Source organism: Mycobacterium sp. ML4, from assembly GCF_054515735.1.
This window is the reverse complement of sequence record NZ_JBTNSY010000021.1, coordinates 57,672-103,513: the sequence shown is the minus strand read 5'-3', so window position 1 is coordinate 103,513 and position 45,842 is coordinate 57,672. Positions and strand designations below refer to the sequence as shown.

Annotated in this window: 39 protein-coding genes and 4 pseudogenes (1 of these 43 only partly in view); 21 read left to right on the top strand and 22 right to left on the bottom strand. The window is 65.1% G+C overall.

Features of this window, described 5'->3' with window-relative positions; genetic code table 11:
• Nucleotides 1–255: 255 nt before the first annotated feature.
• Nucleotides 256–1,665, top strand: a complete 1,410-nt coding sequence (locus ACX9NE_RS22285; RefSeq protein WP_459363242.1) for a hypothetical protein — start codon at nucleotides 256–258, stop codon at nucleotides 1,663–1,665.
• 324 nt (nucleotides 1,666–1,989) lie between these two features.
• On the opposite strand, the gene ACX9NE_RS22280 is transcribed toward ACX9NE_RS22285, so the two are convergent.
• Together ACX9NE_RS22280 and ACX9NE_RS22275 are read right to left on the bottom strand one after the other, a co-directional pair.
• The gene (locus tag ACX9NE_RS22280; RefSeq protein WP_459363241.1) at nucleotides 1,990–2,466 is read right to left on the bottom strand and encodes a hypothetical protein; all 477 of its coding nucleotides are present in this window, start codon (nucleotides 2,464–2,466) and stop codon (nucleotides 1,990–1,992) included.
• 19 nt (nucleotides 2,467–2,485) lie between these two features.
• Nucleotides 2,486–6,760, bottom strand: a complete 4,275-nt coding sequence (locus ACX9NE_RS22275; RefSeq protein ID WP_459363240.1) for a cation-translocating P-type ATPase — start codon at nucleotides 6,758–6,760, stop codon at nucleotides 2,486–2,488.
• 343 nt (nucleotides 6,761–7,103) lie between these two features.
• On the opposite strand from ACX9NE_RS22275, the gene ACX9NE_RS22270 reads away from it, so the two are divergent.
• The 3 genes from ACX9NE_RS22270 to ACX9NE_RS22260 all read left to right on the top strand — a co-directional run bounded on the left by ACX9NE_RS22270 (nucleotide 7,104) and on the right by ACX9NE_RS22260 (nucleotide 9,394).
• Nucleotides 7,104–7,412, top strand: a complete 309-nt coding sequence (locus tag ACX9NE_RS22270; protein ID WP_459363239.1) for a hypothetical protein — start codon at nucleotides 7,104–7,106, stop codon at nucleotides 7,410–7,412.
• A 212-nt stretch (nucleotides 7,413–7,624) separates the two neighbouring features.
• On the top strand, nucleotides 7,625–8,485 hold the full coding sequence (locus ACX9NE_RS22265; RefSeq protein WP_459363238.1) for a hypothetical protein: 861 nt from the start codon (nucleotides 7,625–7,627) through the stop codon (nucleotides 8,483–8,485).
• Nucleotides 8,486–8,602: 117 nt separating this feature from the next.
• Nucleotides 8,603–9,394, top strand: coding sequence for a hypothetical protein (locus ACX9NE_RS22260; protein WP_459363237.1), 792 nt, complete (start codon nucleotides 8,603–8,605; stop codon nucleotides 9,392–9,394).
• Here the strand turns inward: ACX9NE_RS22260 and ACX9NE_RS22255 are convergent.
• Together ACX9NE_RS22255 and ACX9NE_RS22250 are read right to left on the bottom strand one after the other, a co-directional pair.
• Complete coding sequence (locus ACX9NE_RS22255; RefSeq protein ID WP_459363236.1) at nucleotides 9,391–10,218, bottom strand: acyl-CoA thioesterase; 828 nt, start codon at nucleotides 10,216–10,218, stop codon at nucleotides 9,391–9,393. The genes ACX9NE_RS22260 and ACX9NE_RS22255 overlap by 4 nt on opposite strands.
• 35 nt (nucleotides 10,219–10,253) lie before the next feature.
• Nucleotides 10,254–11,261, bottom strand: coding sequence for a CobW family GTP-binding protein (locus ACX9NE_RS22250; protein WP_459363235.1), 1,008 nt, complete (start codon nucleotides 11,259–11,261; stop codon nucleotides 10,254–10,256).
• Between the two features lie 175 nt (nucleotides 11,262–11,436).
• On the opposite strand from ACX9NE_RS22250, the gene ACX9NE_RS22245 reads away from it, so the two are divergent.
• From ACX9NE_RS22245 to ACX9NE_RS22215, 7 genes are all read left to right on the top strand, one after another.
• Nucleotides 11,437–12,975, top strand: coding sequence for a Re/Si-specific NAD(P)(+) transhydrogenase subunit alpha (locus tag ACX9NE_RS22245; protein WP_459363234.1), 1,539 nt, complete (start codon nucleotides 11,437–11,439; stop codon nucleotides 12,973–12,975).
• A 29-nt stretch (nucleotides 12,976–13,004) separates the two neighbouring features.
• Nucleotides 13,005–14,426: a Re/Si-specific NAD(P)(+) transhydrogenase subunit beta gene (pntB, locus tag ACX9NE_RS22240; protein WP_459363233.1), complete on the top strand. Its 1,422-nt coding sequence runs from the start codon at nucleotides 13,005–13,007 to the stop codon at nucleotides 14,424–14,426.
• A 140-nt stretch (nucleotides 14,427–14,566) separates the two neighbouring features.
• On the top strand, nucleotides 14,567–16,048 hold the full coding sequence (locus ACX9NE_RS22235; protein ID WP_459363232.1) for a PecA family PE domain-processing aspartic protease: 1,482 nt from the start codon (nucleotides 14,567–14,569) through the stop codon (nucleotides 16,046–16,048).
• 76 nt (nucleotides 16,049–16,124) lie between these two features.
• The gene (locus ACX9NE_RS22230; protein ID WP_459363231.1) at nucleotides 16,125–17,276 is read left to right on the top strand and encodes an AAA family ATPase; all 1,152 of its coding nucleotides are present in this window, start codon (nucleotides 16,125–16,127) and stop codon (nucleotides 17,274–17,276) included.
• Nucleotides 17,277–17,324: 48 nt separating this feature from the next.
• The gene (locus ACX9NE_RS22225; RefSeq protein ID WP_459363230.1) at nucleotides 17,325–17,933 is read left to right on the top strand and encodes a TetR family transcriptional regulator; all 609 of its coding nucleotides are present in this window, start codon (nucleotides 17,325–17,327) and stop codon (nucleotides 17,931–17,933) included.
• Nucleotides 17,934–18,191: 258 nt separating this feature from the next.
• Entirely contained in the window at nucleotides 18,192–18,611 is a 420-nt protein-coding gene (locus tag ACX9NE_RS22220) for an MmpS family transport accessory protein (RefSeq protein ID WP_459363247.1), read from the top strand.
• Nucleotides 18,608–21,523, top strand: a complete 2,916-nt coding sequence (locus tag ACX9NE_RS22215) for an MMPL/RND family transporter (RefSeq protein WP_459363229.1) — start codon at nucleotides 18,608–18,610, stop codon at nucleotides 21,521–21,523. The genes ACX9NE_RS22220 and ACX9NE_RS22215 overlap by 4 nt, the downstream gene beginning before the upstream one ends.
• A 94-nt stretch (nucleotides 21,524–21,617) precedes the next feature.
• Here the strand turns inward: ACX9NE_RS22215 and ACX9NE_RS22210 are convergent.
• Nucleotides 21,618–22,483: pseudogene (locus ACX9NE_RS22210) on the bottom strand (hypothetical protein).
• Entirely contained in the window at nucleotides 22,480–22,860 is a 381-nt protein-coding gene (locus tag ACX9NE_RS22205; RefSeq protein WP_459363228.1) for a DUF1801 domain-containing protein, read from the bottom strand. Before ACX9NE_RS22205 ends, ACX9NE_RS22210 begins: the two are co-directional and overlap by 4 nt.
• Nucleotides 22,861–22,931: 71 nt before the next feature.
• Here ACX9NE_RS22205 and ACX9NE_RS22200 point away from each other — a divergent pair, with 71 nt between their 5' ends.
• Nucleotides 22,932–25,175 carry a molybdopterin-containing oxidoreductase family protein gene (locus ACX9NE_RS22200; RefSeq protein WP_459363227.1) on the top strand — a complete coding sequence of 748 codons (2,244 nt, stop codon included), beginning with the start codon at nucleotides 22,932–22,934 and terminating at the stop codon, nucleotides 25,173–25,175.
• On the opposite strand, the gene ACX9NE_RS22195 is transcribed toward ACX9NE_RS22200, so the two are convergent.
• From ACX9NE_RS22195 to ACX9NE_RS22175, 5 genes are all read right to left on the bottom strand, one after another.
• Nucleotides 25,088–25,606 carry a cupin domain-containing protein gene (locus ACX9NE_RS22195; RefSeq protein ID WP_459363226.1) on the bottom strand — a complete coding sequence of 173 codons (519 nt, stop codon included), beginning with the start codon at nucleotides 25,604–25,606 and terminating at the stop codon, nucleotides 25,088–25,090. The two genes, ACX9NE_RS22200 and ACX9NE_RS22195, sit on opposite strands and share 88 nt — an antisense overlap.
• Before the next feature lie 111 nt (nucleotides 25,607–25,717).
• The gene (locus tag ACX9NE_RS22190) at nucleotides 25,718–27,373 is read right to left on the bottom strand and encodes a hypothetical protein (RefSeq protein ID WP_459363225.1); all 1,656 of its coding nucleotides are present in this window, start codon (nucleotides 27,371–27,373) and stop codon (nucleotides 25,718–25,720) included.
• On the bottom strand, nucleotides 27,370–28,389 hold the full coding sequence (locus tag ACX9NE_RS22185; RefSeq protein ID WP_459363224.1) for a zinc-dependent alcohol dehydrogenase family protein: 1,020 nt from the start codon (nucleotides 28,387–28,389) through the stop codon (nucleotides 27,370–27,372). Before ACX9NE_RS22185 ends, ACX9NE_RS22190 begins: the two co-directional genes overlap by 4 nt.
• A 7-nt stretch (nucleotides 28,390–28,396) precedes the next feature.
• Nucleotides 28,397–29,296 carry an alpha/beta hydrolase gene (locus ACX9NE_RS22180; protein WP_459363223.1) on the bottom strand — a complete coding sequence of 300 codons (900 nt, stop codon included), beginning with the start codon at nucleotides 29,294–29,296 and terminating at the stop codon, nucleotides 28,397–28,399.
• Nucleotides 29,244–30,116, bottom strand: coding sequence for an enoyl-CoA hydratase/isomerase family protein (locus ACX9NE_RS22175; RefSeq protein ID WP_459363222.1), 873 nt, complete (start codon nucleotides 30,114–30,116; stop codon nucleotides 29,244–29,246). The genes ACX9NE_RS22180 and ACX9NE_RS22175 overlap by 53 nt, the downstream gene beginning before the upstream one ends.
• Nucleotides 30,117–30,189: 73 nt before the next feature.
• Between ACX9NE_RS22175 and ACX9NE_RS22170 the strand changes: the two genes are divergently transcribed.
• The 3 genes and pseudogenes from ACX9NE_RS22170 to ACX9NE_RS22160 all read left to right on the top strand — a co-directional run bounded on the left by ACX9NE_RS22170 (nucleotide 30,190) and on the right by ACX9NE_RS22160 (nucleotide 34,031).
• Nucleotides 30,190–31,581: an NAD(P)/FAD-dependent oxidoreductase gene (locus tag ACX9NE_RS22170; RefSeq protein ID WP_459363221.1), complete on the top strand. Its 1,392-nt coding sequence runs from the start codon at nucleotides 30,190–30,192 to the stop codon at nucleotides 31,579–31,581.
• 11 nt (nucleotides 31,582–31,592) lie between these two features.
• Nucleotides 31,593–32,348 (top strand): acyl-[acyl-carrier-protein] thioesterase, encoded by a 756-nt coding sequence (locus ACX9NE_RS22165; protein WP_459363220.1) that lies wholly within the window; start codon nucleotides 31,593–31,595, stop codon nucleotides 32,346–32,348.
• A gap of 313 nt (nucleotides 32,349–32,661) precedes the next feature.
• Nucleotides 32,662–34,031 (top strand): annotated as a pseudogene (locus ACX9NE_RS22160) (HNH endonuclease signature motif containing protein).
• A 105-nt stretch (nucleotides 34,032–34,136) separates the two neighbouring features.
• Here ACX9NE_RS22160 and ACX9NE_RS22155 read toward each other — a convergent pair.
• From ACX9NE_RS22155 to ACX9NE_RS22140, 4 genes are all read right to left on the bottom strand, one after another.
• A complete protein-coding gene (locus ACX9NE_RS22155; protein WP_459363219.1) occupies nucleotides 34,137–34,304 on the bottom strand; it encodes a hypothetical protein in 168 nt (55 codons plus the stop codon).
• Between the two features lie 31 nt (nucleotides 34,305–34,335).
• Nucleotides 34,336–34,476, bottom strand: a complete 141-nt coding sequence (locus ACX9NE_RS22150) for a hypothetical protein (protein WP_459363218.1) — start codon at nucleotides 34,474–34,476, stop codon at nucleotides 34,336–34,338.
• 11 nt (nucleotides 34,477–34,487) lie between these two features.
• Entirely contained in the window at nucleotides 34,488–34,718 is a 231-nt protein-coding gene (locus ACX9NE_RS22145; RefSeq protein ID WP_459363217.1) for a hypothetical protein, read from the bottom strand.
• A gap of 129 nt (nucleotides 34,719–34,847) precedes the next feature.
• The gene (locus ACX9NE_RS22140; protein ID WP_459363216.1) at nucleotides 34,848–35,822 is read right to left on the bottom strand and encodes an aldo/keto reductase; all 975 of its coding nucleotides are present in this window, start codon (nucleotides 35,820–35,822) and stop codon (nucleotides 34,848–34,850) included.
• 140 nt (nucleotides 35,823–35,962) lie between these two features.
• Here ACX9NE_RS22140 and ACX9NE_RS22135 point away from each other — a divergent pair, with 140 nt between their 5' ends.
• Together ACX9NE_RS22135 and ACX9NE_RS22130 are read left to right on the top strand one after the other, a co-directional pair.
• Nucleotides 35,963–37,255, top strand: a complete 1,293-nt coding sequence (locus ACX9NE_RS22135) for an acyltransferase family protein (RefSeq protein ID WP_459363246.1) — start codon at nucleotides 35,963–35,965, stop codon at nucleotides 37,253–37,255.
• A 77-nt stretch (nucleotides 37,256–37,332) separates the two neighbouring features.
• Entirely contained in the window at nucleotides 37,333–38,184 is an 852-nt protein-coding gene (locus ACX9NE_RS22130; protein ID WP_459363215.1) for a universal stress protein, read from the top strand.
• A 15-nt stretch (nucleotides 38,185–38,199) separates the two neighbouring features.
• Here ACX9NE_RS22130 and ACX9NE_RS22125 read toward each other — a convergent pair whose 3' ends face one another.
• A complete protein-coding gene (locus tag ACX9NE_RS22125; RefSeq protein WP_459363214.1) occupies nucleotides 38,200–38,850 on the bottom strand; it encodes a TetR/AcrR family transcriptional regulator in 651 nt (216 codons plus the stop codon).
• A gap of 90 nt (nucleotides 38,851–38,940) precedes the next feature.
• Here ACX9NE_RS22125 and ACX9NE_RS22120 point away from each other — a divergent pair, with 90 nt between their 5' ends.
• Genes ACX9NE_RS22120 through mhpA form a run of 3 tightly spaced genes read left to right on the top strand, consistent with a single transcriptional unit; the run spans nucleotide 38,941 to nucleotide 42,538 of the window.
• Nucleotides 38,941–40,071 carry a VOC family protein gene (locus ACX9NE_RS22120; RefSeq protein WP_459363213.1) on the top strand — a complete coding sequence of 377 codons (1,131 nt, stop codon included), beginning with the start codon at nucleotides 38,941–38,943 and terminating at the stop codon, nucleotides 40,069–40,071.
• Nucleotides 40,068–41,006 carry a fumarylacetoacetate hydrolase family protein gene (locus tag ACX9NE_RS22115; protein WP_459363212.1) on the top strand — a complete coding sequence of 313 codons (939 nt, stop codon included), beginning with the start codon at nucleotides 40,068–40,070 and terminating at the stop codon, nucleotides 41,004–41,006. Before ACX9NE_RS22120 ends, ACX9NE_RS22115 begins: the two co-directional genes overlap by 4 nt.
• A complete protein-coding gene (gene mhpA / locus ACX9NE_RS22110) occupies nucleotides 41,003–42,538 on the top strand; it encodes a bifunctional 3-(3-hydroxy-phenyl)propionate/3-hydroxycinnamic acid hydroxylase MhpA (protein WP_459363211.1) in 1,536 nt (511 codons plus the stop codon). Before ACX9NE_RS22115 ends, mhpA begins: the two co-directional genes overlap by 4 nt.
• Nucleotides 42,539–42,542: 4 nt before the next feature.
• Here mhpA and ACX9NE_RS22105 read toward each other — a convergent pair.
• Nucleotides 42,543–42,608, bottom strand: a pseudogene (locus ACX9NE_RS22105) (hypothetical protein); the annotation flags it as partial.
• Nucleotides 42,609–42,893: 285 nt separating this feature from the next.
• Between ACX9NE_RS22105 and mbp1 the strand changes: the two are divergent.
• Complete coding sequence (gene mbp1 / locus ACX9NE_RS22100) at nucleotides 42,894–43,127, top strand: microaggregate-binding protein 1 (RefSeq protein ID WP_459363210.1); 234 nt, start codon at nucleotides 42,894–42,896, stop codon at nucleotides 43,125–43,127.
• Between the two features lie 65 nt (nucleotides 43,128–43,192).
• Here the strand turns inward: mbp1 and ACX9NE_RS22095 are convergent, their stop codons facing one another.
• The 5 genes and pseudogenes from ACX9NE_RS22095 to ACX9NE_RS22075 all read right to left on the bottom strand — a co-directional run.
• Nucleotides 43,193–43,882, bottom strand: a complete 690-nt coding sequence (locus tag ACX9NE_RS22095; RefSeq protein ID WP_459363245.1) for an HAD family hydrolase — start codon at nucleotides 43,880–43,882, stop codon at nucleotides 43,193–43,195.
• Nucleotides 43,879–44,166, bottom strand: a complete 288-nt coding sequence (locus ACX9NE_RS22090; protein WP_459363209.1) for a hypothetical protein — start codon at nucleotides 44,164–44,166, stop codon at nucleotides 43,879–43,881. The genes ACX9NE_RS22095 and ACX9NE_RS22090 overlap by 4 nt, the downstream gene beginning before the upstream one ends.
• A 93-nt stretch (nucleotides 44,167–44,259) precedes the next feature.
• Nucleotides 44,260–44,936 (bottom strand): annotated as a pseudogene (locus tag ACX9NE_RS22085) (UdgX family uracil-DNA binding protein).
• Nucleotides 44,920–45,333, bottom strand: a complete 414-nt coding sequence (locus ACX9NE_RS22080; protein WP_459363208.1) for a ChaB family protein — start codon at nucleotides 45,331–45,333, stop codon at nucleotides 44,920–44,922. The pseudogene ACX9NE_RS22085 and the gene ACX9NE_RS22080 overlap by 17 nt, the downstream one beginning before the upstream one ends.
• 16 nt (nucleotides 45,334–45,349) lie before the next feature.
• A protein-coding gene (locus tag ACX9NE_RS22075) for a DUF1360 domain-containing protein (RefSeq protein WP_459363207.1) crosses the window boundary here: on the bottom strand, nucleotides 45,350–45,842 show its 3' portion. The gene runs 62 nt beyond the window's last position; the window shows 493 of its 555 coding nt (coding positions 63–555); the start codon falls outside the window, past its right edge; its stop codon occupies nucleotides 45,350–45,352.

Sequence of the window (45,842 nt, the reverse complement as noted above, 5' to 3'; positions counted from 1 at the left end):
CTTATATGGAATCTTCGCGCGAGATTCCTTCACCCGCCACGGTTTCCACTCGCCGTGCCAATGACACCGACTGTTGAAGATGACATCCGACAGCTGCTCGAAGCAGGCGCTGATCACCACTTCGGATTCAGCCACAACCTCGCACTGACATCGATGTCCATCGCACCTGATCGTGTCGCAGCACTGGCCGCGAGTGTCAAATTCAACGCCGTCGACGCGTGGGAACTCCTGCGGCCCATAGGCGGCTACTGTTCAGTGTCCACCGACGTCGTGCGATTCACCGGCGGCAAGGCCCGGGTCGCTTCCTTCTCACCGAGCGACTTCCAGGCGATCGGAGGCGTGTACCTCGGCAGCCACCAAGGCACCTGGATGAAACGCAAGACGGTTGTAGTCGACGCACCTCTCCCGCCGTCTCGGACAATGAGACGTCAGATTTACCACGGTGACTCGCATTATCTCGACGGACCAATCACCAGCGGCGGCCAATCCGATGGATTCACGACGATACACATGCCATCAGGATTGGAGGTTCTATCAGCCCTAGCAGTCGACCACGGGCTGCGATTGACTGAGAGCGCTCCGGGTAAGGCGGCGGAGCATCTGATCCGCGCAGCGGGACGGTACCTCTCGATGTTCGCGGCACCGGGTGTCGTTGAAACGCTCAGCGAGCTGACGCGCGGCCGCAACGTCAGCATTGTAAAGCGGCGGCTGAACCAGTTCCTCGCTGATCCACAACCCGACGAGTCGTCCGACCGGTATCAGGCGCTCCTCGACCGCCTGGACCGAGGCTTCGGGTCTCCCGATTCCGAAGAACTCAGTTATCCCACGTTCGATCGGATGAGGCAGTTGTTGCGCATGCGTCGCGACGCAGCCCAACAGTGGGTCAGCTGGGCGATGGCGGGCGGCCTGGTCCTCCGGGGCGTAGAAGCGAACTGCACCCGATGCGGCCACAAGCAATGGCGGCCGCTGAGCGAGGCCATTCCGTCGCTCGTGTGCCATGCCTGCGGCTGCACGATAGACAGTCCCCACGGCCACAACCAGATCAACTACCGCTACCGGGCCAGTGAACTCCTGTTGCGAGCGATGAGCCATGACGTGCTCTCGCACGTCCTAGCCATGCGGTACGTGTGCAATAAGTTGGGCGGCAGGTCACATGTGTTCGGCGGATATCCGGGAGTGGAGTTCCGAAAGCCCGACAACGATCGCGTCGAGGCAGAGGCCGACGTGATCGTTGTTCTTCGCAACGGGGAAATCGTTCTGGGAGAGTGCAAGGCGAACGCACGTGGTCTTTCTCCCGAGGAGTTGGACAAACTGTGGGGCGCAGCCGACCAGCTCGGCGCCCGAGCGACCTTCGCCGCAACACTGGATCGCGCCGCCAACTGTGGCCAAGAATGGCGAGTGACCGAGGGACCCACCGGACGACCGCACTTCGCCCTCGCCGCCGAGCACCTGTTCGACCTCCGCGGCGGGATGGGGGCGTCAGACGAGGATCTCTTCGCTTGGCGGGCCGACTACTCCCCGAGATTCAACACGAACCGCGAGGAAATCACAGGGGCGGAGCTCGCGCGTCGGATCGACGACGAGTTCGGTGAGTATGTCGAGCGGACCGCCACGGACTACGACCAACACACCCGTGCCCCGTGGACGAGGTCACCGAACGATTGACCGACGGCTCCGCGAAGCGGAAACCCATCCGTCGGATGGCGAGGTGTGCGGGCTGCTCTCGCTGTGCCCGACGCTGCATCAGCGGTGAACACCGTTCGGGCCGAACAGGCCCACTCGATGACGCCGACCATTCAGCCAGCACCGCGCAAGAATCGGAGCTCGGACGCTGACCGGAAGCGAAGTTGCCCAAATTCAGTGAGAAAAGTCGCGATCGAAATTCTCATTAGAACTGAGTAATACAGGTCGGACTGGTAAAACTGCCCCAGATTCGATGAGAATGGACAGCAAAAGTCGGTATGCCGCGGTGACGGTCGCACAGCATTCTTAAATGGTCGGGCTCTTTCTTGAGAACGGGCTGCCGATCACGATCGGAGGTCCGAGCACATCCTCCATGACTTGCCCAAGTGCCGACAAGGACCGGTTCTGGTGCTGCTTGACCAGCACATGCCCGCCCAACACGATCAGGGCAATGGGCAATTCGACGGCTCCTAACGCAAGCAGTCCCACTAAACCCGCGACGTAGACGACGTCGTGGGTTACGGGTGTGACGACCTTCCCGACGAACGGCAATTCGACCTCGCGTCGTTCCAGCTCCTTTAATTTCCGCAAGGCAGCGACGCGCTTGGAGTTCGGGTGTTCGGCGGCGTACACAGCCCAGCGCTTGCCCAGCGCAACTTCGTCGGCCGAAAGTAAGGAGAAGTCGAACTCGCCCGAGTCGAAATCCGCTTCCGCGGAACCGCATTCTTCAGTCGCGCGCAATCCCGCCGACGCGCTTGTCTGGTTTTCATCCACTGTCGTCATATTTCTTCCTAGTCGTCGGTCAGCCAGTCGGCACAAGGTCACGGCGCACGACGGGCAGCCAGTCGTCAACGTCGTCGCCGTCGTCACTACCTGGGAGTTGCCGGGCCCACGTACCGACCGACCCCATCACGCTGTTGACACCCTGATCGGCCCCACTGGCAAACCTGGTGACGCGCTTGCCGATCGCCGAAGCTATCCGAAGCAACAGGTCCGGCTTGGCGGCGGTCAGGAAAGTCAGGGCGACGGCCGGGGCGACACCTTCCAGCCAGGCCAATGGACCCAGTGGCACGCACCCGACGAGTTGGCTGACCCCCGGCGTCGAGACCAGCGCGGCCAGCGCCACAAAGGTTCCGGCGCAGGTGGCGACCACCAGCGGGTCGCGAGACTCCAGCAGCGTCTGCCCGAGCTGCGTCGTGACGAGCCCCACCAGACCCACCGTCGCTGCGCGCCGCGGGTTCGCGCGGGTAAAGGTGGCCAGGCTCCACGAGATACTCGAGCCGATCGTCGTTGCTGCACCGCGGATAGCGACGGTGTGAGACAGGTCGTCCATGTTGATCCCGCGCTCGGACGGGGGTCGCTGACTGCGAACCGCGCTCACCGCGACCGCTGTGGTGGGGAAAACGTCGGTCAGCAGGTTGACGAGCAGGATCTGCCGTGCAGTCAGTGGCGCGGTGCCGCGCACGATCGTTCCGTACATGTTGAAGGCCACTTCACCGGCGTTGCCGCCAAGCAGCATGGCGACCGCTGCCTGCGCTTGTTGCCAGAGTCGCTGGCCCTCGTCGATGGCGATCAAGAGACTTCCGACGCGGCCCTCGGTCAGGACCACGTCCGCAGCGCCGCGGGCCGGATCGCTCCCGTGCGACGACACACCCACTCCCACCGCGGCGGCACGAATGGCAGCAGCGTCGTTCGCGCCGTCTCCCACCATCGCGCAGATCCGCCCGGACTGGCTGATCTGCTGAACGATCTGCACCTTCTGCTCGGGCGACATCCGTGCGTAGATGACGTTGTTCTTGACCACCTCCGCCCGCTCGCTGATCGACAACCGCTCCCAGCGAGCTCCGGTGATGACACAGTCGTCCGGGACCAGCAGGCCGATCTGACGAGCGATGGCGCGCGCGGTCGCCGGATGGTCACCCGTGATGACGCGTACGCCGATGTCGCGTCGCGCCAGCCCGAGCAGCAGTTCCTTCGCGTCGGACCTTGGAGTATCCGTGATTCCGAGGAACCCCAACAGCCGCAACCCACCGGCGCACAGCGGTTCCAGGCCCTTCTCCTGAGCGATCACAAGGTCATCGTCGGTCAAAGTCCGCTCGGCGACCGCGATGACCCGCAGGCCGCTGGCGGCCATCTCATGGACGTGGGTCAGCAGCGCCTCACGGGTGGCGTCGTCCCGGCCCTCGACACACGCCGCCAGGACGACCTCCGGCCCTCCTTTGACCGCGAGCGTGCGGTCGTCCAGCCCTGCCGCATATGCCCGCCCGGCGCGAAATGGCAACTCGCGGTCCCGTTTCGGCTGGGATCCGGCTCGTGAAACGACTGCGGCGTCGGTGGCCTGCAGGGGTGCGTGCTCGTGGATCGGTACCGGCGTCGCCAGCGCTGCACGCTCGAGAATCACGCCCTCGTCGAAGCCCGGCTGTGCAGAAATCGCCGTCACCACCAGGCGGTTCTCACTGAGCGTGCCGGTCTTGTCGAAACACACGACCTCGACCCGCCCCAGTGTCTCGACCGATCGCGGAGCCCTGACGAGAACGTGGCGCCGGGTAAGGCGCCTGGCAGCTTCGCGCTGGGCCAGTGTGGCCACCAGTGGCAGACCCTCGGGCACCGCCGCGACGGCGCAGTAGACCCCGCCGGTCACAGCCTCCCGAATTCCCGATCCACGAAGCAGAGCGGTCGCGACCACGGCGGCACCGCCGGTGAGGGTCCAGGGCAGCACCTTCGCGGTGACCCGGGCGAGCTGGGCGTGCAGCCCCACCTCATCCCGTCGACGGGGTGCCAGCGCCATGGCCCGGCCCGCAGCGGTCGCGTCGCCTACCGCGACCACCACCGCGCGGCACATTCCACTGAGCACCGTCGAGCCTTCGTAAATCATGCAAGCCCGCTCGGCCAGGGGACGGCCCGGTGTCGGGTCGGGTTTTTTCGCGACCGGCAGCGACTCACCCGTCAGCGACGATTCGTCGACCTCCACGGCTACCGCGTGCAATACGCGCGCATCCGCCGGGACGACCTCGCCGCCCCGGACTTCGATGATGGTTCCAGGCGTCAGTTGCTCGGTCTCGATCAACGTGAATTGGTTGGGCGCCAGGACAATACGGGCCGGTGGCGTCTGGGCGCTGAGCATCTTGGTTAGCTGGCGATCCGAGTTGAGTCGTTGCGCGGCAGCGATCCCAGCGCTGCCCAGCAACACGACCCCGACCAGAGCAGCGTCGATGGGAGATCCGATGAGCGCACTCGCGAGTGCCCCGGTCGCCAGGATCGGTGTGAGCGGATCCTGCATCTCGTGCCACATGGCCTCGACGATGTCGCCGGCACCTGCAGCGAACCTGCCCGCCAGCGCGGACAACCGCGGCGTAGGTCCTTGGAGCCGTGCCGGCCCTGACTGATCGAGATCAGCCCGCAGCATTCGGAGTTGCTCTTCGGCTTGGTCGGTGTCCAGCGCGTGCCACTCGATGTCCGCCGCTGCGCGCGGATCGGCTTGTGTGGCCACCCCTCGCGCGATCACGTATCCGGGGATCAACGCAAGGGCCGCGGCCGCGATGCTCGGGCGCAAGCCCGCGGCCCGGACGCCCGGAAGGAGCGTGAGTGACCCGAGTACTGTTCCGGCAGCGGCCAATTCAACACCGCGCCGGGCTGCCGATTTCGCCGCGGGTATGGCGTCGATGATCCGACACGCCACTTTCAGGTGTGGCAACAGCACATGCGCAGTCCAGGCGGGCGGGCGATCCGAGGCCCAGACACCCATGCCAAGATCCGCGGCGGCAAAGGCGTGGCGGAGGTCGCCCCCGACAACGGCAACGACTTTCCCCTCCGCCTGCAACCGCCGCACTGCGTCGCGAATCCCGAGATCGACGTCGTCTCCCACGGACAGAAGTTCGTCAAACGTCCCGCGCAGGTGCCCGGGGTCTGCGTGGTCCACCGACACCAGCGTGAGCTCGGCCGCACGCGCCGCGGCAACGAGCGGTTCTGCGAACGGGTTCGCACTGCGCGATACCACGATCTCCAACCCCCGCAATTCGGGCAGCTGGTGCACGGGTGACAGTGAGCACCCGGTATGTACTCCTGGACCGAGGAGTCCGGTGTCAACGTCGATTTGAGCGCACTGCCACACCTTCGTGTGGAGTTCCCCGCTGACCCCGTTGACCTCTGTAACGCGCAGGCTGTCACTGACCAGCACTGCAGGGTCGACGATCAGAACATCGACGCCATCCAGATACCGCAGCGCATCGGGACGTAATACCAGGGTGTGATGGTTCCTATTCAGGGCTGCGCAGAACGTGGTGGCGAACGATTCACGCGCGTAGTTGAGCGCGCGTGGGGCAGCGACGATGACCGCTTCACTCGCCAGTGCCGCGCCGCCACTGAAACACAGGGCGACGGCGCCGGCAAGACCTGCCGCCGTCGCGGCTCGCGCGTAGTTTGCCGACTTCGTGTCCGGGATTGGTCGCGGCCGAGACAGTGGTGGCTGTGGCTCGCATGCGGCGCTCGCGGCCAGGCGAGGTTCGTGCTCCCGCCACGCATCCTCGGCCGCAAACGATTCAAGCAAACGCATGCTGCGAAGCAGGATGTCGGCGACGATCACCGACGGGGTGTGACCCAGCGACTGTGTGACGGCGGTTCCCAACGCGAGCACAGCATCGGCGCGCGCCGGGCCGAGTGCCCGCTCGAACACTCTGCGCACATCGGGCTGCGCCTCGGCGAACGTGGTCACAGCGGCGAATGCTCGAGGCAGTCTGGGCATCCGCGCCACCTGCAGCGCCGCCGTCACCCCTAGCGACGCAAACTTGGCCCCCAGCAGGAACAGCCGGTTGACGACCTCCGCGCCGTCCCCCGGAAGGTCGATGGTGGGCAGAGGGACAGACTGCGAGGACTCGGGCTCGGCGCACGACTCACCTGGCTCGACATGTTCGGCGAAGACCCGGTCGATCGCCTCCAGGATCCGGACCAATTGGTCGATGGTCGGCCCGTTTTCGCGGATCTCGACGACCAGCCGCGAAAGTGTCCAATTGAGTTGTGGCCGCGCGAGACCCGGTATGCTGCCGATCACCTTGTGCAAGACGGCCGCGTACTCCCCCACGGACGTCCCCTCAGGTACGCGCAGCTCGACCCAACCCCGGCCGTTGCCGGACCATCGGCGGCGGGGACGCTCCCCGCCGAACAGCTCGGCCGACGCTGCTGCGCCGCAGGTGATCACCGAACGAAGCCCCGAAACGATCGCCCCGATCGAGATATTCGTAGTGCACCGCCCTCTCGCAATGGTTAGCCTTGACACAACCGATTCAGGCAGCAGAATCAGTTCAGATTTGTGTGCGGCTTCACCGTATGGATCGAGAGGATCCACCAAGCAAACTAGAGAATCTGAAAAGCAAACAGATGACGAACAATTGGCCGCACCAGAAATCGAACGAGGGAGAGCCGCTGTGACGCTGCTGGAACGAGCAACCAAGTCCGTTAATTCGGTCGCCGACGAGACCGTTGCGACGGTCAGTCAGTTAGGACGCGCCATCGCCGATGGTGTTGTCATCACGGCAAATGACATTCGTGACGGTATCCGCGAGCGCCGCATCCGTCCGCGCCCGGTGGTCGCCGCCGCAGCGATCGGGCTGGTCGCCGCTGCCGAATGGCCCGTGGTGCTGGCGGTCGGCGGGGCCTCCGTGCTTGTCAACAAGCTCAAGAGCCAGTCGGCCGAGGCCGGCGATGGGGACGTCCCCGATTCCCCGAAGCAGTAACCGTCCGTAACGCCGGGTAGAACGGCCCGACGAACCAAATCGTCACGGTGACATAGTCATGTCACTCAAGGTTATTCACGTCTACGCGTTTCGTTTCCCGGCTTTTCGGAATTCGCTTGCTGACCGCAAGCTAACGTACCGGCCGCCCTTGACGGCTCCGGCGACCAAGTGATTCCGCAGCTACCGGACTGCAGCGGGTTTACGATGACGCCGTGGCGGACGTGACGGTGGCGATATTCACCTTCACCAAGAACGAAGCAACGGCCGTGACGGAGTTGCTGACCCGCCTGTGTGTCGACTTGCCGGTCTTCGGGACAACGGTGTGGCGGCCGGCAAAGCCGGGCGATGAAGCCTCGGAGGGCCGCCTGTCTGACGGCCGGACGGCCCGGCTGGAGCATCATGCCCTCAGTGCCCAAGGGAATGTCGTGGCGGCGGCCGCTCTGAGCCGATCGACCCGAGAGAACCGGGCCGACTACTACGTCTTTTACGGCTGCTGCGGAACAGTCGATCCCAACCTGATAGGCAGAGTATTCCGCGCCGAGAGGGTTTCGTACCTCTCCCTGGGAGTGGTCGCTGCTTCCGCCGACGGCGAAGTCGTCCAGCTGCAGAACAAGTGGATCGTTCGTACGCAACCCAGCGAGCAAGCTCCGCTCGAGGCAATTGAGCTGCGGGCCGGGGCAGCCGGCGCTCCAGGTTCGGTGTGGGGGCTGGCCGTTCCCGACGCCCACGTTCTCGCCACCGACAAAGTGATCAAGGTTTCGCCAGGTATCCCACCGGCGCCGTTGAATTCGGCGTCGGGTGTCCCTATCTACGCCAAGGAAAATTGGACGTACTCTCTGGCGCTCGCACTCCACTCTCAAATCGCGACTCAGCCCATACTCGTCGACATGGAGTCCTTCGGTATCGCTTCCACGATGCGTGCGTTGGGCTTGTGTGAGCGCGTGCTCGTCCTGCGGGTGGCGTCAGATGCGTTGACCAACAAGGCGGATCAACCCGATCAGGATCAACTCGAGTTTCTCAGAGCGGGTCTGCCCGAGTTGGCCTCGGCGGTGGCAACCATCTTGGGACTTTGAATGACGCCGGAACATACACCGCGGACACTGGAAAACGAAGTGCGTAGACTGCGCGCCGGCATCGTGAAGCATCCGCCGTCGACGCGTGACCCACGAGAGTCAGAAATGGTTCGCGTCGTGTCAGCCGCATCCCTGGCCTGGGACGGCCAGTTCGACCGGGTCGATCGCTTCTCTCGTCCGCTGCTGCCTTACGGCACCCTCACCGACCAACGAGCCAACCCGGCGATGACAGCACAGCTTTTCCTGGAACAGGTGGCTTCGGACTATCGACGAGTGGCGTCATGTCAACTTGACCTCCGCGAAGTCGAAGCTCGGCGCAATACCGCTGAGGGTGCGACGGCGCTGGAGCGTGCCGGAGTTGTGAGCCGACCGGTAGCGCCGCTCGCTGTCGGCCAACACCTTGCGGCCCAACACGGCGGCGCTGTGGACTTGGCGAGGGTGTTCGGGCCCTGGATAGGGACTGTAGAAAAGACGGGTCTTCAATCGCGATACGGCGCTACGTTCGGCGACGTCCTGGGACCCTTAGTTCTTGCCGCACTGGACAATTCGCCCGCCGGCACTTCGCTGCCCGACTGGTCTGGCCGGGTGGGAGAGATGTGGTGCGCCGAGTTCCTTGTCGCAGCGGCGGAAATTCTGAGATCACCGGCCTTGCTCAGCGGGTCACACATCGAAGGCCGAGCCATCACGACGGCACGCCAAGGCTCAGCTGACATCACCGAGACCGCGAACAAAGTTGTGGCGCTCGCCGAGGCGTTCCGCGCGGTCGAGGACGTGAGAGTGAGTGCGGCTGGCAATGTGCCGAAGGTTGAGCTTGTCCTTTCCGGCGACGTCCTCAGCAAAGCCGAGTTGGATCAACTGATGGCCGGTGCGGAGACGATAGGCGCGGATGTGGCGATTCTGCCTTCTTAGACCGGCGGCGACGCGAAGTACATTTCCTGCCGAACGGTACACACCAGGTCGCCGTTGCGGTTATACATCGTTCCGTTCGCCAGTGCGAGAGAGTCGGCGCTACTCGGCGAAGAGCGTTGCAAGAGAAGCCAGTCCGACAGCACCGCGGGTGAGTGAAACCAGACCGAGTGGTCGCGTTGAGACGACTCGCCGATACCCCCGTACGCAGCAAATGCCGGTTCGGTCAACGTGACGGCCGACAGGTAGGCCAGCAGGCTCGCGGCCAACACCGCGTCGTCGGGAACATCGCCATCCGGTCGCCACCACATCAGAGACCTTGCCGGGGGTGTGTTCTCGCTATGGACCACCCGTCGCTCGAACCAGCGCAGGCTGGCCCAGCGTCCCCGCGTGTTCTCGTCGGACTCGGCGAGGTGCGATGCTACCCAGGGCAACGTTTCCGGATCCGGCGCTTGCGGAAACGGCGGCTGGTAGACGACCTGAGCCGAGCCGGGATCGGCGACTTTGAACGACGACATTGCCTCCATCAGGATCTTGTCGTCTTGCCGGGCAGTCACCCTGCGCGCTGAAAACGTCCGTCCCTCTTGAAGATTGACCACCTCGAAGTCCACGGTCCGGCGCGAATCGCCGGACCGCAGAAAGTAGGTGTGCACACTGTGCGGCGTGCGGCCGGGAGCGGTGTAGCTGGCCGCCAGCAACGCCTGAGCCGCGATGTGGCCACCCAAGATGTGGTTGGCCGGCGCGGGCAGCTGGCGGCCGACGAACAGCCACGGTTCGGCTCGCGTGAGCGCCAGGGTGGCGAGCACGTCGCCGAGCGTAGAAGACATCGGGGGTATCTTGCCCGATCGGTGGCTCGCGGATTTCAGCAACTGAGCCGCCGGTAGTGCTCAAGCCGCCGCAGCGCCGCCGCAGGCGGCTTGCCGGTGGTGGGCTGCAGCGCCACGCGCAGTTGGGTTCGGACGACATCGGTGTCGAGATACATCCCGATCGCCACCAGGCAGTTTCCGACCGCCCGCGGCGGCGCCTTGGCTATATGTATGCCGCTTCCCACCACGTTGACGACATAGTTCCGGACCGACCGGCCGTGGCGGATCGCCACCACCCCTTTGAGCCGGAACACCGCGGCCGGCGGGTGTTCCAGCAAGTCGAAAACGGCATCGAGATCGACGCAGCCGGTGCTGGTGACGGTCACGGCGTCAGCATGGACATGCTCATGTGGGGCATCGGTCTCCACGAACAACTCCCGGAACGACAGTTGCCCAGCATCCTCATGCGTCCCGTCGAACAGCAATGCTGGGTCGATCCGGCCGGCCGTGGTGCCCACTACCTGTACCCGCGGATTACGCTGCGCCACCCGCTGTTTGACGCGCTCTACCAGCACGCTCCGCTCATCGTCGGGGACCTGATCGAGTTTGTTGACAACCACGAGCGACGCCACGCCGTAACGCACCGGAGGCAGGTCGCTGCGGTCGACGGTGTCGAAATGGTTTACGGCGTCGACAATGTCGATCAGACCGCCGCTGCGGACTCCGGACAACTTGCTGAAGCCGATGATCCGCGCGATCGACACCGGGTCGGCCAGGCCACTGGCCTCGACGATGATGGCATCAAGGCGGCGTGCCGGGTCTGCGAGTTTGCCGAGTGCATCGTCGAGCCCACCGTCGTCGGGCAGACAGCAGATACACCCTCCGGCGATCGACGCCGGCTCGTCGATCTGGCCGGCCACCAGGCCTGCGTCGACGTTGAGGTCGCCGAAGTCGTTGACGATCACCCCGACTCGCGTACCCGGGCTACGCAGCACGTGGTTGAGCAACGTCGTCTTGCCGGCGCCGAGATGGCCCGTGAGCGCGATCACCGGTATCGCAGACAACACCTTCTCCCCGACGTCGGCACCAGGTCATGGCAAGGCTAACCGGAGCGTGGAAACGGCCGGACTCCCTAGCCGTTTTCTTAGGTTTGGCTACCGGTGCCGTAGGCTTTGCGGCGATTTGTGAACGCAGACGCGCACCCCTTGGCGCTCGACCGACTGAACGGACTTCAAGCAAGTGATCATCGGAATACCGCGCGAGTCTCTCCCCGGTGAGACGCGCGTTGCCGCCACGCCGCAGACCGTCGGGCAGCTCATCAAGCTCGGCTACTCGGTGGTCGTTGAATCCGAGGCCGGTGCCGCCGCAAGCTTTCTGGACGGTGCCTACGTCGAGGCCGGCGCTGATGTCGGGCCCTCTGACCAGGCGTGGAGCGCCGACATCGTGTTGAAGGTGAACGCACCCAACGACGACGAGATCGCCGCCCTGCGCGACGGCGCAACCCTGGTCAGCCTCATCTCCCCCGGCCTGCACCCCGAACTGGTCGAGAAGTTGACCACCCGCAAGATCACCGTGCTCGCCATGGACGCGGTGCCACGCATCTCGCGGGCCCAGTCGCTGGACGTCTTGTCCTCCATGGCCAACATCGCCGGCTACCGCGCCGTGATTGAAGCGGCCCACGCATTCGGTCGCTTCTTCACCGGACAGGTGACAGCCGCCGGCAAAGTCCCGCCCGCCAAGGTGCTGGTGGTCGGCGCGGGGGTGGCAGGCCTTTCCGCGATCGGAGCGGCGGGCAGCCTGGGCGCCATCGTGCGTGCCACCGACCCGCGGCCCGAGGTCGCTGATCAGGTCAAGTCCCTTGGCGGCGAATATATTTCGGTCGACGACAGCGAAGCGGAGGTCTCTGCCACCGGATATGCCAAGGAGATGAGCGACGACTATAAGGCCCGTGAATCGCAGTTGTATGCCGAGCAGTGCAAAGACGTCGACATCATCATCACTACGGCGCTGATCCCAGGCAAACCGGCGCCGCGGATCATCACCGGTGACATGGTGGCCGCCATGAAACCGGGCAGCGTCATCGTCGACATGGCCGCCGCCAACGGGGGCAACGTCCAGGGCACGGTCAAGGACGAACTGGTCGTCACCGACAACGACGTGACCATCATCGGCTATACCGATTTGGCCGGACGCCTGCCCGCACAGTCATCGCAGCTGTACGGCACGAATCTGGTCAACCTGCTCAAGCTGATGACGCCGGAAAAGGACGGGCAGCTCGTCCTGAACTTCGACGACGTGGTGCAGCGGTCCATGACCGTCGTCCGCGACGGCGAGTCCACCTGGCCTCCGCCGCCGGTGCAGGTCTCCGCAACACCCGCGGTGCCGGCGGCCGCCGCCGCGCCGGCCAAGCAATCGCAGGCCAAACGACCGATGTCCACCCGACGCCGGCTGACGACCACACTCGTCGCCGCCGCGGTGCTGTTCGTCCTCATCGCGCTGTCCCCCGCCGCCCTACAGGTGCACCTGACGGTCTTCGCCCTGGCGATCGTCATCGGCTACTACGTGATCGGTCACGTTCATCACGCGCTGCACACCCCACTGATGTCGGTGACCAACGCGATCTCCGGAATCATCGTGCTGGGCGCTCTGCTGCAGATCGGTAAGGAGAATCTCGCGATCACCGTGGTGTCAGGCGCGGCGATCCTGCTGGCCAGCATCAACATCTTCGGCGGCTTCGCGGTGACGCGACGCATGCTGGCCATGTTCTCCCGCAGCTGAGTCTGCGCACCCAATCGGAGGATCATCCCTTGTTCACGATAGAAACCGCCGCCAAAGCGGCATACGTCGTCGCGGCCTTGCTCTTCATCTTGGCCCTCGCCGGGCTGTCCAGGCACGAAACATCCCGGGCCGGGAACACGTTCGGCATCTTCGGCATGGCGGTAGCGCTGGTCGCGACCATCGCACTGGCGATCAACGGACACATCCAGTCTTTGGGCGTGGCACTGCTGGCCGGTGCGGTGGCGATCGGCGCCGCGATCGGCCTGTGGCGCGCGCGGGTGGTCGAGATGACCGGTATGCCGGAACTGATCGCGCTGCTGCACTCGTTCGTCGGTCTGGCCGCGGTGCTGGTGGGCTGGAACGGTTACCTGTTCGTCGAGCGCAATCCCGGCGGCGCTGAGTCGGCCGCCCTGCGTGCGGAGGGCCTGGGTGGGATCCACTCGGCCGAGGTCGTCATCGGCGTCTTCATCGGCGCCGTGACATTCACCGGTTCGATCGTGGCCAACCTCAAACTATCGGCGCGGATCAAGTCGGCGCCGATGATGCTGCCGGGAAAGAACTTCCTCAACGTCGGCGCGCTGGTCGTTTTCGCCGCCCTCACGGTGTGGTTCGTGATCAACCCGACGATCTGGCTGCTCGCCGCGGTGACCCTGCTCGCGCTGCTGCTCGGCTGGCACCTGGTCGCCTCCATCGGCGGCGGGGACATGCCCGTCGTGGTGTCGATGCTGAACAGCTACTCCGGGTGGGCCGCCGCCGCCTCCGGCTTCCTGCTGAGCAATGATCTGCTGATCATCACCGGCGCCCTGGTCGGCTCCTCCGGTGCGTACCTGTCCTACATCATGTGCAAGGCGATGAACCGTTCGTTCATCTCCGTGATCGCCGGCGGGTTCGGCATCGAGGCGGGCCCGGCTGACGACAAGGACTACGGCGAGCACCGGGAGATCACCGCCGAAGGCGTCGCCGAACTGCTGGGATCAGCCGACTCGGTGATCATCACACCGGGGTACGGCATGGCTGTCGCGCAGGCCCAGAACGCCGTCGCCGAGCTGACCCGCAAACTGCGTGCCCGCGGCGTCAACGTCCGGTTCGGGATTCATCCCGTCGCCGGCCGCCTGCCCGGCCACATGAACGTGCTGCTGGCCGAGGCCAAAGTGCCCTACGACATCGTGCTGGAAATGGACGAGATCAACGACGACTTCCCCGACACGGCCGTTGTCCTCGTCATCGGCGCCAACGACACCGTCAATCCGGCCGCAGCCGAAGATCCGGGCAGCCCGATCGCCGGCATGCCGGTTCTGACGGTGTGGGAGGCCGACAACGTCATCGTGTTCAAGCGGTCGATGGCCTCCGGCTACGCGGGCGTGCAGAACCCACTGTTCTTCCGGGAGAACAGCGCGATGCTCTTCGGCGATGCGCGCGACCGCGTGGAGGCGATTCTCGCGGCCCTGTAGTGCCGACTCGCGCTGCGACAGCGGCCAATCCGTGTGAGTATGCGATGTAATGACGAACCGGTATCGGGAAAGCCCGGCTGCGGAGCTGGGAAGTCGATACGCTTGGCGCACACACCGATGACTGACGCATAGGGGGCGACGTGTCCTTTCTAGCCGTGGCTCCTGACTGGGTCGCGTCGGCTGCAGCGGATCTCGAGCACATCGGCTCATCGCTGAGCGCGGCCAACGCCGCGGCTGCCCTACCCACCACCGGGGTTGCGGCCGCCGCAGCGGATGAAGTCTCGGCTGCCATCGCGGCGCTGTTCGCCGGGTTCGGCCAGGAATACCAGTCGATCAACACGCAACTCAGTGCGTTCCAGCAGCAGTTCGTATCGCTGCTGGGTACTTCGGCCGGTTCGTATGCGAGTGCGGAGGCGACGGCCGCGTCCGTGCTTGACCCTGTTTTGAGCGTGATCAATGCGCCTACCCAGTTGCTGCTGGGACGTCCGCTGATCGGCGACGGAGCGCCGGGCACCGCCGCGTCGCCCAACGGCGGGGCCGGTGGGCTGCTGTACGGGAGCGGCGGCAACGGCTATTCCTCACCGACCGGGGGCGGCGCTGGCGGTCCGGCCGGCTTGATCGGCAATGGCGGCACCGGTGGAGCCGGGGCGCCATTCGCTAACGGGGGACCCGGTGGCACCGGCGGCCTGTTGTGGGGTGTCGCTGGCCACAGCGGTGCGGGATTGGACGGCAGGACCATCCCGATGCCCACCGTTGCCGGCACAGAACCGGTCGTCAACATCTCGGTCAATGGCGGCGGTAACGCGCCAATTCTGGTTGACACCGGATCCAAAGGCCTCGTCGTCCAGATGGCGGACGTTGGCGGCCCGCTCGGAATGCTCCGTATGGGCCTCCCGACCGGATTCAACATCAGCGCCTACAGCGGCGGATTGACGTACCTCTATGCCACCTATCCCACAACAATCGATTTCGGAAATGGCATAGTCACCGCACCTACCAGCGTCAACGTGGTCCTTTTGTCAATCCCCACCTCTCCATTCGCCATCAACGCATACTTCACCGAATTCCTGAAGAATCCGTTCACCACCCCGTTCGACGCTTACTTCGCTTCGGCTGGAGTGGACGGGGTTCTGGGTCTGGGACCGAACGCCGTGGGTCCTGGTCCCAGCATTCCGACACAGGCTCTACCGGGCGACCTGAACCAGGGCGTACTGATCAACATGCCTGCGCAGCAGCTGCAATTCGGTCCCAGCTCGCTGCTGCCGACGCCGAACGACAACATCCCAATTACCGGGGCGCCCATCAGTAACCTTTACGTACGGGTCGACAACGGTCCCGTCCAAACCGTCCCCTCGATCATCGATTCGGGCGGCGTAAACGGAACCATTCCCTCGTGGGTGATCGGCGGCGCCGGCAGCCTTCCGCCCAATACGACGATCCGCGTCTACGACAGTCCTAACGGTAATTTGCTGTACTCGTTCAACACCGCCTCCTATCAGCCCACGGTCATCTCGTCGGGCTTGATGAATACCGGGTACCGGCCCTTCTCGCAGCAACCGATTTACATCAGCTACAGCCCAGCCGGAGTCGGCACCACAATCTTCGATCACACCGGGACGTAACGGCGCTTAGCCAAGGCGCATTTGTTGCTCAGCGCTAGTTCCACCCCTGTCACCCCCCACCGATAAAGTCACCTCCATGCTGCAGACGATCGCCGTGCGCGGCTACCGCTCGCTGCGCGAGATCGTGCTCCCACTGGGCCGGTTGTCTGTCATCACCGGAGCCAACGGCACCGGCAAATCGTCGGTGTATCGGGCGCTGCGCCTGTTGGCCGACTGCGGACGCGGCGAGGTCATCGGCTCGCTGGCCCGCGAGGGCGGACTGGAATCAGTGCTGTGGGCCGGACCGGAGCAACTCGGCGGAGCCCGGCGGGGCGGCAAGGCTCAGGGCACCGCCCGCACCCGTCCGCTGTCGCTCGAACTCGGTTTCGCCGCAGACGATTTCGGCTATGTCGTCGATCTCGGCATACCGCAGATGGCGGGCATCCAATCGGCATTCTCGCAGGATCCGGAGATCAAACGCGAGGTGATATTCGCCGGTCCGGTGCTTCGGCGCGCCACCACCATGGTGCGCCGCACCCGCGAATTCGCAGAAATCAGTAGCGATTCCGGCTTCGACGAGTTGTGCCGAACACTCCCTTCCTATCGCAGCGTCCTCACCGAATACGCACATCCGCAAGCACTTCCAGAACTCGCAGCCGTGCGGGAACGGCTGCGAGGCTGGCGGTTCTACGACGGATTCCGCGTCGACGCCGCCGCTCCCGCCCGGCTACCACAGGTGGGCACCCGAACTCCCGTGCTCTCTGACGACGGCCGGGATCTCGCGGCGGCGATCCAGACGATCATCGAAGCGGGATTCGACGACCTGAGCCGAATCGTCGCCGAAGCGTTCGACGGCGCCACACTCACCGTCGATGTCAACAATGGTCTGTTCGACCTGCAACTGCAGCAGCGTGGCATGTTGCGCCCGCTGCGCGCAGCCGAATTGTCCGACGGCACATTGCGATTCCTGCTATGGGCGGCCGCGCTTCTCAGCCCCCAGCGGCCGCCGCTGATGGTGCTCAACGAGCCCGAGACATCGTTGCACCCGAGCCTGGTCGATCCACTCGCGGGACTGATCTGCGTGGCAGCCGAGCACACCCAGGTCGTGGTGGTCACCCATTCCAGTGCGCTGCGCGAGGCTCTCTCCGCCGCCTCGACGGAGATCGAGCTGTATAAGGATTTCGGCGAGACGCGCATCACTGGACAGAGTTTGCTGACGACACCGCCGTGGGACTGGGGCAAACGCTGACGCGCTCGATTTGACTGCAAAGTGTGCAGCTTGTGCAAATATGTGAGCATGGCGAATCAGTTGGGCCTGCGCGAGCGCCGCCGCCGCCAGACGAGTGCGGACATCCGCGGAGCCGCTGTGCGCCTTGCTCAGGCACGAGGCTGGGACAAGGTCACCATTGAGGAGATCTGCGCCCAGGCAGGCATCTCGACCCGCACGTTCTTCAACTACTTCCCGAACAAGGAGGCGGCCATCGCCTACGGCCCGTCGGACCTGCCGACCGAGCTGGCAGAGGAGTTTGTCGCCGCCGGGCCCGCCCCGTACTCCGTGGTACTGGCCGAGCTGATCACGCTGGCTGCGCACCATCTGCGCGATATGCCCCCACAGCGTGAACAGGCCGTTTGCATGCTTGAACTGGCCGACACCATCCCCGCGGTGCTGGCGGCGTTCCTGGCCGAGCTGGAACGGTTCGAGAAGCATTTGACCGACATCGTTGCCAAACGCCAGGGCTTGCCGTCCGATGACGAAATTCCGGCGCTGATCTCCGCGTTGGCGTTGACGGCCGTGCGTTCGGGCATCGAGCGCTGGTCCAGTGGCAAACCCGAGGATGCCGACGACACGCCGATGCCCTATGTCGAGCGGGCCGCCGCGCTGGTCAACAGCATTTTCACTAATTGACGGGCGTGACGGAAAACACATGAACTTGCATGATCTGCAAAAAGTGCAGATTATGTATCCATGGTCCGGTGGCGGAACTCGACTAAGCCTCGGTTGACCGAGCCTCCCGCCCGCCTCATGCCGGGCCATTTTGCGCCGCAGGGGGCGCCGCCACGGCCTATGCTGTCCGATTGTCCTGCGGCACAGCGCAACCCGAACCCGCAGACCGGAACAGGACTGCCTGGCCGGGAAGGGGTCGCGTAGGTGCAGGCGGCGAAGATGGTGCGCAACGCCTGGCTGCCGCTGCTGATCGTGGCCGTGGTGGCGATCGGCGGATTCACAGTGCACCGGGTCAAGTCATTCTTCACCGCCGAGAACGCGGACACTTTGACCAGCCCGAAGGTGGACGATTCAAAGCCGTTCAAGCCCAAAGTCGTCAAGTACGAGATTTTCGGCTCTGCAACCCACGCCAACGTGAACTACCTGGATCTGAGCGCGGAGCCGCGGCGTCTCGACGACGCGCCGCTGCCCTGGACGCTGGTCCTGACCACCACCGCGCCATCGGTGTTCCCCAACATCTCGGCGCAATCCGACGGTGATTACCTCGGCTGTCGCATCACCGTCGACGACGAAGTCAAGGATGAGAAAATAACCAACGGCGTGCACGCCCTGACCTCCTGCCTGGTGAAATCAGCATGAGCACGACCCTCGAGGACACGCGGCCCGACAACGCCGACACCGCTCCCATCCCCAAACACGCGGCCCGCCCGGCGATCCCGCGCTTCCTACGGAAGTTCGCGGTGCCCGTCATCATCGGCTGGATCGCACTGATCGCGGTCCTCAACGTCGTGGTCCCGCAACTCGACGAGGTCGGCAAGTTGCGTTCGGTCTCGATGAGCCCCGACGACGCACAATCTGTGATCGCGACCAAGCGCGTCGGCGAGGTGTTCAAGGAGTACAAGTCCAACAGCTCGGTGATGATCGTGCTGGAAGGCCAGAACCCGCTGGGCGCTGACGCGCATGCCTATTACGACCAGATCGTCCGCAAGCTTGAGGCCGACAAGCAGCACGTCGAGCACGTCCAGGACTTCTGGAGCGACCCGCTTACCGGGGCCGGAGCGCAAAGCAACGACGGCAAGGCCGCCTACGTCCAGGTCTATCTCGTCGGAAACATGGGCGAGACGAAGGCCAACGACTCGGTCGAGGCCGTCCAAAACATCGTTAAGGGGGCCACACCGCCCAGCGGGGTTAAGGCCTACGTCACCGGCCCCTCAGCCATGGAGGCCGACCAGCACCTGGCGGGTGACCGCAGCCTGCAACTCATCACGGCCGTGACCTTCGTCGTGATCATCGCTATGCTGCTCATGGTCTACCGGTCCATCGTCACGGTGCTGCTCACGCTGGGGATGGTGGTGTTCGAGCTGGCCGCGGCCCGCGGTGTGGTCGCGTTCCTCGGCTACCACCAGATCATCGGACTCTCCACGTTCGCCACGAACCTGTTGGTGACGTTGGCCATCGCGGCCGCAACCGACTACGCGATCTTCCTCATCGGTCGATATCAAGAGGCCAGGGCGGTCGGCGAATCGCGAGAAGACGCGTACTACACCATGTTCCACGGCACGGCGCACGTCGTACTCGGGTCGGGCATGACCATCGCCGGCGCCACTTTCTGCCTGCACTTCACCAACCTGCCTTACTTCCAGACGCTCGGCATCCCGCTCGCCATCGGCATGGTCGTGGTGGTGCTCGCGGCCCTGACGCTGGGCCCCGCGGTCATCGCCGTGGCATCGCGCTTCCGCCAGACCCTGGAGCCTAAGCGTGCGCAGCGAATTCGCGGCTGGCGTAAGATCGGTGCCGCGGTCGTGCGGTGGCCCGGCCCGATCCTGGTCATGACGATCGGCATCGCGCTTGTCGGCCTACTCACGCTGCCGGGGTACCGAACCAATTACAACGACCGCAACTACCTGCCGTCCGACCTTCCGGCCAACGCCGGCTACGCGGCCGCGGATCGGCACTTCTCCAAGGCGCGGATGAATCCCGAGCTGCTGATGATCGAAAGTGATCACGATCTGCGCAACTCCGCGGACTTCCTGGTCATCGACAAGATCGCCAAGGCCATCTTCCGGGTGCCCGGAATCAGTCGGGTGCAGGCGATCACCCGGCCCGAGGGTAAGCCGATCGAGCACACGTCGATCCCGTTCCAGATCAGCATGCAGGGCGTGTCCCAGCAGATGACGCAGAAGTATCAGGAAGATCAGATCGCCGACATGCTCAAGCAGTCGGACGAGATGCAGACGACCATCAACAGCATGGAGCAGATGCAGAGCATCACCGCGCAGATGGCCAACGAAATGCACGTGATGGTCGGCAAGATGCACGCGATGACGATCGACGTCGCCGAATTGCGGAACCACATGGCGGATTTCGAAGACTTCTTCCGGCCCATCCGCTCCTACTTCTACTGGGAGAAGCACTGCTACGACATTCCGGTGTGCTTTTCGTTGCGGTCGGTGTTTGACGCCCTCGACGGCATCGACAAATTGACCGACGACATCCAGAGCCTGCTGCCCGTGATGGATCACCTCGACACCCTGATGCCGAAGATGGTGGCGCTCATGCCCGAGATGATCCAGAACATGAAGAACATGAAAACCATGATGCTGAGCATGTATTCGACCCAGAAGGGTCTGCTGGAGCAGCAGCAGCGGGCGCAGCGCGACTCCTCGGCCATGGGCCGGGCATTCGACGCGTCCAGGAACGACGACTCGTTCTATCTGCCGCCGGAGACGTTCGACAACCCTGAGTTCAAGAAGGGTATGAAGAACTTCATCTCCCCCGACGGCCACGCCGTGCGCTTCATCATCAGCCACGACGGCGATCCGATGTCGGCAGAAGGCATTTCGCATATCGACGCGATCAAGAAGGCCACCTACGAGGCGCTCAAGGGCACTCCGATGGAGGGGTCCAAGATTCTGCTCGGCGGGACCGCGGCCACTTTCAAGGACATGCAGGACGGCAGCAACTACGACCTGCTGATCGCCGGAATCGCCTCGATGTGCCTGATTTTCATCATCATGCTGATCCTCACCCGAAGCGTGGTGGCCTCGGCGGTGATCGTAGGCACGGTATTACTTTCGCTGGGCGCGTCTTTCGGGCTTTCGGTGCTAATCTGGCAACACCTGATCGGCATCGAGCTGCACTGGATGGTGCTCGCGATGTCAGTGATCATCCTGCTCGCGGTCGGGGCGGACTACAACCTGCTGCTGGTGTCGCGGTTCAAAGAGGAGATCCACGCCGGACTGAACACCGGCATCATCCGGGCCATGGGCGGCACCGGATCGGTGGTCACCTCGGCGGGGCTGGTGTTCGCCTTCACGATGATGACAATGGCGGTCAGCGAGCTCATTGTGATCGGACAGGTCGGCACGACGATCGGTTTGGGTCTGCTGTTCGATACCCTGATCGTCCGATCACTCATGACGCCGTCGATCGCCGCGCTGCTGGGTAAGTGGTTCTGGTGGCCGCAACGCGTGCGTCAACGCCCCGTCCCCTCCCCCTGGCCGAAGCCGAGCGAGCAGCGGGCCGAGAAAGGTGCGCTGACCGCGGTCTGACTCCCCGGACGCCGAGTGGGAATACCGCGACACTTCGTCGGCGTGTCACGTCGTGCGATTCACACTCGGCGCGGTTCGCCGGCAGCGACGGCGGTCAGCCGACGACGTCGAACACCGCCGCGGCCGACGTGACCGCCTTGTCGGCATTGCCCTCGTCGTGCAGCAGCATGCGCACTCCGATCCGTCCGTCGCCGCCGGGGTAGGCCGAGCCCTCCACTCGGAACGGGCCCACTTTGCCATGTGACATGAACATCACATGCCAGCTGATGACCTGCAGCCGGCGCCTCCCCGCCACCTCGGTGCCAAGGTCGATCGCCGCCGTCTCTAGCACAACGTGTTGCGGCCCGATGTGCAGCGCCGCATCGGGCGAGGCGTATTCGGCACTCAACGCCGGCAACACCCAGTGCCCGTCCTTCCGCTTGGCTGCCCCGAAAGCCTCCCATAATGGCGGCAACTCGGGTAGTCCTCGATGACGAGCTCGGTACCCGAAACATCCATCCGGTCAGGGCCTTCCGGCGGGATGCCGATGATCGCGCCCTGCCCCTCGTCGAAGGCGATCACCCGATCCGGGTTGTCGGCGTCCACGATCTTGCACCGCCCGTAGCCCATCGTGCGACCCTGGTGGACGATGCCGGAATCCACGATCTCGATGCGGGTGACGTCGTAGCCGGGATCCACGATCTGGACCGAGGCGATCACCGGGTTGGGCACCGCCACCATGTCGGTCTGACAACCCTCCGGCGATGAGATGGCAAGTGGCGCAACCATGATTCCGCCGGCTTCGTTGCGCATGTCGCGGCGGATCGTCACCGTGTTGTCGACCTCGCCGAGGTTCATCGACGAGTGGTTGCGCCCGATGTACCGGTAGCTGAGCAGACCGGTCCAGCGGCGTTGCAACTCGTCCCGGTAGGCGTCGGGGTCGTCGAGCAGCTCTCGGATGTCTCGCGGCTGGCCACTCACTTTCGGGCCTTCTTCGACACGTTCCGCGCTACGGCATCTCGAATGAGCGCCTTCAGCGCCTCGTCGTCGATCGTGTCTTCCTCGTGGAAATCGATTGCGCGACGTGTGTTTCCGTCCAGACTGGAGTTGAACATGCCGGAGGGGTCTTGCAGCGCAGCACCTTTGGCGAAGGTCACCTTGACCACGTTTTTGTAGGTCTCGCCGGTGCAGATCATTCCGTCGTGGTACCACACCGGGACACCCCGCCATTTCCATTCTTCGACGACGTCCGGGTCTGCCTGCTTGATCAGCTTCCGGATGTGCGCGAGTTTCTCGCCACGCCAGTCACCCAGTTCTGCGATACGTGCGTCGATCAGTTCCGACGGTGCATCAGCCATGTCGCCCCCATCTGCATCGCGATACAGTTGCAGGGCCGATTGTAACGTCGATAGTGCTGTACAAAAGGACCATGGGACAACCCTCGGGTGACGCGCACACGGTGTTCACCTTCTGCCGCTACTGCCTGGCCTCGTGCGGCATTGAGGTCAGCGTGGAAAACAACCGGGTGCGCAAGATCTCGGCGGACAAGCAGAACCCGCACAGCTGGCAGGATTTCTGCGCCAAGGGACGCAATGCCGCCCAACTCGTCGAACACCCACGCCGCATCCTCACCCCGATGCGGCGGGTAGCCGACGGATATGTCGAATCAACCTGGGACGAGGCCATTTCGGACATCGCCGCGCGGATGACGGCATTGATCGAGGCGGACGGCCCCGATGCCATCGGCGCCTATTACGGCAACCCGGCGGGATACTCGTCGTCGAATCTGATGTTCATGAACGGCTGGCTGGATGCGGTGGGTACCCAGAACCGTTACGCGGTCGGCTCGGTCGATCAGAACGCGGTGCATGTCGCGGCGGAGGCGATGTACGGGTCGTCGATCATGGTGCCCGTCTCGGACATCGATCACTGCGACTACTTTCTGCTCGTCGGCGCCAATCCCGCGGTGAGCGCCTGGAACTGGCTGGAAAGCGTGCCCGGTGGATGGCAGCGTGCGCTGGCCCGGCAACGGCTGGGTGCCACGATCGTCGTCGTCGATCCGCTGCGCAGCGAATCCGCCGACAAAGCCGACGTCCACATCGCGGTGCGTCCGGGCCAGGACTGGGCGCTGCTGTTGGCGATGGTCAAGGTCATTCTCGACGAACGCCTCGAACACGTCATCGACTGCACGCACCTGACCACCGGCATGACGGCCCTTCGAGCGCTGGCCGCCGAATCCGATCTGGACGACCTGGCGCTGCGGTGCGATGTCCCGCGCCGGCAAATCGAGACTGTCGCAAGAAGATTCGCGACCGCACCAGCCGCCATGGCGGTGACGCGGACCGGCGTGTCACTGCACCTGTCCGGCACGGTGGGTGAATGGCTCGGCCAGGTACTCAACGTCATCACCGGACGCATGGACCGCCCCGGCGGCCGACGGTTCGAACCCGGCTATCTGGACGCGATGAAGCTGGCCGCCGCCATCAAGCCATCGGATCATCGCAGCCGGCTGACCGGCCGCCCGATGGTGGCGGGCGTGCACGCGCTGAGCGAACTACCGGCTCAGATCACCACGCCCGGCCCCGGACAAATCCGTGCCCTGCTGATCAATGCCGGCAACCCGGTGATCTCGGGTCCGCACGGGTCTGCCCTGGATCAGGCCCTGGCCCAGCTCGACCTATTGGTGGCCATCGACATGGTCCAGCGCGAAAGCCACCGCCATGCGCACTGGTTGCTGCCCGCGGTGCACTGGCTCGAGCGCGATGACCTGCTCGCGCTGACCAGCAGTCTGCACGACGAGCCGTACTTGCAATACGGGCGGCGGGCGGTCGAACCACCGGCGGCGGCGCACGAGGCGTGGCGGATTTTCGTCGACCTGACCCTGGCCATGGAGCTCCCGCTGTTCGGCATCAAGGGCGTCAATGCGTTCATCAAGGCGACCCGGCGGCTGGCGCGCGTCACCCGTCGCCCGGCACTGGAATTCTCCCCCCGCTGGATCAACCGACTGCTGATCGCCATGTCACGAAAGGTCAACGGCCGCAAGCTGAAATGGCGCGATGTGGTTGCCAACGAGCACGGCATGGTGCTCGGCCCCCGGGAATACGGCCACTTCAAGGACGCGCTACGTACCCCTGACAAGCGAGTGCACATCGCACCCGCCGCGCTGGTGGCCCGCGCCCGCGAACTGCTCGCCACACCGCCTCCCGAGGCCCCGGGCGAGTACCCGTTCCAGCTCGGCAACCGCCGCCACCGTCATTCGATGAACTCTTTTCTGAACGAATTGCCCGGCCTACACCCCGGCGGCAAGGGCAGCGTCGTGCTCATCCACCCCGCCGACGCGGCCGATCTCGGCATCGCAGACGGCGACCTGGTGCGGGTGCACTCCCCCGTCGACGCGGTCGAGGTGCGGGCCGCACTGAGCGACCGGCCCCGCCGCGGGCTCGTCGTGATGGCGCACGGCTGGGGGTCGCGGGTCTTCGACCCGCAGGGCGCGGCGGCGCCGCAGGTCTTCGGCGTGAACCGCAATCTGCTCGTCGACGGCGAACCCGTGGATCCGCTGTCTCAGACCCCTGCGATGAGTTCGAGCTACGTGGCGGTGGACCCGGTCTCCGCTGATACCCCGACCGACATGACCGAGAGCCGGCACCCATCGGGCCCGGTGCACCAGGCGTGATCGACGCCGGTGACGACTGCGGTGTCGCCAGCTTCCAGAGGGTGGGCCCCGTCATCCAGTATCAGGTCGACCGAGCCCGACAGCACGAGATCGAGGTCCACGGTGTCGGTGTGGTGCATCGAAAAGGCCACGCCCGGGCGGTAATCGATGATCTTCCAGTTGATGGCGCCGGGCGGAACCCCTAGGTCCAGGGTGTCGGCGCCCCGGCCGCCGGGGGCGATCGCGGGGGCAGACGGCGTCGCATAGAGCACGGAGAACAGGATGCCCTCGAAGCCCGGGAAACCGTCCAGCGTGACCGGGCCGTCCTGCACCGCGCACGACCGGCCCGCGGCGTCGACGCCGGTGATCAGCAGCCGGCCGACCGGTGCGGACAGCGGGTTTTGCGACCCTTCCGGCAGTGAAACGAAGTTGCGCGCCGAGTCCTCTGACATGCGCAGTACTTTAGCCGCAGCGCCGCCAACCTCCCGTCATGTTGGACTGGTGGCCTGCACATATGGGAGATCACCTTTGCCGGAGGTCGTCGCTGTGAGTTGACTGTCAATTCATTCGTCACAGCAGGGCGCGACGTCGAGCCGACACGCGCAGGACGCGCGAATCGGCACGTCGGCACGCGCGGCGGCCAGCGCGAGTTGTTGCCCGATGATCACCGCCTCAGTCTTGCGCCCCAGTCGCTGCAGACACTCGTGATAGCCGTGCAGGCTCCACACATTGCCCGGATGCTGGCAACACCGCGCCAGCGTGGGATCCAGCCCGAGATCGGCGGCATACACCGCGGCCGCCTCTTCGACGTGATTCTGCTCGAGCAGCAGCGCGCCGTAAGCATGCCTGGTGGGTTGCATCCAGCCCCACGGCTCGTCGTAGGGCAGCGTGTCGTCGAGCTCGACCGCACGCCGCAAGTGCCGGAATGCCTCCTCGAAAGATCCTTCACGATAGGCGATCTCACCATCGAGCATGGCGGCCGCCACCTCGAGGATGTCGCGGCTGGTGTTGTTGAACAGCTTCCGGGAGTCTGGGATCCGCGCGTACGCCTCGTCGAAAGCGGCGCGCTCAGCATGCGCCCGGGAGAGTTGCCCGGTCGCCGCAAACGCGACGCCACGCCCGTAATGAATCGTCGTCGCAGTGGTGCAGTACAGGTCGCTGTCGGCCGGAAGTGGTTGCGCGACCAGCTCATCCCACCGGCCGAATCGCAGCAGCACGTGGGTCCGCAACGGCACGAACGCCTCCAGCCAGTCGGCCATCGGCGGGGACTGGATGGCGAGCAACTCTGGTGTCAGCTGCGCGGCAAGCTCGTCGGCGGCATCGAGGGCCATGCGCGACTGTCCTTGGAACATTGCCGAATACACGATGAAGTGCAGGTCGTGCGCTCGATACAAGGAGTAGAAGTTCAGCGCGCCCTCGCGGCTGACGAAGCGCCGGTCTGCTTGCACCGCAGCGCGGTTCGCCTGCACCGAACCCCGGTAGTCACCGCAGAGCACGTCGATGTGGCTGGGCATGTGTTGCAGGTGCCCGGCGTCAGGCAGCAGGCCGCGCAGCAGGTCGGCGGCCGGCAGGGCCACCTCCGGGGTCCCTGACATCTCCATGGTGTGCAGGTACAGGTGCAGAATGCCCGGATGTTTGCGACCCTCGGGTCGCGTCAGCGCCTGCTCCAACATCCGACGGGCATCCAGCACGCGTGAGCCCGCGGCGGGCTCGCCGGTGGCGGTGTCCCAAAGCGCCCACGCCGTAACGTTGACGAGTGCGTCGGCAGCCAGGGCTTGCACGTCGATATCGTCCGGGTATGCGGCAGCCAGCGCCGCCATCGCGTCGGCGTAGGCATGACACCCGGCGTCCACGTCGTCGGCGGGGAAGCGGGTTTGCAGGGCGGCAATCAGTCCCTGCTCCACGGTGCTGGCCCGGCCTTGGGTGGCCAGGGCGAGTTCGGCACGGGCGCGGGACAGCGAGGACGCCAGATCAACCGGATCGAAAGCCTCCCACGCCTTGTTGTAGTTGGGCCCCAGCGAATAAGCGATTCCCCACCGCGCGATGGCCAGATCAGGATCATGGTCGAGGGCGCGATCGAAGCAGCAAATCGCTTCTTCGTGATTGAAGGCATAAGCCCATATCAGGCCGCGATCGAACCAAGTTTGCGCTTGCGGGGCAACGGTTTCGACCCGGCGGTGGTAGCTGCCCAGGTCGAAGTACGGCGGCTCGGGGGTCACGGGATGGTGAGCGCGATCTTGCCCACATGTTCGCCGGCCCGCATCACGCGCAGCGCCTCCCCGAGATCTTCCCAGCCGAAAACGTGGCTGATATGCGGCTCGATCCCGGACTTCGCGATCACTTCGCACGCTTCACGGTGGGTGCGCACACTGCCGACGGTGATGCCGATGACCCGCAGGTTGTTCAGCATCACCTCACTGACCGCAATGGGCGTGGTATCGAATCCGCTGAGCACGCCGATGACGGCGATCGTGCCACCCATCCGCGTCGCGTGCAGCGACTGCGCGAACGTGGCGGGCCCGCCAAGTTCCAAGACCAGATCGGCCCCGCGACCGTCGGTGCGGCGCTTGACCTCCACGTCCCAACCCGGGGTGGTGCGATAGTTGATGAGATGCGTTGCGCCCAAATCCGATCCGACTTTGAGCTTGTCGTCCGAGGATGACGTCAAGATGGTGGTGGCGCCCAGTGTCTGGGCCAGCTGAACCGCGAAAAGCGATACACCGCCGGTGCCCTGGGTCGCAACCACGTCGCCGGCTCCGATCCCGGCCTCAACAAGAGCGGCCCATGCCGTGACCGCCGCGCACGGAATCGTCGCCGCTTCGATGTCGCTGAGGTGATCCGGGGTCGGGACCAGTCCGGTGACGTCGGCGACGCGGTATTGCTGCAGCCACCCGTCGCAGGTGTCGCCCGGCACCTCGCGCTTGCCTTCCGGCGTCGGCGGCCCGTCCTGCCAGCACGGGGTGAACGCGCCCATGACGCGTTGCCCGACGTGCATCCCGTCGACGCCGGGGCCTACTGCCACCACCTCGCCCGCCCCGTCGGTCATCGGCACCCGGGGCCAGGGACCGGGCAGCAGCCCCATCAGATTGATGTTGTCGTGGAAGTTCAGGCTCGAGGCGTTGACCTTGACAAGCACCTGTCCCGCCCCGGGTTCGCCGATTGGTCGGTCCTCGGCCACCGGCGCGATACCGGGTCCGTTCATCACCATCGCCCGCTGACGGTCGGGAATGTTCATGCGCCGACTACCTCCTCGTCGATTCGGTTGCGCCACCGATCCGCTCGACGATAATCCGCCGAGCCGCACGGCCTTCCGGGGTAGGAGTCAGCGGGTACACGTGCAACAGTCCCGGCTCCTCGTGGTAATCGATGTCGACGCCCGCGGCCGCGGCCTTTTCGGCCAGTAGTCGCGCGTCGGGGTTCAGGATGTCCCGCGTGCCGCTGAATACGGTCAACGGGCCGAGGCCGGTCAGGTCGGCCGCCAGTGGGCTGACCCGCGGATCGTCGACCGGTATATCGTCTCGCCAAAGGTCGGCGAAGACCTTCAGCGCATCGCGGCCCAGCCACGGGTCCGTCGGCTCGACCGACGCGATGGCCGGGTTGCTCAGCGAAAGGTCCACCACGGGCGAGATCAGGACCGTCCCGGCAATGACCACGCCACGATCGTCGCGCAGCATCAACGTCGCCGACAGCGCCATTTGACCGCCGGCGGAGTCACCTGCCAGATACACATCAGCGTGCTGAGCCGCGATGTCGACGATCTCGGGTAGGACGTCGGTCGCGGTAGCGGACGGCAGCAGCGGGTAGATCGGCACGATCACCGTAGCGACTGCTTGATGCGCGATCTGCGCCACCAATCGCCAATGCTGGCCGGTTATTTCATTGACCCAGGCACCGCCATGCAGATAGATCACGGTAAGTTCGGGCGCTGACGCAAGCGGCGTCAACGTATAGATCGGCCAACCCGATCGATGCTGCAACGTGATGTCCACCTTGGGCCGCAACCGTGGCGGCGGCCCGAACGGGACCGGGTGCGCAGCACGCTGTTCCAGGTGCGCCAGGGCAGTCTGCGCGCTGGCGTACGGTCGATGCCTACCCGTCAGGTGAAGCAGTGCGGGCATCGCCCGGCTTCTCCAGCTGGTCATCGGTCGACCCTATCTCGGGCAGCGGTTCCCACTCCCCTGCCACCGACCCGGCCCAGCGTGGCGGGCGGCGTTGCATAAACGCCTCTACGCCCTCACGCGCATCGGCGCTGCCCATCAGCCGGCGATGCAGCCGCGTTTCCAGTTCGGCGACCAGTCGCGGCGTGTAACCCCTGCTCACCGTGTCCCAGAGCAGTCGCTTGCTCAGGGCTGCCGACATGGGTGCGACGTTGACGGCAATGTCGCGCGCGATGGTCATCGCGTGGTCGAGCACCCGCGGACCGGGCCACGCGCGGGAAGCGACCCCGAGAGTGACCGCCTCGCGCCCGTCGAAGCTGCGGCCGGTCAGCAACAATTCGGCCGCAACCGCTCCGCCCACCAGATGGGGCAGTGTCCAATGCGACATGCAGTCTCCGATGACACCCCGCCGAACCTGCGCCACAGCGTATTTGGCATTATCGGCCACGATTCGGATGTCGGCCTGCAGCGCGATGGTCAGTCCAATCCCGATGGCATGCCCGTTGACCGCCGCGATCACCGGGGTGCGCAGTTCGAATGCGGCGGGGTCGGTCGGCGAAGCACTGAACGTCTGAGGTGACGACTCGAAAGGGCTTGTGGGCGCCTCGAAGTCGGCCCCCACGCAGAAGGTGTCACCGGCGCCGGTCAGCACGATCGCTCGTACTGCGTCGTCGCGGTCACATTCCCGATACGCCTCGTTGAGCAGGGCACCCATCTGCGCGGTGTAGGCGTTGCGCCGCTCCGGCCGGTTGAGGGTCAGCAGCGCGACACCGTCAGCGATCGCGACGGTCAGGTCGGCTCCCATCTCCGCAAACTTACCGGGTTGGTCACCGCTGAAATCGCAGGCACTATCGTGGGCGCATGAGAGAGCAGCCGCAATGAGTGTCCAAACGTTGGACACCGACTACCTCGTCATCGGTGCCGGTGCCATGGGGATGGCCTTCACCGACACAGTCATCACCGAATCCGAAGCGCGCGTCGTCATCGTCGACCGCGCACATCAACCAGGCGGACACTGGACCACCGCATACCCGTTCGTGCGCCTGCACCAACCGTCGGCGTACTACGGCGTGAACTCAAGGACGCTGGGCAACAACACCATTGACATCGTGGGCTGGAACCAGGGGCTGAACGAGCTGGCCCCCGTCGGCGAAGTCTGCGCCTATTTCGACGCCGTCATGCAGCAACAGTTCCTGCCCACCGGGCGCGTCGAATACTTCCCGATGTCCGACTATCTCGGTGACGGCAGGTTCCGCACGCTGGCCGGCGCCGAGTACGCCGTCGAGGTCAGTCAGCGCATCGTCGACGCCACGTACCTGCGCGCCATCGTGCCCTCCATGCGCCCGGCTCCATACGCCGTCGCTGCCGGCGTCGACTGCATTCCGCCGAATGAATTGCCGAAGTTCGGGGCACGGGAGCGCTACGTGATCATCGGTGCGGGCAAGACGGGCATGGATGTCTGCTTGTGGCTACTGCGCCATGGCGTCGCCCCGCACCGACTCACCTGGATCAAGCCGCGGGATTCCTGGCTGATGGACCGGGCGACGCTACAACCCGGCCCGTCGTTCATCAAGCGGTTCCGCGACAACTACGGCGCCACCCTCGAAGCGATCGAGGCCGCCATATCGATCGAGGACCTGTTCGACAGATTAGAAGCGGCCGGCACGCTGCTGCGTCTGGACCCGTCGGTGCGGCCGCGGATGTATCGCTGCGCGACGGTGTCAGAACCCGAGTTCGATCAACTGCGTCGCATCGACGACGTGGTCCGCATGGGCCACGTCCAACGCATCGACCCGACAGCCATCGTGCTCGACGAGGGGGCGATCACCTCCTCACCGTCGGCCCTGTACATCGACTGCACCGCCGACGGGGCGCCGGAACGCCCAGCCACACCGGTCTTCGATGGCAGCCGGATGACCCTGCAGGCGGTGCGCGGCTGCCAGCAGGTGTTCAGCGCCGCGTTGATCGCGCACGTGGAATTCGCCTACGACGGCGACGTGGTGAAAAACGAACTCTGCGAACCGATTCCGCACCCCGACCGCGACGTGGACTGGCTGCGCTTGACCCGCTCGGACCTGCGAAATTTCGCGCGCTGGCTCGACGATCCCGCGCTGACCGACTGGCTGAGCTCGGCACGGCTTAATCTACTCGCCGATCTGCTACCGCCCTTGTCGCACAAGCCAAGAGTCCGCGACCGGGTGGTGTCCATGTTCCAGGCGAAGCTGAACACGGCCGGTGAGCAGCTGGAAAAGCTGCTCGGTGAAGCCTGAGAGGAGTCCGCGTGCCAGGTAATCCCGAACTGGATGCGCCTCTCGTCGCTCTTCCCGACCAGGGATACGTCTACCAAACCGGCTGGCGGCTGGCCACTTCGGACATAGACGCGCACCGCAGACTGCGCCTGGACGGAGTCGCGCGCTACATCCAGGAGGTAGGAGCCGAGCATCTGGCCGACGCCGGCCTGGTTGAGGTCCACCCACACTGGATCGTGCTGCGCACCGTGATCGACGTGCTGGAGCCTATCGTGATTCCCAGCGACATCACCTTCCGCCGCTGGTGCGCGGGATTGTCCAGCAGATGGTGCGACATGCGGGTGCAACTGGAAGGCGAAGACGGCGGACGCATCGAGACGCAGGGGTTCTGGATATGCATGAACAAGGACACGCTGACGCCCTCGCGGCTCACCGACGACTGCGTCGACCTTTTCGGCAGCACGACCGACAATCATCGGCTCAAGTGGCGGCCGTGGATCACCGAGCACGTGCAGGTCGGGACCGACACGCTGTTTCCGCTGCGCCGCACCGACATCGATCTCTTTGAACATGTCAACAACACCGTCTACTGGCACGGCGTACACGAAATACTCGGTGAGATTCCCGAACTCGAAAACAACCCATACCGCGCCGTGCTGGAATACCGAAGCCCCGTCAAATACGGCGAACCGCTGACCATCCGCTCCGAACGCACCGGTGACGCGGTCCGCATCGATTTCACCGTCGGCGAGGACGTGCGGGCGGCAGCCCTGGTCCGCAAGATCTAGTGAAAATCGACGGTGCCGGCGGGGCTGTTGCGACGATGCCGATGCCACCGAGGAGCGGATGCGTCACGGCTTGTATTGGCCGGGTGATCTGTCGCCGACGGCCTGGCCGCGGTGTGTGCGGATCAGCGCCGCGCTGCCGCCGAGCGCCACCAACGAGATCCTCGTACGGGAGCTCATCGCGCAGGGTCCCAGCGCGGGGGACGGTGTGCTGTGGTGGTGGCGTGTTCGCGGTGAGCGAAATATTCTGTGGGGCTTGATCTGTCGGTGTTTGGCCGACCCGGACTTGTCGGTGCCCCTTCGTAGAATTTGGGGTATGGCCGTCAGTTCGCGTGAGGAGATCGTGGCGGTCTTCGATGCCCTCGATGCGGTGGCGGAGCGGTTGGGTGCGTTGAGTTTTGATGCGCTCACCACGCGGGAGTGGATGCGGGCGTTGGAGCGGTTGGAGACCGTGCAGCGCCGGTTGCGCACCCCGCGGCATGGGTTAATCAACCAGTTGGCCGCCCAGGCCTGCGAGGAAGAACTCGGCGGCAAACTGGGTGCGGCGCTGGCCGAGCGGCTGCGGATCACCAAAGCCGACGCCAACCGGCGCTTCGCCGAAGCCCACGAACCTGGGCCCGCGCCGGGCACTGACCGGGGAAGTGTTGGCGCCGTTGTTGACCGCCACCGCCGCCGCCCAACACGCGGGCCGCATCGGCGATGTGGCGGTGACGGTGATCCGCGACTTGCTCGCCCACCTACCCACCAGCGTGGACCCGGGTACCCGCGAGGCCGCCGAAAAAGATTTGGCCGCCAAGGCCTGCGACTTTCGCCCCGAGCAGGTAGCCACGTACGCCCACGAGGTGATGGCGTTGCTGCACCCCGACGGCGACTACACCGAGCAGCAACGCGCCCGCACACGCGCCCTGGTGATGGGCACCCAGGACTACGACGGGCATGTCACGCATCACCGGGCTGATCACCCCCGAACTGCGCGCCCTGATCGAAGCCGCCTGGGCGAAACTGGCCGCCCCCGGCGCGTGCAACCCCGAGGACGAGAAGCCGGTCATCGACGGCACCCCCGATGAGCAGACCGCCCGCCGCGACACCCGCAGCCAACCCCAACGCCAGCACGACGCCCTGCTCACCGCCATCCGGGAACTGCTCGCCGCCGGCACCCTGGGCACCCACCACGGCCTACCCGTCAGCGTCATCGTCACCACCACCCTGCAGGACCTCGAGGCCGGCGCCGGGCGGGCCCGCACCGGCGGCGGCACCCGAATCCCGCTACCGACACTGATCCGCTGGGCCGCCCGAGCCCACCACTATCTAGCGGTCTTCGACGGCGCCAAACCGTTGGCGCTATTTCACCCCCACCGCTTCGCCAACCGGGCGCAGCGAATGATGCTGCTGGCCAAAGACGGGGGCTGCACCCGACCCGGCTGCGATACCCCCGCCTATCACTCCCAGGCCCACCACGTGTCCGGGTGGACCACCACCCACTACACCGACATCGCCGACCTGACCCTGGCCTGTCCCCCCGATAACCGCCTCGCCGAAAAAGGCTGGATCACCCGCACCAACGCCAAAGGCGACACCGAGTGGCTCCCACCCGCCCATCTGGATCACGGACAACCGCGAATCAATACATTCCACCATCCCGAAAAGCTGCTCGCACCCGACGACGAGGACGACGAACCCGATTGACTCCCGAACGCGCCGGGCGCTTTCCGGTGATGACCGGCGACCGCAATCGCTCGGGCTCCCCGGCCGAAACCAGGTCGGGCAGGGCGTCGGCGATCGCGTTGACCCTCAGGTCGCGTTCCGATACCGCCGACACCGACGAGTGGGCCTGCGCAGGATGCTGCACGGGTAGGAGTCATCGAAGTGGGCGGAGCCATAGAACATCTCATCGGCGGTGGTGAAGCGGCGGTGGGCCTTGAACAGCTCGCGCTGCTCGGGGAAGTCGTTGCGCGCCATCATGTCCTGCGTGATCGAATTGCGGGTCGTCTCAAGGGCCTGCGATGGCCAGCCTCACCACGAGCATCCCGAATTCGGCGTCGGTGAGCCGGTGCCCGTCGGCGTCGGCGTGGATCAACGTCGTCACGATGTCGTCGCAGCGCTCGCCGGCTTTGTGCTGCGCCAATTGCATTGCATACCATATCATTTCGGATGCCGAACGCAGCCAATCGTGGGCGGCGAACTCCGGGCCGTCTGATTGGACCAGTCGAACAGCTTGCCGCGATCCTGGGCCGGCACCCCGAGCCACCCGGCGATCGCCTGCAACGGCAATTGGCAGGCCACCAGCCTGACCAAATCACCCGAACCCTCAGCGGCCGCTCGTGCGGCACTACGCCGCACGTGCTCGGCAAGATCGGCGCGTAGCCGCTCCACGGCGCGGGGGTGAACCTGCGCGGTGCACCGGTAACCGATGCGCGTAGATGTCAAAAGCGGCGAAATCGAATCCCGGCGGCACGTTTGGGGCGGCCATCGCGCGGCTCCCTGGAGGCTCCTCGGGGCAGGCTAGTCGCGGTCAATCCATCTGAGTTGCGCGGCGCTGTGGTGCTCGCCCGCGGCCGGCGTCAAGCCGTCGAGCCTGGCCAGGTGCTCGGCGGACAGTTCGACGCTGTCGGCTCCGAGGTTCTCCTCAAGCCGCGCAACGCGTTTGGTTCCCGCTATCGGAACGACGTCGGGTCCCTTGGCCAGAAGCCAGGCCAGGGCGACCTGCGCCGGCGTAGCGCCGGCATCGCCGGCGATGCCGCGCAGCTCGTCGGCACTGCGCAGATTGTGCTGGAAGTTCTCGGCGGCGAAGCGAGGATTGGTCATGCGATAGTCGGTATCGGGTAGGCCTTCGGTGGAGCGTATGGCCCCGGTGAGGAAACCGCGGCCCAGCGGCGAATACGCGACGAACCCGATTCCGAGTTGGCGCAACGTCGGCAGCACGGCATCTTCGGGGTCGCGAGTCCACAGTGAGTATTCAGACTGCACAGCGGTAATCGGGTGCACGCCGTGGGCGCGCCGGATGGTCTGCACCCCGACTTCGGAGAGACCGATGTGCCGGATTTTGCCCGCGTCGACCAATTCCGACAACGCTCCCACCGTTTCCTCGATCGGCGTAGCGCGGTCGAGACGATGCTGATAGTAGAGGTCGACGTGGTCGGTCCCCAGTCGTTGCAGTGAACCGTTCAGGGCGATACGGATATTGGCCGGACTGCTGTCGGCGCCGTTGCGGCCGGTGTGGGAGATCATGCCGAACTTGCTGGCCAGCACCACCTGATCGCGCCGGCCCCGCAACGCACGGGCGAGCAGCTCCTCGTTGACGTAGGGACCGTAGACCTCGGCGGTGTCGATCAGTGTTACGCCGAGATCCAGGGCGCGATGCACGGTGCGGATTGACTCGGCGTCATCGGTGCCGGCGCCGGCGTAGGCCGCCGACATGCCCATGGCGCCCAGGCCGAGCCGCCCAACCTCCAGGTCGGCGAGTCGGGCCGTTCTCATCGTTGCCTCGGCCTCATGGACGTCGCAGCCGTGGCCTCATGGACGTCGCCGCCTTGGCCTCATGGACGTCGCCGCCTTGGCCTCATGGACGTCGCCGCCTTGGCCTCATGGACGTCATTGTGCCGGGTACGCTCGCGCTGGTGGACCATCGGGATGCCCCTCGGCCGGCCCGTAACGTCGCGGTCGATTTCCTGAGGGGTTCCGGGGTCATCCTGATCGTGTTGGGACATTGGTTGGCGTCGTCGGTGACGTACCGCGACGGGCGCTTCGGCCGTCAGAACCCGTTGGTCGATCAGCCTTGGACGCAGTGGTTGACGTGGGGCTTTCAGGCAGTTCCGACATTCTTCATGGTTGCCGGCTATGCGACTGCGGTGTCCTGGGCGCACCGGCGCGGCGACGACGGAGTGTCGCAGCAGGACTGGCTGCGACGCCGTCTGGCGCGGGTTCTGGGACCGACGACGGTATACGTGGCGGTGGTTCTGGCCGCGGTGGTGGTTCTAAGTGTCACCGGCGTGGCCGGCTCGGTGCTGCAGTACGCGGGTTGGGCTGTGGCCATGCAATTGTGGTTTCTGGCGGTGTATGTGGTGGTGGTGTCGTCCACCCCTGTCGCGCTGGCCGCCCAACGCCGGCTCGGACTCTGGGCACCGCTGGCGCTGGCCGCCGGAGCGGCGGGCGTCGACGTCGCGACCGTGGTGTACCACGTGCCCTACGTCGGTCTGTTGAACTACCTGTTGTGCTGGGGCGCCTTCTACCAGCTCGGAATCGCCTGGCATGCAGGGCATTTGGCTGGGTTGCGGCCGGTCCTGCTGATTGTGACGTCAGGGACCGCGCTGATGCTTTTGATCGTCGCGGGGCACTACCCGGTCAGCATGATCGGTGTACCGGGCCAGCAGGTGCAGAACACGACCCCGCCGACGGTGGCGCTGCTCGCCTTCGGCTGTACCCAGATCGGTATCGCCGTCACACTGGTACCCGCGCTCAACCGTGGGCTGCGCTCCCCGTTCCGGCGGCGGGTGGTGTCTGTGGTCAACGACAATGTCATGGCGCTATACCTGTGGCACATGGTGCCTGTGGTAGTCGTGGCCGTCGTCGGCTACCCGGCCGGGCTGTTTCCCCAACCGGCGGAAGGAACCGCGGATTGGTGGCTTTTCCGGTTCGCGTGGATCGGGATTCTGATTGTGGTCACCGCCGCCGAGATCGCGCTGCTGTATTGGGGACGAAAGTTCTTCGCCGCCCCATTGCGCGTGCTGGAACAGCCGGTCACCGAACGCTGGGCCGCATCGATGTTGTTGGTGGGAGCGACGATGACGACCTACGGCCTGGCTCGCTTTGCCGCTGACGGATTCGCCCCCGACGGGCAGTTCCCCTGGTTGAGTGCGCTGCTATTCGGCGGAGGAACGGCGCTCGTCACCGTTAGGGCCAGAAGACCATGACATCGGTGACCTCTGCCTCGTTGAAGGCATGCCATCGGCTCCCTATCCTCCGAGGCGGAGCGGAAGGAACCGGTGGCATGTCGAACCACAGCACCCGGCTGGGAATCGTCGTCGGCGTCGACGGCTCTCCCGGCTCCCGCATTGCCGTCGAGTGGGGCGCTCGCGACGCGGCACTGCGCGGCGTGCCGCTGACTCTGGTTCATGCGGCCCGAACGCGCACTCAGCGCGAGCGGGGGCGACACGTGCTGGACAGGGCGTTGCAGATCGTCGGCGAGCAATGCCGTGTGCAATGCGAAATGCCTGGTGCGACGCCCGTATTCGCGTTGACCGACCTGTCCGAGCAGGCCGATCTGGTAGTCGTGGGCTGCCTCGGCACCGGCACCTTGCGCGGGCGCCACCTGTGTTCGGTCAGCTCGACACTGATCCATCACGCGCACTGCCCCGTCGTGATCATCCACGATGACGTCAAGCTGACTCCCGAAAGCCTCAAGGCGCCCGTGGTGGTGGGGATCGACGGCTCGCCCGAGTCAGAACTGGCGATCGCGATCGCGTTCAACGAAGCCTCATTACGCAAAGTGGGCCTGACCGCCGTGCATGCCTGGCAGCCCGTCAGTTTCTTCGATGACATCGTTAGCTTCCCCGGCGCGGGTTACCCGGCACTTCGGGCACGCGAAGACGAGATCATGGCTGAGCGGCTGGCGGGGTGGAGCGAACAATACCCGGATGTCGCCGTTCAACGAGTCGTCGCACGCAATGATCCAACCCCCCAACTCGTCGATTGCGCCAGCACGGCCCAGCTTGTCGTGGTGGGCAGTCACGGCGCAGGCGGCTTCGCCGCGATGTTGTTGGGCTCGGTGAGTGCGGGCGTGGTGCTGCTGACTCACGTGCCGATCGTCGTGGCGCGAGCGTCGCTGGCCAAGACGCGCTGACACGTCGGCCGTGGACTAATCCGCGGCGAACTCGGGCAACGGCCGTTGGCAGATGGCATGCGCCTCCTCGGCGCTGAGCCCGAACAGCCGCAACACGTGCTCGGTCGCGACGTCGGCGGCCGCGGCGCCGTCACGCGAGGGATCGTTGCTCAGGAGCGCGCCGAGTCCCAGCAGCGCACCACCGGCCATGGCCAGTGAAAATTCCGGGTCTTCGGTGTCGAACCGCCCGGCCGCGGCGGCCGCCTTGATGTCCCGCAGTGCGCGCGGCGCCAAACCGCGATCCGACCACAACAGCGCCGGGCCGTTGGCCAGCAGGATCTTGCTTTCCTGAGGACGCTGACGGAAGAGCCGGCCGGTGAGCCGGAAACTGGTCGCGAAGGTCTCCGCGGGATCTTCGATCGCCTCGGTCAGCCGGTCCAGCAGCGCGCCGTGGGCGTCCAGCACATCGGCCACCGCGGCCTCGAACAGCTGCTCCTTGCTCTCGAAGTGGTTATAGAACGAGCCCATGCCGACATCCGCAACCTGCGTGATTTCCAGAACGGGAACGTTCAGCTTGCCCTCGGCGATCAACCGCTGGGCGGCCTTGACCAGCGCCGACCTGGTGCGCTGCTTCCTGCGCTCCAATCTGCTGTCACTTGAGGTCGTCACCACAGCAGTATGCCTCATATTTGAGGATTTCGTCAGAAACTCTTGACGACGCGTCGCACCTTATGTGACGATTTCGTCAGTTACTCATGGGAGACGGTGATAATTGTGATGGGATCCCCGACGGACGCGCACCACGACTTGCACAGCGAGCGGGGCGCCCGGCCCGGCGAACATTCCGGTCGATCCCGAAATCCGGTGATCAAAGTCGCCGACCTGGCCTGGTTGGAGTTCGAGAAGCCGGATCTCACCCGTTGTGAGGCCTTTGCCCGGGCCTTCGGCTTTCAGACTGCCCGACGCGGTGTCGACGAGCTGGCACTGCGCGGCACGGACGCGGGAGCTCCCTGTGTCATCGTGCGACGCGGGCAGCGGTCACGATTCACCGGCGTCGCCTTCCGCGCCCGTGACGAGGTGGATGTGTTACGACTGGCCGACAAGTCCGGCGCACCGACCCGGCCTCTGCCGGAGACCATCGGCGGCATCGCCGTCGACCTCATGGACCCGACGGGCACTCCGGTGCGGGTGGTCGCCGGCATGCACGACCTGCCGGCTCTACCAGGCCAACAGCCGCCAGTCTTCAACTTCGGACCAACTGTGCTGCGGACGAACGCTACTCAGCGTCCGCCCCGTGTTCCGGCCCGGGTGCAGCGCCTCGGCCATCTGGTGCTGCAGTCGACGAAGTATCTGCAATCACTCAACTGGTATCTGGACACCCTCGGGATGATCGTCAGCGACTTCCAGTACTTCCCCGGACAGCGTGAGCGCGGTCCGACCATGAGCTTCATCCGGTGTGACCGCGGATCGACGCCGGCCGATCACCACACCCTGGCGTTGGCACTCGGCCCGGCAAACCGCTACCTGCACTCTGCCTACCAGGTCAGCGATCTCGATGCGCTGGCCGCCGGTGGCGAATACCTCGCCGAGCGCGGCTACGTCCGATCGTGGGGAATCGGCCGACATATTCAAGGCAGCCAGATTTTCGACTACTGGCGGGATCCCGACGGCTTTCTGGTGGAACACTTCACCGACGGAGACATGTTCGACAACACCCTGGAACCCGGCTGGGCGCCGTTGACCGCGTCCGGGCTGGCTCAGTGGGGACCTCCAGCCACTCGTGACTTCCTGGGCACCGACGCGAAGTCGGCGCGCCAGGAGATGATTTCCATGATCGGTGCGCTCCGCCAGCGCAACGAATTCGACTTCAACCGCCTGATCGGTCTGCTGAAAGTGGCTACCAAATGACGATTTCCGTACTCCGCACCAGCGATGGCTGGTGGGTCGAGACTGCCGCCGGAGCGGCCAGAATTGCCACTGCGGCGGCCAGCACCGGACAGTTGCTGTCCGACCGGAGCGCGCTCGAGGCCGCCCGCAGCAGCTCCGCCACCGTCCCGGTCGACACTCTGGAACTGATCTCGCCGGTGACCCGACCGTGCCGCGTGGTCGCACAGATGACCAACTTCGAGTCACATGTCAAGGACGCGGGCATGGACCCGGCGTCGATCCCGCTGACCTTCTTTCGGAAGGCGTCCGCCTCGATCTGCGGACCGTTCGCCGACATCGTCAAGCCCGCACACGTTCAGCTGCTGGACTACGAGGTGGAGATCGGGCTGGTGATCGGGCGCCCGACAGTCGTCGGGACCAGCATCTCGGACTCCAACCTCGCCGACTTCATCGCCGGCCTTGTCGTCACCAACGACGTATCGGCGCGCGACATCCAACTCCCGCAGACGCAATTCTATGAAGCCAAGTCATATCCGACGTTCACCCCCGTCGGCCCGCGGTTGCTGTTGCTCGACGCGGATGAGCTCAGGCGCTTCGGCGACCTGCGGCTGCGACTGCGGGTCAACGGCGAGGAGCGCCAAAATGCACTCGTCGAAGGCGACATGCTCTACCGGCCACTGCAAGCACTGCAATCACTTACGCAGTTCCAGGAGCTGGCGCCCGGTGACCTGATACTCACCGGGACTCCGGTCGGCACCGCGTTGAGCGCCCCATCGAAACCGGTGGAGATCATCGGAAATCTGTTACCGCCCGCGGTCAAGTGGAAAGCGTTCTTCAAGCGACAATCCGGTAACCCCAAGTATCTGCAGGACGGTGACATCGTGGAAGCCTCGGTAGCCACCGATGACGGGGCGATCGATCTCGGCACGCAGCGCAACCTCGTGCGATACGCATGAGTGTCAACGAGATTCGGCAGCTTCCGGTCGTGATCGTCGGGGCGGGACCGACCGGGATCGCCGCCGCCACCCTATTGGCACAATACGATGTGCAGACTCTGATCCTCGAACGCTGGCCCGGCGTGTACCCGCAGCCGCGGGCGGTACACCTCGACGACGAGATCTACCGCGTGATAGCCCGATTGGGCATCGCGGACGAGTTCGCGGCGATCTCGCGGCCCGCCCTCGGACTGCGGCTGCTGGACCAACGGTTCGACGTGTTGGCGGAATTCGATCGCGATCCGGCCCACAGCGCACACGGCTACCCGCAGGCAAACATGTTCGACCAACCCGAGTTGGAGGGGTTACTGAGGGCAAACCTCAAGCGATATCCTGCCGCCGAGCTGCGCGAAAATGCCGACGTCACCGCGATCGCCGCACACGGCAACCGAACACGCGTCACCTTCACCGACCGCGCCGATGGCACCGTTCATCAGGTCGACGCCGACTACCTGTTGGGCTGCGATGGCGCGAACAGCTTGGTTCGGACTCAAATCGGTTCCAGCATGCGGGATTTGAATTTCAAGCAGCGTTGGTTGGTCATCGACGTCGCGACCGCGGCAGACCTCCGGCAGTGGGACGGCGTGTATCAGATGTGCGACCCGGCACGGGCGGGCACCTACATGCGCATCGGCGAATCCCGCTACCGCTGGGAGTTTCGGTTACTCGACGGCGAGACCGCGAGCGATTTCGGCACCCTGGACGCGCTGCGCCCGCTGATTTCACCCTGGACCAGTCACGTTCCGGACAGCGACTTGAGCTTGCTGCGAGTCGCCGAGTACACGTTCCGAGCGCAGATCGCCGATCGATGGCGCCGCGGCAGCATCTTCATTCTCGGTGATGCCGCACACCTGACTCCCCCGTTCATCGGGCAAGGCATGGGCGCGGGCCTGCGCGATGCGATGAACCTGTGCTGGAAGATCGCCGCGGTACGTAACGGGGCGCTGCCGCCGCGCGTGCTCGACACCTATCAGCAAGAACGTAAACCACATGCCCGTCAACTGATTCGGTTGGCACTGATGGTCGGCTGGTCGATGACCGGCGGCGGACGTTTGGGCGATCTGACCCGCCGCGCCGTGCTGCCGCGCCTCGGCCTGATTCCGGGCCTGCGCAATAAGATCCTGGACTCCGCCACGCCTGCTCTGCACCGCTCTAGTCTGGTGCGCAAATCCCATCTGCCCCGGCAACTCGCCGGAACGCTATGCCCGAATCCGGTGTTACCCGACGGCCGGCGACTGGACGACATCGCGGGGCGTGGCTTCGCGATCGTGACCCGAATTCCTTTGGGAAGTAACGCCGAGACCACGCTGCGCGAACGCAATGTGGCGATCATCATGCCCGCCCGCAACGACCCCCTGGACGCCTGGCTTCGTCGGGGCGGGGCGACGGCTGCACTCGTGCGTCCGGACCGAACGGTTATGCGCGCCGGTCGTGATGTAGCACGCGTGGCCGCGTCGGCTGCAACACTGCCAGCACTGCAAACGTGTCAGTAGCCGGCACGCCCTTGGGGTAACCGGCGCGGGCGAAATCCACGGCCTTCGCAATGGCACGGCCTAGGGGCATGTCTCCTCCTTGCGCGATTCAGCCCGGCATTCCCGCTATCCGCCGATCCAAACATCGACACCTGTCCGTGAAGCGCGAAAACGACCGACAAAAACCAACTTTCACGTCCTGGACTGGGGTGACCCAGCCCACAGGTTTGAGGACGCAGCGGTTCGGAAACCCTGTCGTCGCGGGGGCTTCAGGATGAAGCGTAATGACGCGGATCAATCCTGCCCCTGTTGGCTGAGCGCAATCGAGCGAAGCGCGAGGTCGCCATGCAAGTGAGCAAGTAGTGCAGGAGGAATCATGGCGGACAAGAGTGGCCCGCAAGAGGGCATTGAAGGCGTTGTCGAGGGCGTTAAGGGCAAGGCGAAGGAAGTCATCGGGGCCGTTACCGGCCGCGACGACGTAAAGCGCGAAGGCCAGGCCCAGCAGGACAAGGCCGACGCGCAGCGTGACGCTGCCAAGAAGGAAGCTGAAGCCGAAGCCGCTCGCGGTGGTGCCGAGGCAGCCGAGGAACGTCAGAAAGCCAACCAGTAGCTTGACGCGAGAATGGGTCCAGGCCGTTATCGGCCTGGACCCATTCATTTCAACGGACGGCGAGGCTAACCGGCCGACAGCTCCGCGATCCGCGTCCGCCCGATATTCCTCAGCAGTTCATCGGCATTCTCGAAAACCGCGCCGGCACCGGCATCTCGCAATTCCGAAGCAGATATGCCACCGCTGAGCATCCCAATACAGGACAGCTGGGCTCGGTTGCACGCTTCGGCATCCCAGATCGCATCGCCGACGAAGACTGCGCGGTCGGCGGTCACACCCGCGCGCTGCAGGGCGACATGGATGATGTCAGGCTTGGGCTTGGCGGTATCCACGTCGTCCGCTGAGGTAACGGCGGCGACCAGCTCGTCACTGTCGAGAACCTCACGTAGCAGCTTCAGTTCATCCTCTGGCGCGGAGGTGGCCAGCACCACTTCGAGGCCTAGATCCGCTACCCGCCTGAGCAAGTCACGAGCCCCGGGCAGCGGACGCAACAGCGGCGCGACTTCGCGGTAGTACCGCGAGTGGAGATCCTTCAGTCGCTTCTGGGTCTCATCGGGCGCATGGTCGGACAACGACGCGACCAGTGTCGACCCATCCATACCGATCGACCGGTGGATCCGCCACGCTTCGACCTCGATTCCCACTTCAGCAAATGCCCGCTGCCAGGCATCGATGTGCAGGTAATTGGAGTCGACCAGCGTGCCGTCGACGTCGAACAGCACCGCGGCCTGAGTTCCTTTGGCAGACAACGTCAGAATAGGATCGCGATAGCGGCGAAGTCGCCCAGCAGCAGGGCCAGTGCCACCACCGGGACGATCCAGCCCCGGCGGCGCCACGCGGTGAAGAACGAGGCCACGATCGTCACGCCGGCGACCACCGGAGCACCGTAGAAGAGCACGCCGTACACCACGCCGTCCGGCCCGAGGACCGGGCACTGCGCGGCGCTACACGCCGCCATGCTCATGGCCGCCCCGACGGCAAAGACCATCACCAGGGCGGCCAGCGGTACCGTGATTGCCGCCAGCAGCCAGTTGACCACCCCGCGGCGAGTACGGCCGTGCTCTGGTTTGCGATCAACCGTATCCCGTGTCGACTCTGCGGTTTCTTGGCTGCGCATGCTCATCAGAATCGACTACCCATGCTGATTATCCCGAAACATGCCCGGCAGAGCGGCGCTTGCCGTGCGCAGGTCGTCGACGAAGGCCTCGTAATTCTGTTTTCGTTGGGCACTCCGGTCGCGGAGCAACGCCGACGGGTGGACCGTTGCCATCAACACAGGCGCCGGATTAAAGCCGATATCAAGGGGCTTCTCGATGCGCTCTCCGCGGTGGGCTGTGATGCGAAACGCCGCGCCCAACAGCGATTGCGCGGCAGTTGCGCCCAGACAGAGGACCACCTGGGGCCTCACCGAGTCGATCTCGGCGATCAACCAGGGCCGACACGCGACAACTTCGGTGCGGCCCGGCTTCTCATGGATGCGCCGCTTGCCTACTCGCGTGAACTTGAAATGCTTGACGGCGTTGGTTTGATAGGTCAGCGCCGGGTCGATCTCGGCCTCTTCGAGGCGTGCCTGAGCAACCGGCCGGCCGGTCCCACGAAGGGCAGTCCCTGGCGGTCTTCTTGGTCCCCGGGTTGTTCACCGACGAGCATCAGTGGCGCTTCGGGTTTGCCGTGTCCGAAGACGGTCTGCGTCGCCTCCTCGAACAGCGCACAACCACGGCAGTCGGCCGCCGCTCGCTTCAGCGAACTCAGCAGCCGGTCACGCGGCAGAAAGTGCTGTGCGCCTGACTCTTCAACGCCTCTGGGCACGACGATTGCGCTTCTTGATCGCGTCCACCAATTCCGATTTTGTCATGGTTGAGCGGCCCCGCACGTCGAGCCGGCGGGCGATGTCCAGTAGGTGCTTCTTGCTCGCATTGGCGTCGACACCTTCCTCCGACGGCAGCGGGTTGTCGAGGCCGCCACGCTCGGCGCGCGCATCGGACGGCCCCTTCTCGTCTTTGGCTTCCCAGCGGTCGCCGACCTTTTCAAAGCTGTGTTTCACGGCGGCGTAGGCGACGCGGTGGGCCCGTTCCTCACTGCCGTACTGCTCGGCAGCCGCATCGTGGGCTTTAGCGAAAGTGCGTTGGGCCTTCGCGCTGGACCGCTTTAGCGTGCCTGGCAGTTCGTCCTTCTTCGCGGCACCGGTCTTGGTCGTCTTCGGCATGAAAACACCTCAGTTTTCAGGAACTTCGTGGATTCTCCGCCCACTGCTGGGCTATCGCGTAGCCGAGCTGCAGGAAGTCGGCACCCGCTAGGGCAGTGAATGTGCCGGCGACGAGGCGGGTGAACCCGGGCGCGAAGACCAGCCCGATCACGAATGCGGTTGCCGCCCACATGTCGAGACAGAGTGGGCACGTGAGCAACTCGCCCATGCTGTGCCGGAACTGGCTCGCGTTGCGGGTTTCCTCGTGCAACTCGGCGGGCCCGGCTGTACCGGCATACCTGGTAAATGGCGCACGCAGCGGGCTCGTGACGGCGTTCTTGCTCACGATCCGGGACAACTTATGGGTGCCCAGCGTTACGGTGATCAGGTCCTGAACATGCCAACGCACCGGTAGTCGGCGACCGGTCGCCACCGCCACCAGCGCCGTCGCTCCCACCAGGGTGGCGTAGACGGCGAGCACCAGCACGTACCCGCCCAGCGGCCGCGGATTGTCGCCACGGTATTCGTCG

Coding starts and splice junctions, on each gene's coding strand:
- ACX9NE_RS22280 (WP_459363241.1), bottom strand. CDS start 2,466: ATGACGACAGTGGATGAAAACCAGACAAGCGCGTCGGCGGGATTGCGC.
- ACX9NE_RS22255 (WP_459363236.1), bottom strand. CDS start 10,218: ATGTCTTCTACGCTCGGCGACGTGCTCGCCACCCTGGCGCTCACGCGA.
- ACX9NE_RS22230 (WP_459363231.1), top strand. CDS start 16,125: ATGCTGCAGACGATCGCCGTGCGCGGCTACCGCTCGCTGCGCGAGATC.
- ACX9NE_RS22225 (WP_459363230.1), top strand. CDS start 17,325: ATGGCGAATCAGTTGGGCCTGCGCGAGCGCCGCCGCCGCCAGACGAGT.
- ACX9NE_RS22220 (WP_459363247.1), top strand. CDS start 18,192: ATGGTGCGCAACGCCTGGCTGCCGCTGCTGATCGTGGCCGTGGTGGCG.
- ACX9NE_RS22215 (WP_459363229.1), top strand. CDS start 18,608: ATGAGCACGACCCTCGAGGACACGCGGCCCGACAACGCCGACACCGCT.
- ACX9NE_RS22205 (WP_459363228.1), bottom strand. CDS start 22,860: ATGGCTGATGCACCGTCGGAACTGATCGACGCACGTATCGCAGAACTG.
- ACX9NE_RS22200 (WP_459363227.1), top strand. CDS start 22,932: ATGGGACAACCCTCGGGTGACGCGCACACGGTGTTCACCTTCTGCCGC.
- ACX9NE_RS22195 (WP_459363226.1), bottom strand. CDS start 25,606: ATGTCAGAGGACTCGGCGCGCAACTTCGTTTCACTGCCGGAAGGGTCG.
- ACX9NE_RS22185 (WP_459363224.1), bottom strand. CDS start 28,389: ATGAACATTCCCGACCGTCAGCGGGCGATGGTGATGAACGGACCCGGT.
- ACX9NE_RS22180 (WP_459363223.1), bottom strand. CDS start 29,296: ATGACCAGCTGGAGAAGCCGGGCGATGCCCGCACTGCTTCACCTGACG.
- ACX9NE_RS22175 (WP_459363222.1), bottom strand. CDS start 30,116: ATGGGAGCCGACCTGACCGTCGCGATCGCTGACGGTGTCGCGCTGCTG.
- ACX9NE_RS22170 (WP_459363221.1), top strand. CDS start 30,190: ATGAGTGTCCAAACGTTGGACACCGACTACCTCGTCATCGGTGCCGGT.
- ACX9NE_RS22155 (WP_459363219.1), bottom strand. CDS start 34,304: ATGGCGCGCAACGACTTCCCCGAGCAGCGCGAGCTGTTCAAGGCCCAC.
- ACX9NE_RS22150 (WP_459363218.1), bottom strand. CDS start 34,476: ATGCAATTGGCGCAGCACAAAGCCGGCGAGCGCTGCGACGACATCGTG.
- ACX9NE_RS22140 (WP_459363216.1), bottom strand. CDS start 35,822: ATGAGAACGGCCCGACTCGCCGACCTGGAGGTTGGGCGGCTCGGCCTG.
- ACX9NE_RS22130 (WP_459363215.1), top strand. CDS start 37,333: ATGTCGAACCACAGCACCCGGCTGGGAATCGTCGTCGGCGTCGACGGC.
- ACX9NE_RS22125 (WP_459363214.1), bottom strand. CDS start 38,850: ATGAGGCATACTGCTGTGGTGACGACCTCAAGTGACAGCAGATTGGAG.
- ACX9NE_RS22120 (WP_459363213.1), top strand. CDS start 38,941: ATGGGATCCCCGACGGACGCGCACCACGACTTGCACAGCGAGCGGGGC.
- ACX9NE_RS22115 (WP_459363212.1), top strand. CDS start 40,068: ATGACGATTTCCGTACTCCGCACCAGCGATGGCTGGTGGGTCGAGACT.
- mhpA (WP_459363211.1), top strand. CDS start 41,003: ATGAGTGTCAACGAGATTCGGCAGCTTCCGGTCGTGATCGTCGGGGCG.
- mbp1 (WP_459363210.1), top strand. CDS start 42,894: ATGGCGGACAAGAGTGGCCCGCAAGAGGGCATTGAAGGCGTTGTCGAG.
- ACX9NE_RS22080 (WP_459363208.1), bottom strand. CDS start 45,333: ATGCCGAAGACGACCAAGACCGGTGCCGCGAAGAAGGACGAACTGCCA.